Genomic DNA, 56,606 nt, shown 5'->3' on the forward strand with positions numbered 1-56,606 from the left:
CCGAGACCCACCCCCACCCAACATCACGATCACCATCGTCACCGCCACCAAACCGGCTCCACAACGCCGAAAACCACCAAAGTAAGCGGTATTGCGGTTAGAGGTGGTGTGGTGGTCGGTCCGGGTGCGGACCACCGTGGTGGAACCCCGCGGCGGCGCGCCTACCGCGTAGGTGGCACAAGCGGCTGATCCCGCTTGCTCGAACACCACCCTCAGTGGGTGCGCAGGCGGTTCTCGAAGGTCTCGACCAGTTCACGCCAGGTGGCGACCTCGATGTCGAAGGGAGCGCTCGGCGGGAGCCGGTTCGGGCTCGGCCGGAGGATGAACGAGACCATCCAGCCGAGTCGCTGCGACGGCTGCAGCGCCTCCTCGACACTCTCGTCTCCCGCCCAGGCCGCCGCGTCGACGAGCAGTTCCTCGGCCAGGTCGAGCTGGTTCGGGTCCACTTCGGAGGGCCCCTCGGCGAGGTCGGCATCGAGCCCGTTCAACACATAGGTGTTCTCCGGGTCGACCTCGACCTCCAGCTCTCCCGCGGTGGCTTTTTCGGTGACCTTCGGCCAGGTGGCCACGCGCGCGAGGTCGGTGTCGCCGGTTGCCTGCTCGTCGGCGAGGAACCTGGCCAGCGCGCGCGGGGAGGTGAACACGTCGATGTGCCCCCGCGAGCCGAGAAAGACGGGGTCGTCGTCGAGGTAGCAACGCAGCGAGTAGTACTCCGCCGCGGACGTGATGATCCGGATGGGGTCGATGCCGACCTCCTCCCAGAACCCGGGTTCCTGCTCGGACTCCTCCGCACCGTCCACGTCGGAGTCCTCGGAGCTTGCTTCTTCTTCGTCGCTGTCCTCGTCGCCGTCCAGGGCCTCGGCCAGCTCGGCCTCCGCCGTGGACACGGCATCGGCGTCGACCTTCGGGGTCGTGACGATCGAGTCGATGCTGTCGAGCAGGTCGTCCCAGTGTTCGGAGATGGCCTGGCGCAGCGCGTTCCAGCGGCGCTCGCCGTCCTTGCCCGCGAACGGAAGCGTTCCCTGTGTCAGGAGAGCGAAGCTTTCGGTGGAGTCGAGCACCTCGTGGATCTTGTCGATCTCGCAGACCTCGGCCAGGGAGCGGGTGATGGCCACGATGTCGGCGAGTTCGCTGACGATCCAGGTGTCCGGAGCCTCGGCGACGAGTTCCGGCACGCCCACGAGGTCGTACTGATGCTCCTCCTCGGGACTGAGATCGATGGTCGCCAGGCCGGGCACCACATGCCATGCGGGATGGTCGTCGAGGTCGTGCTCGGCTCCGGAGCGCACGAACGCGGCCAGGTGTGCGGAGTCGGGGAATGCGTACAGGTCGTCCTCGTAGCCGAGAAAGGCTTCCCAGTCCTCACCGTCCTCACGCCAACGCGGCGCCCACAAGGTGACGACGTCGCCCTGCGGCAAGCCGAGTTCGATCGGAACGATGTCCTGCGCCATCTCTCTTCCCTCCGGTCACGAAACCAGATGCTGCCGAAGCATACGGGGCGCCTCATCATGGCACGCTCGCCGGAGTGCGCTCGGGGCGTGGGTCGGGTGTCCGTGGTCCGGCGGGAGTCAGCGAAAGCGGCGGCCTTCGTCGCGGCGGTGGGCCACCACGGCCAGCGTGCCCAGTACGAGCGTCCATCCGGCGGCGACCAGCGGCGCGACGACGCCCGGTGCGGTGTTGGTGAGCGCACCGATCACGAGATCGCGCACCGCTCGTGTCGGTAGCGCGTGCGAGAGCACATCGAGCCAGTCGGGAAACAACACCGGCGGCAGGAACAGGCCACCTGCGAACGCCATCGGAAGCAGCAGAAGCTGTACCACGGGGATCGCCGCCTTCAGCGGCAACGAGTAACCGATGGCCAGTCCCATGAACGCGAACGGTAACCCGGCGAGCAGCAGAGCAAGCAGTACGGCGGCCAGTTCTCCTGCCGAGGCGTGCGCACGGGTGAACAGCATCGCCGTCAGAGCGACCGGGATCAGCGACAACAATGCGAAGCACTGTGCGTTGAGCAGCCGCCCCCCGAGTTGGGCGGCGGGCCCCACCGGAAGCGTACGGAGGTGGGCGTGCCATGGCTTGGCGCGGTCCTCGGCCACACCCGCACCGAGATTGAACATGTAGGCGCTGATCACGGCGAACAGCGACATCTGACCGGCCGCCAGGGTCGCGGCAGCCGGCTCGCCGCCGACCGCGGGGTTGGACACCACGAACAGGAGCATGAACAGCGCGGGGAACCCGACTGTGCCGATCACCGCGATGGGGACCCGGATCGTTTCGAGGAACTGGTAGCGGGCGTGCAGCAGCAGGAGGCTCATGATGTGCTCCGGTCAACGGTCGCGACATCCGCGTTCGTGGGAGTGCCGTCGTTGGTCAGGGTCATGAAGGCTTCTTCGAGGGTCGCTCCGGCGACGTGCAGGTCGCGGAAGTCGGCGCCGCTGGTGACCAGCTCGCGGATCAGTTGGTCCGCATCCCGGGTCAGCAATCTGATCCGGTCCCCGTCGTGCTCACGGTGGACGACTCCCGGCAGGTCCGGCAGTGCGGCACTGCGCAGGCTCACGGTGCGGGTGTCCACTCGGGACTTGATGTACTCCTGGCTGCCATCGGCGAGAACCCTGCCCCGGTCGACCACGATCACCCGCCGCGCGAGCGCCTCGATCTCCTCGAGGTAGTGGCTGGTCAGCAGCAGGGTCCCCCCGAGTGCGTGGTACTGGCGCAGCGCCTCCCACAGAACGTGGCGCGCCTCGACGTCGAGGCCGGTGGTGGGTTCGTCGAGTACGGCGAGTTTCGGGCGTCCCACGAGGGCGAGCGCGACGGTCAGGCGCCGCTTCTGCCCGCCGGACAGGGAGCCCGATTGTCGCCGCTCCAGGCCGGTGAGCCCGAACTGCTCGAGGAGTTCGTGGGTCGGTAGCGGGTTGCGGTGGTGCCTGCCGACGAAATCGACGATCTCGTGCACCCGCAGCGTTTCCGGTAGCCCGGTCTCCTGCGGTGTGACACCGAGACCCAGGCGGTTCCGCGGAGTGCGGGGGTCGCCGCCGAACAACTCCACTCGACCCGATGTCGGTGTGCGCAGTCCGGTGAGCAGGTTCAACAGGGTTGTTTTGCCCGCCCCGTTGGGGCCGAGCAGTCCCACGAGTTCGCCGGGGGCCACATCGAGGTCCACCGAATCCAGAGCGCGTACGGTGCCGAAGTTCCGCGATACGCCGACTGCGCGCGCATGGTGTTCGTGCGTCATGATTCGCCTCCGGCAGCGGGTTCGAGCAGGGTGCGCAGTTGCCGCACGTACCTGTCGAATGCGGCGCGCCCATCGCTGGTCAGGCACACGTAGGTGGTGGTAGTGCGGCCGGTGCCGGTCTTGGTGCTGCGCGTGTACCCGGCTTCGTCCAGCTTGCGCAGGTGCGTGATGAGGTTTCCCGGTGTCATGTCGAGCAGCTCCTGCAGCCGGGCGAAGGAGAGTCGGTCGCCGGCCGGTAGCGCTGCCAGAGTGGTCATGACGCGCAGGCGGGCCTGTGCGTGGATGACGGGGTCGAGTTCGCCGTTCGGTGTGCTCATGACCGCACTTCCGGTGCTGCGGTGTGGTGCTTGGCCGGGCGCAGGGACAGGATGATCCCGGCCACGAGGAAGCCGCCGCCACCGGCCAGCGACATGACCAGGTAATGGCCGGGAATTCCCGCGAACGCGCCCACGGCGTTGATGAGCAGGGTCCACAGCCCGATGCCGTACTGCCACCAGTCGCCCGTCATGGCGCCACCCGACAGGAACAGGACACCGACGAGCAGGCCCGATCCTGCCGTCCACAGCAGGGCGTGGACCTCGTAGGAGATACCCAGCTGCGCGGTCGCCCCGATCATCGCACCGAGGGCGATGAACCCGAGGGTCCAGGACCATCCGTACATGGCCCCGGCGGTCTGGGACGGTCCACGGACGCCCCGCATGGCGCGGGTCAGATGCCAGGCGGTGATCGTGCCCGCCGTCCCGAGGCAACCGAAGAAGATCGTCAGTGCGGCCCAGAGCGGCAGCGTCACGATCGGGTCCCGGCCGATCGTGAGGAACAGCTCGCCGAAGCCGAGCAGCCATGCCAGTCCCCATGCGCCGAACAGCAGGCCGGGGTTGGCGTCGAGTTCGCGTTCGGTGTGCCGCTGCTGCTGCTCGGTGATCGCCAGCATTTCCGCGGGTGACGGTGTGCCCGTCCCGGTGTCCGGTTCACGGTGCTCGTTCATGTCTCGGCCCTCCCGTAGGGACTTTGCCACGCAAAGTACAAGTTACTTTGTAGCGCAAAGTCGACGAGGAGGCAATGCTCACGACCGACCGGCACGGGAGGGCGGCAGCACTCTCGGCGCGCACCACCCGAGTGGCGGCCCCGCCCACGAGAGGGGAGGGGCGTGGGCGGGGCCGCGGTCCCGCCGTCGCGTGGCCTGCCCCTGGCCTGCCACGGCGGGCGTATTCGACCATGGTGCGTGCCGCCGAGAATCCGGGCCAGCCCGAACCAGGGAGGCATTGCCACCCGTTCGAGTGGTTTCCCCGATCAGGACCGCGCATGCGCGCGACGCCGACGGTCTCGTGTGATCGGATGCTCGTGGCCCACCGCGATGATCGGTGGGTCCTGTACGCCTCTCGGCCGGAATCATGCCCCATTCCGGCCGGTGGTGGACGTGGCATTCGGGGAGGGGCGCCACGTCGGAGAAGGGCGCGAAGGAGTGGAACCCAACCCGACGCGCTTTGTGGCCGGGTTCCCTTCTTCGCCGCCCCCGACCGATCGCGCCGGGGGTCCGTGGCACCAACCCCGGACGGGCCATCCGGTCGGCGACAGCGGGCATGAAATCCCGCCCCGGTCGATACTGCCCCAGGGAGGCGCCGCGCCCGGCGGCGCCGAGAGGGGAAGGAAAGAGCATGTCCGAACAGACCTGGGAAGTACTCGTGAACCAGGTGCGGCGACTGGCCGACGAGATCGCCCCTGTCGACCCGGACGCTGCCAGTGCCGCCTTCGATGTGCTGGTGGCCACCTACGGCCGCAACCTGGCCGGAGCGGCGCTGCTGGCCGTCGCCCCGACCGAGGTGCCCCGGCCCGTCGCACAGCAGGACTGGTTTCCGGGCGACGTCCCGGGAATCCCGTACCCGCGAGCCTGATCCGTTCGCGGCGGGCACTGCGGCCGGTCACATGCCGACGGGGTGCCAGACGGTTTTGATCTCGGTGAATTCCCGCAGCCGCCGGATGTCGGGTTCGCGGGTCCAGTCCTGCTCGCCGGGTCGGACGTCGAGAACCCGCTTGACGGTCCCGGCGGACGAGCGTTCGATCTCGGCGCGCAGCGAATCCGGCACGCCGCTCGGGTCCAGGGCGTTGACGTCGGCGTGCGAGGCCAGCCACGGAGCCAGCTCCGCCGCGTCGCCGGTGAGCAGGTTGGCCACCCCGCCGGGCAGGTCCGATGTGGCCAGCACTTCGGCCAGGGTGATGGCGGGCAGCGGCCGTTCGGTGCTGGAGACCACCACGCACGTGTTTCCGGCAGCGAGGACCGGCGCGACGACGCTGACCAACCCGAGCAGCGAGGACTGCTGCGGGGCGAGGATGCCGACGACACCGGTGGGTTCGGGCACGCTGAACGAGAAGTACGGCCCCGCCACGGGATTCGCGGCACCGAGCACCGCCGCGAGCTTGTCCGTCCAGCCCGCGTACCACACCATGCGGTCGATCGTGGCGTTCACAGTGGACTCAGCGGTCCCGGTGGAGACTCCCTCGGCCGCGGCCACCTCGGCGACGAACTGGGCGCGACGTCCCTCCATCACCTCGGCCACCCGGAACAGAACCTGACCGCGGTTGTAGGCGGTCGCGCTCGACCAGCCGCCGAACGCCTTGCGCGCGGCCGCCACCGCGTCCCGCACGTCCTTGCGCGAGGCCCGGGCGGCGTTGGCGAGGAACTCGCCGTGCGAGTCGTGCACCGGGTGGACCCGGCCGGACTCCGAACGCGGGAACGCACCGCCGATGTAGAGCTTGTAGGTCTTGGTCACCCCGAGGCGGGCAGGGGCGTCGGTGTGGCCGCGGGTCGGCTCCCCCGGCCTCTCGCTGCCCGGAATGCCGCTGTCAGACGTCAAGGTAGGCCTCCAGACCTGCGCGGCCGCCCTCGCGGCCGAAACCGGACTCCTGATAGCCCCCGAACGGCGCCGTCGGGTCGAACCTGTTGAACGTGTTGGCCCACACCACACCGGCCCGGATCTGCTGCGCGGCCCACAGGATCCGTGATCCCTTCTCGGTCCAGACACCGGCCGAGAGCCCGTAGGGCGTGTTGTTGGCTTTGGCGATCGCCTCCTCGGGGGTGCGGAAGGTCAACACCGACAGCACGGGCCCGAAAACCTCCTCGCGGGCGATGCGCATCGACTGCTGCACCTCGGAGAACACCGTCGGGGCGAAGAAGAAACCTCGTTCCGGCAGCGGGCACGGGCTGCTCCAGCGCCGGGCACCTTCGGACTCGCCGGTGTCGGCGAGCTCGGTGATGCGAGCGAGCTGGTCCGCCGAGTTGATCGCGCCCACATCGGTGTTCTTGTCGAGCGGATCACCGACCTGCAGCGTCGACACCCGCGAACGAAGCTTGCCCAGCAGCTCCTCGGCGATCGACTCCTGCACCAGCAGCCGGGACCCGGCGCAGCACACGTGTCCCTGGTTGAAGAAGATCCCGTTGACGACGCCCTCGACGGCCTGATCGATCGGCGCGTCGTCGAAGACGATGTTGGCGGCCTTGCCACCGAGCTCGAGCGTCAGTTTCCGGCCGCTACCGGCCAGGGTGCGCTGGATCCGCTTGCCGACCTCGGTGGAGCCGGTGAAGGCGACCTTGTCGACATCGTCGTGGGCGACGATTTCCGCGCCGATGTCGCCGGCGCCGGTCACGATGTTGACCACCCCGGCGGGAAGACCTGCCTGCTCGCAGATCTCGGCGAACACCAACGCGGTCAGCGGGGTGGTCTCGGCCGGCTTGAGCACCACCGTGTTACCGCAGGCCAGTGCGGGGGCGATCTTCCAGGCCAGCATGAGCAGCGGAAAGTTCCACGGGATGACCTGCCCGGCGACCCCGAGCGGCCGGGGATGCGCACCGTGCCCGGCGTGGTCGAGCTTGTCGGCCCATCCCGCGTGGTGGAAGAAGTGGGCCGCCGCCGTGGGGATGTCGGCGTCGCGGGACTCCTTGATCGGCTTGCCGTTGTCGAGGGTCTCCAGCACCGCGAGTTCGCGCCCTCGTTCCTGGATCAACCGGGCGATCCGGAACAGGTACTTCGCGCGCTCGGAGCCCGGCATCGGACCCCAGGTGCGTTCGAAGGCCGCGCGTGCGGCGGCCACCGCCCTGTCCACATCGGATTCCGAGGCGCCGGAGACCTCCGCCAGGGTTTCTTCGGTGGCGGGGTTGGTACTGATGAACGGCTCACCCGTGCCGTCGATGAACTCGCCGTCGACGAACATGCGGTAGTTCGCCTTCAGGTCGGCGAGCTCGCGCGCTTCGGGAGCGGGTGAGTACTGCCAGGGGCTGCCGGAACGTGGTGCGTCGAGAGCCGGGTCCGTCACTGATCCACCGCCACGTAGTCGGGGCCGGAGTAGTGTCCGTCGAGTTGGGTTCGTCGTTGCATCAGCAGGTCACCCAGCAGGCTGGAGGCTCCGAACCGGAACAGTGCCGGGCTCAGCCATTCGGGGCCTGCCACCTCGTGGACCGCCACGAGGTGGCGTATCGCGTCCTTGGTGCTGCGGATTCCGCCCGCGGGTTTGACGCCACGCAGCTGCCCCGTGCGGTCACGCCAGTCCCGCACGGCCTGCAGCATCAGCTGGGTCACCGGCAGGGTCGCGGCGGGAGAGATCTTGCCGGTGGAGGTCTTGACGAAGTCCGCACCCGCCAGCAATGCCAGCCAGGACGCGCGGCGCACGTTGTCGTAGGTGCCCAGCTCGCCGGTTTCCAGGATGACCTTGAGGTGGGCCGGGCCGCAGCTCTCGCGCACGTCGCGGATCTCGTCGAACACCCGGCCGTACTCCCCGGACAGGAACGCGCCCCGGTCGATGACCATGTCCACCTCGGTCGCCCCGGCCGAGACCGCCAGTTCGACCTCGGCGAGCTTGGCCTGCAGCGAGGAACGCCCGGAGGGGAACGCGGTCGCCACGGAGGCGACCCCGACACCGGAGCCCGCCAGTGCCTCGACGGCCGTGGCGGCCAGGTCCGGGTAGACGCACAGTGCCGCAGCACGCGGGGTGTCGGGCCGGTCCGGATCGGGCCTGCGGGCCTTCGCGGCCAGCGCACGCACCTTGCCTGCGGTGTCGGCGCCCTCGAGCGTGGTGAGGTCGACCATGCCGATCGCGGTGTCGATCGCCCACAGCTTCGAGTCCTTCTTGATGCTGCGGGTCGCAAGCCCCGCTGCGCGCTGTTCGAGCCCGACCTGGTCCACCCCCGGCAGACCGTGCAGGAAGCGTTTCAGCGCAGCGCCGTCGCGGGTGGCTTCGGCGAGCTCGGCGGGAAGCTCCGGTGCCGAGGCGGGAGGCGGATGAGCCATGCCGGGGAGTCTATGTCCGGGACCGCGCCGAAGACACCGGCACGGGGCCACTCCGGACTGCCGGTCGAGCGAGAAGGCGCCTTCCGGCCGGGATTCGCCCGGACGCCCGGGAATCTCTCACCCGTCTGCCGTAACTTTCGGACGTTTTTCGCGAAGTGCTCATGCCGTTGCCCGCAGTGCGGTTCCATGGGGTGCCGATCTCTCCCGGCCTACCGGATTCCGAAGGAGACGCCACGTGTTTTCCGCGCTCGTATCCGTACGTCGCCGGCTGACCGTCGCGGCGGCCGCACTCGTCATCACCGTCGGCTCGGCCACGACCGCTGCCGCGCAGCCCTCACCGCAAGCCGAACTCGACGCCGTTCACGACGCCGGGATGCCCGGGATTCTGGCGTCCGTGCGGGACGGCGCACACACCTGGACCGGGTCGGCGGGGGTCGCCGACATGCGGACCGGGCGGCCGCTGCATCCGAATTCGCATCACCGGGTCGGCAGTATCACCAAGACGTTCACGGCGGTCGCCGTTCTCCAGCAGGTCGGTGCGGGACGTATCGAGCTCGACGCGCCGGTCGGTGATTACCTGCCCGAGCTGCTCCCCGGCGAGCGCGGTGACACCGTCACGGTCCGGATGCTGCTCAACCACACCAGCGGTATCGGCGACTACGACACGATCCTGTTCGATTCGCTGCTGCGCGGCTCGCTCGCCGATCTGGAGGCGAACCGCTGGCGCTACCGGCGCGCCGAGGAGATCGCGACCATCGGGCTCGAGGCACCCCCCACCAATGCCCCCGGCGAGCGCTGGTCGTACTCGAACACCAACTACGTTCTCACCGGTCTGCTCCTGGAGAAGGTCACAGGGCACGACGCCGAGGACTACATCACCGAGCGCATCATCCGGCCGCTGCGGCTCCGCAACACCTACTTCCCCGGCGGCCTGCCGTTCATCCTCGGCCCGCACGGCAAGGCGTACGAGGCGCTGTACCGCATGCCCGAGCAGCCGGGCGAGTACAGCGTCTACAACATGACCTGGGCGGGGACGGCCGGTGCTCTCATCTCTACCACCGAGGACCTCAACACCTTCTACCGTGCGTTGCTCTCGGGGCGACTGCTGGCTCCGGACCTGCTCGCACAGATGAAGCGGACCGTGCCGATTCTCGACGCCCGGGGCAACGAGATCGGCCGCTACGGTCTCGGTCTGAGGCGTATCGACGCGGGGGCGTGCGGCACTCTGTGGGGCCACGACGGTGTGGTGTTCGGTATGTCGACCCTGTCCCTGCACAGCGCGGACGGGTCCAGGCAGCTCACCTACGGGTTGAACATGACCAAGTATCAGCAGCTGGGCCCCGATGGCGTTCCGGTACCGGGTCCGATCGACGCCGCGCTGGGCCGCGTTCTCGAAAAGACGATGTGCCGACAGGCTCCGGGGCAGCAGGTGTCCGTGCGGGAATTGCGGACGCTGACCGCTGCGACGCCCTGAGCACGGACTGCGGTCGTGCCGCGCAGCGCCGATTCGCGGGCGTCAGCCGGATTCCTCGCTCCCACGGCGCAGTCGCCGGTAACTGCCCCAGTACGTGATCGCCATGGCGGTGAACACGATCGTCAGGGGGAGTTGGCTCAACCACGTCCACAGGGATGCTTTCCAGGGCCCGATCAGGGGGAGCAGGACGAAGAGGCCGTTGAGGGGTGCGAGCATCGAGGCCCCGAGGGCCATCCGCAGCAGGAATCTCGGCGAGCCCGGTTGAAACCACCAGGGGTGCTCGCCCGTGCTTGCATACCGCTGATCCATGCCCGGCATGGTGGTACCGGCCGAACGTGCCCGTTGCCGTCGAATCCCGATCGTGATCTTGCGGAACGCCGACATGCGCGAGTGAGCACCCGTTCGAGAACGAAAGCCCACAGTACGTAGGCTATGGACCATGAGTACCTCTGTGCTGACCGCCGTGGCCTGGCCCTACGCCAACGGTCCGCGGCACATCGGCCACATCTCCGGCTTCGGTGTGCCCTCGGACGTCTTCTCGCGGTACCAGCGAATGGCGGGCAACCGGGTGCTCATGGTCTCCGGTACGGACGAGCACGGCACCCCGATCCTGGTCCAGGCGGACAAGGAGGGTGCGCCCGCACGGGAGGTCGCCGCCAAGTACAACCGCGTGATCGCCGAGGATCTCCAGGGTCTGGGGCTGTCCTACGACCTGTTCACCCGCACCACCACGGGCAACCACTACAAGGTGGTGCAGCAGATCTTCCTGGCTCTGCACCGCAACGGCTACATCGTGCCGAAGACGACCACCGGTGCGGTCAGCCCGTCCACCGGGCGAACCCTGCCGGACCGCTACATCGAGGGCACTTGCCCGATCTGCTCCTACGACGGCGCGCGCGGTGACCAGTGCGACAACTGCGGCAACCAGCTCGACGCCGCCGATCTGAAGAACCCGGTCTCGCGGGTCAACGGCGAGACCCCCGAGTTCGTCTCCACCGAGCACCTGTTCCTGGACCTGCCCGCCTTCACCGACTCGCTGGGCAAATGGCTGTCCACACGCACCGGTTGGCGCTCCAACGTCCTGAACTTCACCCGCAACCTCGTCGAGGACATGCGGCCGCGCCCGATCAGCCGCGATCTCGACTGGGGTGTGCCGATCCCGCTGGACGGCTGGCGCGAGCAGTCGATGAAGCGTCTGTACGTGTGGTTCGACGCTGTGATCGGCTACTTCTCCGCCAGCGTCGAATGGGCGCAGCGCATCGGGGATCCGGATGCGTGGCGGCCGTGGTGGACCGACCCGTCGGCCCAGGCGTACTACTTCATGGGCAAGGACAACATCACCTTCCACGCCCAGATCTGGCCCGCGCTGCTGATGGGACACAACGGTACGGGCGACCGAGGGGGTGACACCGGGCCGTTCGGGGAGCTGAAGCTGCCCGACGAGATCGTCTCCAGCGAGTTCCTGACCATGAGCGGGTCGAAGTTCTCGACCTCGCGCGGCACCGTGATCTACGTGCGCGACTTCCTGCGCGAATTCGGTCCGGACGCGCTGCGGTACTTCATCTCGGCAGCGGGGCCGGAAACCCAGGACGTCGACTTCACGTGGGACGAGTTCGTCCGCCGCACCAACTTCGAGCTGGCCAACGAGTGGGGCAACCTCGTCAACCGCGCCATCACGATGGCGGCGAAGAACAACGGTGCGGTCCCGGCGCCGACCGCGCCGCAGCCTGCCGACGAGGAGTTGAAGTCGCTGGCCCGCGACGCGTTCGATGTCGTCGGTGACAACCTGCGCCGTTCCCGGTTCCGTGCGGCCACGCAGGAGGCGATGCGCGTGGTGTCGGCGGCGAACAAGTACCTGTCCGAGCAGGAACCGTGGAAGCTCAAGGACGATCCGGACCGCCGCGATGCCGTCCTGCACACCGCGCTGCAGGTCGTCTCGGACGCCAACACGCTGCTCACGCCGTTCCTGCCGCATTCCGCGCAGAAGGTGCACGAGCTGCTGGGCGGCACCGGGACCTGGTCGGCCCAGCCCGAACTGCGCGAGGTCTCGGATCTGGACGATCCGGAGACGGCGTACCCGGTGTTGATGGGAGAGTACGCCTCCGAGCAGGCGAGCTGGCAGTCCCGGCCGATCGGGGTGGGGCAGCCGCTGAGCAAGCCCACTCCGCTGTTCGGCAAGCTGGACACCGAGCTGGCCGAGACCGGCCCCGAATGGGCGCCGATCCAGGACTGAGTTTTCGGAGTGAACGGAACTTTCGCCCGGATAGAAGTGACGAAAGTTCCGTTCACTCCTGCCGACTCGGCGAGGAGACCGACGTGAGCAAAGGTGACAAGAAGCGCGAGCGCCCCCCTGAACCCGAGGGGTTGCCCGCACCCATCGTGGACGCCCACACCCACCTCGATGCCTGCGGTGCCTCCACGGCCGCCGAGGTGCGAAAGATCGTCGACCGCGCCGAGGCGGCCGGGGTCGCCCGGGTCGTCACGGTCGCCGACGACATCGACTCGGCACGCTGGACCGTGGAGGCCTCCGCCTGGGACGACCGGGTGTTCTCCGCGGTCGCCCTGCACCCCACCCGGGCGAAGGACTTCGGCGAGGCCGAGCGCGAGGTGCTGGAGGGCCTGGTCGGCAACCCGCGTGTCGTGGCGGTGGGGGAGACGGGATTGGACTACTACTGGGATTTCTCCCCGCCCGAACCGCAGCAGGAGGCCTTTCGCTGGCACATCGACCTCGCCAAGCGCTCCGGCAAACCGCTGATGATCCACGACCGGGACGCACACGCCGACATCCTGCGCATCCTGGCCGAGGAAGGCGCGCCGGAGACGGTGATCTTCCACTGCTTCTCCGGGGACGCGGAGTTCGCGCGAGAGTGCGTGGATGCCGGCTACGTGCTGTCCTTCGCCGGGACCGCGACATTCCGCAACGCCAACGCGCGGGGGCTCCGGGAGGCCGCTCGGCGGGTGCCGGTCGAGCAGATGCTGGTCGAGACCGACGCGCCGTTCCTGGCGCCGCACCCCTTCCGAGGGCGCCCCAACGAGCCGTACTGCGTCAACTACACCCTTCGTGACCTGGCCGAGCTCCGGGAAGTGGACGTGGCCGAGCTCGCGGAGGCCACCACCACGACCGCCGAGCGCGTGTTTGGATTCCCTCGAGCGGCGACGTCCTGAGGTTCCGCCACCCGCACCACCACGCGAGCCAATCCGCGGACCCACTGAAACGGGAAATATCGCCCATCGAGTTAGGCACCTCACAGGCGCCTCGAGATCCTTGGCAGTCGAGTGAGGGTCACGCTAGAGTCACGAAATCGTGAACCGGTGACAGTGCAGTCACGGTCACACCCGCAGTCTCGCCGGTGTACGTCGGGGACGGTGCTGGCTACGGGAGTCGGATACGAACACGAGGCACGAAGGTGCGTACCGGTGTCGCCGAACGGCCCCGGTGTGCCTTCCGCCTTCGGGAGGTAACGACCCTGTGAACGAGCGCGGCATTCCCCATCATGTCGGCTACCGCCGACCTGCCTCCGGCCATCGAGGTGATTCGTTCGAGGCCTCGACGGTCAGGCTCGCTCCGGCCGATCTCACCGAGACCGCCACGGCGGTCGGCCTCCTGGAGCGGCCCGCGTGGCCCGATGCGGACGAGCAGTCGCTTCCCGGCCACGGTGGTTCCACCTATCCGGCACAGGACCACCCCAGCTTTCCTCCCGGTGCGTTGAGCATCACACCGGAGGATCTCTACGAGGTGCTCGGTGCGGACACCGATGATCTCCTCGCCGACACCGACGTGGATGTCGACGAGCTCATCCGGATGATCAATGCCGAGACCACGGTGATGCCGCCGCTGGTCCTGCCGGACACGGTCGCCGACCTCGACGACTCCGAGGAGCCGCCTCCCGAGGTGGTCGAGGCCATCGGCGAGTGGAAACGCCGCTTCCTCAAGGGCGCGGTGACCGCTGTGGTGCTCACGCTCACCGGTGCGGGCGGTGCCGCCGCCGCGATGGACAAGTCCGTCACGGTGGAGGTCGACGGCGCCGAACGCGAGATCCACACCTACGGGTCGAGCGTGTCCGAAGTCCTCTCCGAGGAGGGGATCGAGGTCGACTCGCACGATGCGCTGAGCCCGTCGCCGCAATCGGAGATCGAGCACGGCGACGTCATCACGCTCGACCGGGGGCGCCTGCTGACACTGACCGTCGACGGCGAGCAGCGCGAGGAGTGGGTGCGCTCGGTGACGGTCGGTCAGGCCCTGCGCCAACTCGGTGTCCCGACCGACGGCGCCTGGGTCTCGGCCAAGCGGACGATGCCGGTGCCCGAACAGGGCATGACTCTCGAGGTCAAGACGTCCAAGTCGATCACCCTGATCAACGGTGGTTCCGAGCCCGAGAAGCTGACCACGACCGCCGTCACGGTCGACGAGCTGCTCCGGCAGGAGGGCATCAAACTCGGCGCGCAGGACAGCGTCACTCCCGGATCCGGGCAGCTTTCCGACGGCACCGTGGTGCGGATCGATCAGACGGGGACTTCGACGGTCAACGTTCGCGAGCCGATCGAGCCGCCCGTGAAGGAAATCGTCGACGACACGATGTTCCAGGGCGAGCGCACGGTCGAGGAACCGGGCAAGCCCGGAGAGAAGATCGTCTTCTACCGGGTCACCACCCGCAACGGTGCGGAGACCGACCGCGAGCAGGTCGGTGAGCGGGTCCTGCAGGAAGCCGAGCCGAAGGTCGTCCGGGTCGGCGGCAAGCCTCGTCCGAACAGCGGGGTGTGGGACAAGCTCGCCCAGTGCGAGTCCGGTGGGAACTGGCAGATCAACACCGGCAACGGCTACTACGGCGGGCTCCAGTTCAACAAGCAGACCTGGGACGCCTACGGCGGTGATCAGTACGCCGCGTACCCGCATCAGGCCAGCCGGGAGCAGCAGATCGCCGTGGCGACGAAGATGCGGGACGCGCGCGGCGGCTACGGCGCCTGGCCGTCCTGCTCCAGTCAGCTCGGCCTGAGCTGACCCTGCTAGGTTCGGTCGGATGCAGGACCAGCAACCGGCGCGCCTGCTCGGACCGGCCGAGGTACGCAGGCTGGCCGAGGAGCTGGGTGTGCGCCCGACCAAGAAGCTCGGCCAGAACTTCGTCCACGACCCGAACACGGTCCGGCGCATCGTCGCCACGTCGAAAGTGACGGCTGACGACGTGGTCCTGGAGGTGGGGCCGGGGCTCGGTTCGCTCACGCTGGGGTTGCTCTCGACCGCGCAAGCGGTGACGGCGGTGGAGGTGGACGCCGCGCTGGCGTCCAGACTGCCGCGCACGGTGGCCGAGCACGCCCCGGGACCGGCGGACCGGTTGCGGGTCGTGGAGGCCGACGCGCTGAGCGTGCGGCGCGGTGATTTCGCCGACCGCGCGCCCACCGCCCTCGTGGCCAACCTGCCCTACAACGTGGCCGTACCCGTCGTGTTGCACCTGTTGGCGGAGCTGCCGACCCTGCGGCACGGGCTGGTCATGGTGCAGGCCGAGGTCGCCGACCGGCTGGCCGCGAAGCCGGGCGGCCGCACCTACGGGGTGCCGAGCGCGAAGGTGGCGTGGTTCGCCGAGGTGCACCGAGAGGGATCGGTATCCCGCAGCGTCTTCTGGCCGGTGCCCAATGTGGACTCCGGTTTGGTGTCGTTCACCCGCATCGAGCCGCCGTCGGTGGTGGCGCACGAGCAGGTGTTCGCGGTGATCGATGCTGCTTTCGCCCAGCGGCGCAAGATGTTGCGCTCGGCGCTGTCCGGCTGGGCGGGGTCGGCGGCGCGCGCGGAGACCGTGCTGCGGGCGGCCGGGATCTCGCCGTCGGCGCGTGGCGAGCAGCTGGCCGTCGCCGACTTCGTGCGCATCGCCGAGGCCGCCCGCGATACCCTCGACGGTTCGCAGGGCACCGTTTCCCCGTGATCGAGCCCCGGTAGCCGGGGCTTCTCGGGAGTCGTTCGCCTGAGGCAGTAAAACTACCGTCGGTAATTTTTGGGGCATCCAATGGTCGCTCAAACGGGGTGTGACACAGCCAACGATTCCGGAACGTGACGGACGTCAACTTGCGTCACGATCGCCTCGTAGGGTCTACTGTCCCGCGGAATCCATCCCGAGCGGCCGAGAGATCTGGCTTGTCGACGCCGCAGCAACCACCCGAGGCGGGCAGGTGCTAACGCCAGGACCGATGGAGTTGGGTTGTCCGAGTCTCCGAACGCGAGCGCGAGTGCGCTCCACGCCCGAGTGCGCGATGCACCCGCCGGTTCCACGCCGACGCGGATGCGGCAGGCGTTGACCCAGCGGCGTGTCGTCGACCACGGGCGCAGGACCACGACCGCCTGTCGCTGCGACGTGTGACGCAGACCTTCTTTCCGACCCTCTTCCCCTTCCGGCAGCGTGCCCGCGGCACGCGTGTGGCCGACGTGAGCTGATGCGGAGCCAATCGTGATCACAGTCGAGAACCTGACCAAGTCCTTCCCGCACGACAATGGTGCCGTCGTCGCACTCGACAACGTGTCCATGCAGGTCCCGGACGGTGCCGTCTGCGGTGTGGTCGGTTCCAGCGGGGCGGGCAAGTCCACGCTCGCCCGCTGCATCGCCCTGTTGGACAAGCCCGACAGCGGTGCGATCAGGGTGGACGGCACCGATCTCGTGGCGCTGGACGGCAAGTCGCTGCGCGCCGCGCGGCGCCGGATCGGCGTCGTGCCGCAGGGTGATTCGCTGCTGCGCCAGCGCACGGCCGCGGGCAATGTGGCCCTGCCGCTGGAGGCGGCGAACATGTCCGCACCGCAGCGCCGCAGCCGCGTCGCCGAGCTGCTCGATCTCGTCGGCCTGAGCGACAAGGCACCGGTCTACCCCGATCAGCTCTCCGGCGGACAGCGCCAGCGGGTGGCGGTGGCTCGCGCCCTGGCCGCCCAGCCCTCGGTGCTGCTGGCCGACGAACCGACCTCGGCGCTGGATCCGTCCACAACGGATTCGGTGTTGACGGTGCTGGACCGGGCCCGTTCCGAGCTCGGCGTCACCGTCCTCGTCGTCACCCACGACATGGCGGTGGTCCGGCGCATCGCTGACGACGTCGCCGTGCTGGAGCAGGGCAGCGTCGTCGAGCACGGCAAGGTGCTCGATCTGGTCTCCGAACCCGGGAGTCGGATCGGTTCGACGCTGCTGCCCGAGACCGATCAGGGTTCCGCCGTGCCGGCCGCGGGAATCGGACACGACGTGGTGGCCGAGGTGGTCCTGGTCGGCTTCGCCGCCGTGGGCGCCCTCCTGCCGGAGGCGTCGAACCGGTTCGACGTGGAGTTGTCGATCCTCGGCGGCGGCCTGACGCGGCTCGGAGACACCCCGGTGGCGAAGTTCCGGATCGGCCTGTCCGGTGAGCTTTCCGAGTCCGCGCTGAAGTGGATGATCGAACACGATGCCCATGTGCGTCGTGCACCCGTGAGTGTTGACGGAGTTGCCGCGTGAGTGACAAGACCCCCTGGCCGGAGGTCATCGAACTGCTGCGTCCCGCCACCGGCGAGACGGTGTACATGGTCCTGACCGCCACGCTGCTGGCGGTGGTCGGCGGGCTTCCGCTCGGGGTGATGCTGCACCTGACCTCGCCGGCGGGGCTGAACCCGAATCCGCCGGCTCACCGTGTGCTCGGTGTGGTCGTGGACGTGGTGCGGTCGGTTCCGTTCGTGGTGCTGCTGGTCGTGCTGGCCTCGTTCACCCGGTTTCTGGTGGGCACCGCCATCGGCAGTACCGCGGTCATCGTGCCGCTGACCGTCGGCGCGATCCCGTTCTTCGCCCGCCTGACCGCCAACGCCCTGCGCGAGGTGGACACGACGCTCGTGGAAGCCGCGATCACGACCGGTGCGAGCAGGTTGCGGATCGTGTGGACGGTCCTGCTGGGAGAGGCCCGGGCCGCGCTGGTGGGTGCGGTCGGAGTGACGGCTGTGACGCTGATCGGATACGCGGCGATGGCCGGCGCCATCGGCGGTGGTGGCCTGGGCACGACGGCGATCCAGGACGGCTATCAGGGCTACGACGACCGGATCCTGTACAGCTCGGTGATCCTGCTCGGTGCGCTCGCCTGGGGAATGCAGCTGATCACCGACTTCGCCGCCAAGATCGTGGATCGGCGGCGGGTTGTCACCAGTGCTTGAGCAACGGTTCGAGCACGTGTGCGGGTGATGACCGAAGCGATGCCGCAACCGGTGCTCCGCCGTGTTGCAGGCCATATCGAATGATGACTCGCCGGGTCACTGTTCCCGCGAGTCCGGAAAGGACATGACATGCGTTTGAGGTCCCTCGCGGCCGTGCTGGCCGCCTCCGCGCTCGCCCTGACCGGGTGCAGCGGCGGCACCGAGGCGGCAGCCGACTCGACGGTGCGGGTCGGGGTGACACCGCAGCCGCACGGCGAGATCATGCAGTACATCAAGGACAACCTCGCCGAGCAGGCGGGCATCACCATCGAGATCGAGCAGTTCAGCGACTACAACCGCCCGAACGCGGCGGTGGCGCACGGGGAGCTGGATGCCAACTACTACCAGCACAAGCCCTTCCTGAAGAAGTACAAGGAAGAGCGGGGCGGCGACAACCTGGTGTGGGTGGCTCCGGTGCACCTGGAGCCACTGAGCCTGTACTCGAAGAAGCACTCCTCGCTGCAGGAGATCCCGAACGGGGCGACGATCACGATCCCGAACGACCCGTCGAACCGGGCGCGCAGCCTCAAACTGCTCGCCGACAAGGGGCTGATCACCCTCAAGCCCGGCGCGGGGCAGGAAGCCACCCCGCGCGACATCGCCGAGAACCCGAAGAACCTGCAGTTCCAGGAGCTGACGGCCAGCCAGATCCCGAGGACGCTGCAGGACGCCGCGGCGGCGGTGGTCAACGGCAACTACGCGCTGAAGGCCGATCTCGACAAGCCCATCGCGGTCGAGTCCCCGAAGAACAACCCGTACGTCAACGGCCTGGTCACCACCTCGGCCAAGAAGGACGACCCGGAGGTCGCCAAGCTCGCCGAGCTGCTCACCTCTCAGCAGGTCGCCGACTTCATCGAGCGCCAGTACGGCGGTCAGGCCGTCATCCCGGCGAGCTGACCGGCACGGCAGGATCGGCCGGCCCGGTGCCACCCGGCATCGGGCCGGCCGGTACTTTTTTCGGTCCTGGACGGCAACGAAGGGCGCCCACAGCGCGATCACGTCCGTCTGATCGGGGGCCGCGTCACGAGGTGACCCGTTTCCGCGCATCGGGTTCGCCGTCCGTCAACCGGTGTTGGGCGGACAACGGGCCGGTTCGGACACGTACGCTTGAGGTGTGCTCTCCGTGGTACCTACCCCGATCACCGTCCGGGTCCCGGCCAAGGTGAACCTTCACCTCGCGGTCGGAGACACCCGCGCGGACGGCTATCACGAGCTGGCGACCGTCTTCCAGGCGCTGTCCCTGACCGACGAGGTCACCGTCCGCTCCGGAGAACCGGGGATCGACGTTCACGGCGAGGGGGCGGACTCGGTACCCACCGGCTCCGGCAACCTCGCCTGGAAGGCGGTGCGCGTCCTCGCCGAGCGCTGCGGCCGGGACCCGGACGCGCCCGGCGTGCAGGTGTCGATCCACAAGGGCATCCCGGTTGCCGGGGGGATGGCCGGTGGCAGCGCCGACGCCGCCGCCACGCTCTTCGCGCTCAACGCCCTGTGGCGGTTGGAACTCGGCCGCGACGAACTCGCCGACCTGGCAGGCCGGCTCGGCAGCGACGTCCCGTTCGCACTGCAGGGCGGGACCGCGCTGGGCACCGGCCGCGGTGAGCGGCTGGTACCCGTGCTGGCCCGGCACACCTACCACTGGGTGATCGCCCTGGACCGGCACGGACTGGAAACCCCCGACGTCTACCGGGAACTGGACCGTCTGCGGCAGAGCTCGGCCGGGGGGAACGGGGCGGACGGTGTCGAGCCGGTGCTGGAGGCGCTGGCCTCCGGCGATCCGCGCGAGCTCGCCCTGTTGCTCGGCAACGACCTGCAGGCGGCCGCGGTGTCACTGCGGCCGGGCCTGCGCCGCACGCTGCGTGCCGGGGTGGAGGCGGGCGCGCTGGCGGGCGTGGTCTCCGGATCCGGGCCGACCTGCGCCTTCCTGTGCGAGGACGCCGACTCCGCCGTCCGGGTGGCCGCCGAGCTCTCGGGTGCGGGCGTGTGCCGCACGGTCCGAGTCGCCCAGGGGCCGGTACACGGCGCGCGGTTCGCCGGGGAGGACCGCACCGATCGCCCCACCCCGCCGACACCACCGCAGGTGCACGCCTGAGGCGGACGATTTCGCGCGAGATCGACGTTGTCCCGAGGACGGTCGATGTCACGAGGAATCGACCGACATGCCGGCACGTGCCCACGCTATGCAGTTGATGGAGTAACAACACTCGATGGCGAACCTGGTCAACCTGGAATCGGTCAGCAAGAGCTACGGCGTGCGCCCGTTGTTGGACGGGGTGTCGCTGGGCATCGACGCAGGTGACCGCATCGGCGTCGTCGGCCTCAACGGAGGAGGCAAGACGACGCTGCTGGAAGTGCTGTCCGGGACCGAGCAGCCCGACAGCGGGCGGGTCACCCAGGGACGGGGCCTGCAGATGGCCGTGGTCACCCAGCGCACCGAGCTGCCCGAGGGGGCCACCGTGCGCAACGCGGTGCTCGACCCGCACGGGTTCACCGCCGAGCACGAGTGGGCGGCGGACCCGAAGGTGCGCTCGGTGCTGACCGGGCTCGGTATGAGCCGTCTCGGGCTGGACACCCCGGTCGGGGAATTCTCCGGCGGGGAGCGGCGCCGCGTGGCGCTGGCCGCGGCGCTGGTCCGCGAGCTCGACGTACTCGTGCTCGACGAGCCCACCAACCACCTCGATGTCGAGGGTGTGCGCTGGCTGGCCGACCACCTGCTGTCCCGGCGCTGCGCGCTGGTCATCGTCACCCACGACCGCTGGTTTCTGGACACCGTCTGCAACCGCACCTGGGAGGTCACCGACGGCCGCGTCGAGCAGTACGAGGGCGGTTACGCCGACTGGGTCTACGCGCGAGCCGAGCGTGCCAGGCTGGCCCAGCAGGCCGAGGACAAGCGCCGGAACCTGGCACGCAAGGAGCTCGCCTGGCTGCAGCGGGGTGCCAAGGCGCGCACGTCGAAGCCGAAGTTCCGGGTCGAGGCGGCCGAGGCACTGATCGCCGACGTTCCGCCGCCGAGAGACACCGTCGAGCTGGTCTCGTTCGCCAAGCGACGGCTCGGCAAGACCGTGGTGGAGCTGGAGGACGTCGACCTGAACATCGACGACCGCACCCTGCTCAAGGACGTGACCTGGCGAATCGGCCCCGGTGACCGGGTCGGTGTGGTCGGTGTCAACGGTTCCGGCAAGACCACGTTGCTGCGCCTGCTGGCCGGGGAGCGCGAACCCGATGCCGGCAGGCGTCTCGAGGGCAAAACCGTCCGGCTCGCGCACCTCACGCAGGAACTGCACGACCTGCCCGGGCACTGGCGCGTGCTGGAGGCGGTCGAGGACGTGGCCAAGCACGTGGTGCTGGGCAAGCACGAGCTGTCGGCCTCGCAGCTGGCCGAGCGGTTCGGCTTCGGCAAGGGCAGGCAGTGGACGCCGGTGGAGGACCTCTCCGGCGGGGAGCGGCGACGATTGCAGCTCGCGCGGCTGCTGATGTCCGAGCCGAACGTGCTGGTGCTCGACGAGCCCACCAACGATCTCGACATCGACACGCTGCAGCAGCTCGAGGACCTCCTCGACACCTGGCCGGGCACCCTCGTGGTCGTCTCCCACGATCGCTACCTGGTCGAGCGCGTCTGCGACACCGTGGTGGCGCTGTTCGGCGACGGGCAGGTCACGCACCTGCCAGGAGGGATCGAGGAGTACCTGCAGCACCGGCACACGCTGCTCGACTCCTCCCAGCAGAGCCTGGGCAAGCAGGCCGGGCGGGACGGTTCGTCGCCCGATTCCCCCACCGGAGCGGCTGCTACGCAGGGTGGTCTGTCGGGAGCCGAGGAGCGTGCCGCGCGCAAGGAGCTCTCGCGGCTGGAAAGGCAGCTCGACAAGCTCGGCAAGCGCGAGGACGAGCTGCACGAGAAGCTCGCCGAGGCGGCGACCGAACCGGAGCGGCTGCAGACGCTCAATGCCGAACTGCAGACGCTGCAGGACGAGAAGGACGGGGTCGAGAGTCGGTGGTTGGAACTCGCCGGCCAACTGACGTAGACGAATAAGGGGGTCCGCGGATTGGTTTGCGTAGGGGTGCGGGTGGCGGAACCTCCGGCACTTCGCCGGCTCTCCGCTTGTCGACTGTCGCGTGGATCACACTCGTCGTAAGCTGCTCGGCGTGAGTCGGTTCATGGACACGTTGGTGGCGTCCGCTCTGGACAACTCGGGGGCGCATGCACGGGGCATCACGACGGGTGCGCCCGAACAGCCCCGCCGGCGGACCTGGAACGAAGTGCATTCGGAGGCGTTGCGGATCGCCGGTGCCCTGCGCACCCCGGATGGCCGTCCCGCGGTCGGACCGGGTGACGTCGTGGCCGTCCTCGCCTCCGACCCCGCCCTGATCGCACCCACCGTGCAGGCGGTGTGGCTGGCAGGTGGCAGCGTCACGATGCTGCACCAGCCGACCCCGCGCACGGACCTGGCGCACTGGGCGCAGGACACGCTGCGCGTGCTCGGGATGATCGAGGCGCGACTGGTGCTGCTGGGAGCGCCCTTCGAGGACCTCGCCGACGTTCTCGAACAGCACGCCATGCCCTACCGGAAGCTGCACGACCTCGCCGGTACGGCCGAGCCTCTGGCGGAGCCGGCCGCGACCTCGGAGGAGACCACGGCGCTGCTGCAGCTCACCAGTGGTTCGTCCGCCGACCCCAAGGCAGTGCGGATCACGCACGGCAATCTGTACGCCAACATGCGAGCCATGGTCACCGGCGCCGAGCTGGACGCGGAATCCGATGTGCTCGTGTCGTGGCTGCCGCTGTTCCACGACATGGGCATGGTCGGGTGCCTCACCCTGCCGATGGCCACCGGTCTGGAACTCGTGAAGGTCACACCCGCCGACTTCCTGGTCCGCCCGCTGCTGTGGCCGGAGCTGATCAGCTCCTACGGCGGTACGGTCACGGCCGCCCCGAACTTCGCTTACGCGATCGTGGGCCGCCGGATGGCCCGGGCCGACGACGGTGATTTCGACCTGTCGACGCTGCGATTCGCGCTCAACGGTGCCGAACCCGTCGATCCCGAGGCGGTGCGTGCGTTCACCGAGGCGGGGGCGCGGTTCGGTCTGCGACCGGAGAGCATGGTGTGCGCGTTCGGGATGGCCGAGGCCACCCTGGCGGTCTCGTTCGCGCCCCTGAACCGAGGCGTCGAGATCGACACCGTCGACGCCGACGAGTTGGAGAAGCGACGACAGGCGAAGCCGGCCGGGGCGGAGACCACGCACACCCGGCGCTTCGCGCTGCTCGGCAGGGCACTGCAGGGGCTGGAGGTCGAGGTCGTCGACGATTCCGGCGCCGTGCTCGGCAGGCGGAAGGTCGGCGCGCTACGCATCCGCGGGCAGGCGGTGACTCCGGGCTACCTGACGATGGACGGTCCCGTGCCCGGGCAGGACTCGGCGGGCTGGTTGGACACCGGGGACGAGGGCTACCTGGTGGACGGCCAGGTGGTGATCTGCGGGCGCCGCAAGGACGTCATCATCATGGGGGGTCGCAACATCTACCCGGTCGACATCGAGCGATCCGCCTGCGAGGTCGACGGGGTGCGGGCGGGTAATGCCGCGGCGGTACGTCAGGAGCCGGGCAGCAGGCGGGAGCGCTTCGCCGTGGTGCTGGAGTCCGGTGTGGCCGGTGACGACGTGGCCGAGAAGGCGCTCGGTAAGGAGGTCACCGCCCGCGTGGTCGATGCCGTGGGCGTGCGCCCCTCCGCGGTGGTGGTGGTCGAACCGGGAACCCTGCCCAAGACCCCCTCCGGCAAGCTCAAGCGCGCCGCCACGGCCGAGCTGGTCCCCGAGTGACCGATCCCGTCAGTGGAACCGGTTCTGGGCGGCTTCGAGTCCGTCCGTGGCGAGCGCTTCGACAGCGTCGGCACAGTGGTCCACGAAGTAGCCGAGCTCGCGGCGCTCGGTGCCCGAGAAGTCCTTGAGCACGTAGTCGGCCGGATCCATCCGGCCCGGAGGACGCCCCACACCGAAACGCACCCGCAGGTAGTCCCGGGTGCCGAGGGACTTCGTGATCGATCGGAGCCCGTTGTGCCCGTTCTCCCCGCCACCGCGCTTGAGTCGTACGGTGCCATAGGGCAGGTCCAGCTCGTCGTGGATCACGATCACCGACTCGGCGGGGACCTTGTAGAACTTCGACGCCCCCGCGACGGGTCCTCCGGAGAGGTTCATCAGCGCCCGGGGCTTGGCCAGCACCGCGCGAGCACCGGCAAGCCGCCCTTCGACGATCTCGGCGCCCGACTTGTGCGCCTTGAACTTCCCACCGACGCGGTCGGCGAGCTCGTCGGCGACGAGGAATCCGATGTTGTGCCGGTTCCCCGCGTAGCGGGGGCCGGGATTGCCCAACCCGATGATCAGCGCGAGGTGGTCCAGCGGTTTCTCGGGGCCGGAGGTGGTCACCAGGCAACGCTCCCGGTTTCGTGCGAACACCCGGCCCCGCATCGCGGAGCCGGGTGAAGACGGCGTGGGGTCAGGCCTGCTCGCCTGCGGTCTCGTCCTCGGAAGCCTCCTCGACGACACCCGCACCCTCGGTGTCGATGTCCGACTCCATGTCGGACTCGGAGGGCGCCTCGCTCACGTTGGCGACCAGGATTTCGGGGCCGGTCTGCAGGGTCACGCCGCGGGGCAGCGAGAGCTCGGAGGCGTGGATCTGGGTGCCTGCCTCGGCACCGTCGACCGAGACCTCCACCTGCTCGGGGATGTTCAACGCATCGGCCTCGAGCTGCACCTCGTTGAGGTCCTGGGTGACCAGGGTGCCGGAGGCGGGGTCACCGCTGAGCACGACCGGCACGTCGACGGTGACCTTCTCGCCGCGCTTGACCAGCAGCAGGTCGACGTGCTCGATGTAGTTCTTGACCGGGTGCGCGGTGATGGTCTTGGTCAGCGCGAGTTCGCTGGAGGAGCCGGCCACATCGAGGGTCAGCACCGTGTTGCGCCCGTTCTCGCGAATGGCGCGGGCGAACTCCACCACGGGCAGGGACAGGTGCTTGGGGTCGGAGCCGTGACCGTAGAGCACTGCGGGAATCTTGCCCGCACGGCGGGTGCGGCGAGCCGCACCTTTGCCGAACTCGGTGCGCGGTTCGACGGTGAGACGTACCTCGGACACGGTGGTGCACTCCTATGACGTCGGGCGAAACGTGAATCGGTCGCTGGCCTGCGGCGGCGGGGCGCGCGACTGGCGTCGATCAAACCCGGTGTGCGAACGCCCACCGGCCTCCGTGTTCGGACGTCGGTGCGCCGATCGACACGTCGGCGGCCACCAGCCGCCACGTCGATCACGCCGGGGCTCGTCCCGGCCTCGCCGAGGCAACCCCAACAGTCTAAGCGGCTGCCTGTGGCACCTGCTCACCGGGTGCGGGCAAGAGGTCCGCGGGGCCCGATCGCCGAAGCGGCGGGCCGGAAGGCCGCTTGTGGGTCTGTGCCGAAACCGGCGCACCCTTCCTTGTGAGCCCGCGCACTATTACTTTGATCACCATGTCTGCCGACGCGACCTACGAAGAGCCGGACACCACGGGCTGGCGTGCCCGGTTCACGCAGCTCGGCCCCGGTGTCATGGCGGCGGCGACGGGCGTGGGAGCCGGAGACCTGGTGGCCACGATGGTCGCGGGGTCGCGCTACGGGTACGCGCTGTTCTGGGCCGTGCTCGTCGGGACGGTGTTCAAACTCGGGCTCGGTGAGGCCGTCGGGCGTTGGCACCTGAGTTCGAACCGCACGCTGCTGTCGGGCTGGCGCACACTGGGCCGCTGGACCACCGGATACTTCGGTGTCTACGTCGTGATCTGGGGGTTCGTCTACGGCGCCACCGCCATGTCGGCCTCGGCACTGCCGCTCAACGCGATGTTTCCCGCGCTGCCGGTGCGGTACTGGGCGATGCTGTGCGGCCTGGCGGGGCTGGCGCTGGTGTGGTTCGGTCGCTACGGCCTGCTCGAGAAGGTCATGACCGTCCTGGTCGGGGTCATGTTCGTGACGGTCGTGGCCACGGCGGTCCTCGTCGGTCCGAACTTCACTGCGCTGGGCGGCGGATTGGTGCCGTCGCTGCCGACCGGATCGATCGTCTACGTGCTCGGACTGATGGGCGGTGTCGGCGGCACGATCACGATGGCCGCATACGGGTACTGGACCTTCGCCAAGGGGTGGCGGACACCGAAGTGGTTGCCGATCATGCGTACCGACAACGCGGCCGGCTACATCACCACGGGGATCTTCGTGGTCGCGATGCTCGTGGTCGGGTCCGAGCTGCTGCTCGGGCGCCGGATCGTCGAGGGAGACGAGGGCCTGCTGTATCTGGCCGACACGCTGGCCGCCGACTACGGCCAGTGGGCCAGGATCCCGTTTCTGGTCGGCTTCTTCGCCGTGACGTTCACCTCGTTGATCGGTGTCTGGAACGGGGTGAGCCTGCTGTTCGCCGACTGGTGGCGGACCTGGCGCCTGCCCCGGGAGGCGCCCCCGGAAACGGCCGACGACTACGCCCACAAGGCGGGCGAGCACAGCACCCCCTTCCGGGTCTACCTCCTGTGGCTGACCATCCCGCCGATGGCGCTGCTGTTCCTGGACAAGCCGTTCCAGCTCACCATTGCGTACGGGGTGCTGGGAGCCCTGTTCATGCCGTTCCTGGCGGGAACGCTGCTGTTCCTGCTGAACTCCCGGACTCTGATGCCCGCACAGCAGCGCTCGCGGTGGCTGTCGAACACGGTACTGACGCTGTGCCTGGTGCTGTTCGTGGTGCTGGCGGTGCAGAAGTTGGTGAGCCTGCTGCTGTAAGGAGTGCTTTCATGATCGGCCTGGCGCGGTGGTCGGTGAACCGCCTTCTCAGATGGCGCCTTGCGGCGTTGGAGGCCACATCAGGTAGCCACCTACATCACGTGGCCCCCTGCCTTGCAATGCATCCATCTGAAAAGCCGGAGGTGGTCACCCTGCTCAGGCTGAGCACTCATGCAAAAACCATTCTGAAAGACCTCATTAGGACCCGTACCTAAGGCCTGGCTGCCGAGGGGGCAGGCACGAGCTCACCGCGCCTCGGCACCCGGATCGACGCGCTCGATGTGCCGGGCGGTGTGGTCGGCCACGGTCGCCGGCCGGTTGCGCGGGAGCCAGTGCCCACCCGCGATTTCGTGGACCCACAGCCGGCGCACCCACGGCGCGATGTCGGTCTGCAGCGCCACGGAGACGAAAGCGTCCGAGGTCGGGGCCAGCACCTGTACCGGCACATCCGTCCATCGCCGCTGCGGGGCGGTGAAGCGCCCGCGCATGTTGGCCCGGTACAGCTTGAGGCCGTGGAGCAGGTCCGGCAGGTTTCGGCGGGCCCGCGCGGGAGTTCCGTCCGCGGCCGCCTCCCGGTGCTCCAGCCACTCCAGCCGTTCCGGTATCCGACGGCCGAATTCGGTGCGCCACAGCAGTTCCGGCAGCGGTGCGAGGTGGAAGAACCCGATGTAGCCGGAACGCAGCAGCTGGCTCACCAGCTCGCGCAGTGCCCGGGGGCGGGGCCGCAGACGGGATCGCATCCAGTGCGCGGCATGATCCAGGCAGGGCCCGGAAATCGAGGTGAAGGAGGACAGCCGGGTGGACAGCTCCCCTGTCACCGCATGCCAGGACTGGATGGAGCCCCAGTCGTGGGCGAGCAGATGCACCGGATGGTGGGGGCTCACCGCCTCGATCACGGCCTCGAGATCCGAGACGAGCCGATCGAGCCGGTACGCCCGGAGGGAGCGAGGCTTGTCGGACTCGCCCGCTCCCCGGACGTCGTAGCGCACGACGTGGAAGCGCTCCGACAACCGTTCGGCCACGCCCTTCCAGATCGAGCTGTTGTCGGGGTAGCCGTGCACGCACACCACGGTCGGCCGGGCCGGATCACCGTCTTCGTGCACCGCCAACGACAGCCCGTCGTCGGTGGCCACTCGCTTGTCGGGCATGCGGCCATGCTATGAGGGCGTGCGAGGCGGCTTGCGGTGGGCCGCGTCGAGTGCGGGTGGTGTGGCCGTCTCCCACGCGGAAGCGGCCGGAGCACCCTTGTCGAAAGGGCGCTCCGGCCGCCGGTGGGGGTGTTCGCTCCTCGCTCAGGCGTGGCCGTTGAACAGGCTGGTCACCGAGCCGTCCTCGAACACCTCGTGGATGGCCCGGGCCACCAGCGGGGCGATCGAGAGCACGTTGAGCTTGTCGAACCGCTTCTCCTCGGGGATCGGCAGCGTGTTGGTCAGCACGACCTCCTTGGCGCCGGAGGAGGACAGTCGTTCGACCGCCGGGCCGGAGAGCACGGCGTGGGTGGCGGCGATGATGACGTCCTTCGCGCCGGACTCCAGCAGCTGCTCGGTGGCCTTGGTGATCGTGCCACCGGTGTCGATCATGTCGTCGACGAGCACGCACAGCCGGCCCTCGACATCACCGACGACGCGGTTGGCCACCACCTGGTTGGGCTTGGTGGGGTCGCGGGTCTTGTGGATGAACGCCAGCGGTGTCCCGCCGAGGTTGTCGGCCCACTTCTCGGCGACGCGGACACGGCCGGAGTCCGGGGAGACCACGGTGATGGCCTCGTCGGTGTAGGTGTCGCGGATGTAGTCCGACAGCACGGTCTGGGCCAGCAGGTGATCGACGGGCCCGTCGAAGTAGCCCTGGATCTGGTCGGTGTGCAGGTCGACCGTCAGGATCCGGTCCGCGCCCGCGGTTTTGAACAGGTCCGCCATCAGGCGCGCGGAGATCGGTTCGCGACCCTTGTGCTTCTTGTCCTGGCGGGCGTACCCGTAGAACGGCATGACCACGGTGATGCGCTTGGCGCTGCCGCGCTTGAGGGCATCCACCATGATCAGCTGTTCCATGATCGCGTCGTTGATCGGCTCGCAGTGCGCCTGGACGACGAACACGTCACAGCCGCGGACGGACTCGTCGTAGCGGACGAAGATCTCACCGTTGGAGAACTCGTAGGCGGCCTGCGGTGTGACGGTCACGTCGAGCTGCTTGGCCACCTCCTCGGCGAGTTCCGGGTGGCTGCGGCCGGAGACAAGCTTCAGGCTCTTCTTCGGAGTCGCAGACATGGCACTCACGGTCATCGTCCCTCCCGGTGGACGCGGGTCACGAGGCGTCGCTTGTCGGATCGGTGATTGCTTCTTCCTCCGCCAGAGCACGCTGTGCGGCCTGGTCGGCGGCGGTACCGGGCCGGCGTCTGGCGACCCAGCCCTCGATGTTGCGTTGTTTCCCCCGCGCGACCGCCATCGCGCCCGGGGGGACGTTCTGGGTGATGACCGACCCTGCGGCGGTGTAAGCACCGTCGGCCACTTCCACCGGGGCGACGAACATGTTGTCCGCGCCCGTGCGGGAGTAGGACCCGATCACCGTGTGATGCTTGGCCACACCGTCGTAGTTGACGAAGACCGTGGCGGCACCGATGTTGGTGTGCTCGCCGATCGTCGCGTCTCCCACGTAACTCAGGTGGGGGACCTTGCTGCCGGAACCGATCTCGGCGTTCTTGGCCTCGACGAAGGTTCCCACCTTGGCGTCGACATCGAGGCGGGCGCCGGAGCGCAGGAACGCGAACGGGCCGACCGACGCGCCGGGACCGATCTCGGCTTCCTCACCCTGGGTCCGCATCACGGTGGCACCGTGTCCAACGGTACAGGCCGTCAGGGTGGTTTCGGGGCCGATGGTGGCGCACGTCCCGACGGTGGTTCCGGCGCGAAGCTGCACACCCGGTTCCAGGGTCACGTCGCGGTCGAGCTCGACGTCGCAGTCCAACCACACCGAGTTCGGGTCCGTGATCGTGACGCCCTGACGCATCCAGTGCAGCAACAACCTGCGGTTGAGCTCCGCCCCCATCCGGGCCAGCTGCACGCGGTCGTTGACCCCTTCCACGAGCCACGTGTCGGTGCATACCAGAGTGCCCGCGCCGAGGCCGTCCTGGCGGGCGATCGAGACCAGGTCGGTGAGGTACAGCTCGCCCTGGGCGTTGCCCGTGGACAGTCGCTTGAGCGCGTCCTCGAGAAAGGCCGCGTCGAACGCGTACACCCCGGAGTTGATCTCCTGGATCGCCGCCTGTTCGGTGGTGGCGTCCTTGTGCTCCACGATGCCCGCGATCCCGCCGTCGGCATCGCGCACCACCCGCCCGTATCCGGCCGGATCCTCGACCACCGCCGACAGGAGGGTGACCGCATTGCCGGACCCGTGGTGCTCGGCCAGCAACCCGCGCAGCGTGTCGGCATCGAGCAGTGGGACGTCGCCGTAGGTGACCAGCACGGTGCCGGACGCGCCGGTTCCCGAGTGCGCGAGCTGGGCCATCCCGCATGCCACCGCGTCTCCGGTGCCGAGCTGCTGCTCCTGGACCACGGTGCTGATCGTGCGATCGAGCCTGCCTGCCAGGTCCGCGAGGTGCTCGCCGACGGCCTGCCTGCCGTGCCCGACCACCACGGCCAGCTCGTCGGGCGCGATACCTGCGGCGGCACGCACGGCATGCTCGATCAGGGTTCTCCCGGCGAGCCGGTGCAGTACTTTCGGTGTCGCCGATCGCATGCGCGTGCCCTCGCCCGCGGCCAGCACGATGGTGCTGACGGGCTCGGAGGACACGCCGTCCGAAGTCGGCCGGGCGGTTGCGCCCTCGAGCATCGAAGCTCTCCCTCGGTCTCGAGCGGGTTCGACGCCGGATCACCGGACCCACCGTCCTGCCTCGTCCATGGTCTCGCCGGTGGGCGAAGTTGTGGGTTCAACCCCTCGGGGTGCCGGTAGCCGTGCATCCAATCGGGTGAAGGGTAACCGTCCGATCGAAGCCGCGGATCGGTGCCCCGCCGAGCCGGTGAACCGGTGGTCGGGATGGTACCGAGAGATCCGGGAGGTTGCCGCTGATGCCGGGAGCCGTTCACCGCGGGGAGTGATCGGCGCGCCGGATTCTCGGGAGGGGCCGTCTCCGGCCGGGAGGGCGGCCGTGCTCTCCGGCGCCGAGCCGGATGAAGCCGTCGGAGTGTGCCCGCCCGTTCACGCTTCTTCCGGCGGGACCCACGTCTGGGCCGGGATGGTCGTGTCCGTCTCGGCGGAAAAGGCCGAGACCCGGTTCCCGCCCCGCCGCTTGGACTGGTACATCGCGGCATCGGCGCGTGCGAGCACCTGTTCACCGGACTCGTGGGGCCGCATCGAGACCACCCCGATCGACAGGGTCACCCCTCTCGCGTGCGAAGCAGCCAGCTTCGAGACCGCTGTGACGGCCCTGTGGAGCGCTGTCTCGGCTGCGGTGAGGGTGACACCGGGAAGAAGCACGACGAACTCGTCACCGCCGTACCGGGCCACCAGATCGTCGGCGCGCAGCGCATCCTGCAGGGTACTTGCCACCACACGCAGGACCTCGTCTCCCTCGGCATGGGAGCGCTGGTCGTTGACTTCTTTGAACCCGTCGAGATCGACCAGGGCCACCGACAGTGGTTGGGAGTCGGGCTGATCGAGCAGAGTCTCCAACCGACCGTCGAGCGCACGCCGGTTCGGCAGTCCGGTCAGCGGGTCCTGCAGCGCCTGCCGGGTGATCGCGCCGTGCGCGCGGGTCAGTTTGGAGTGCGCCAGACGGGTCTCCAGCGTGGAGTTCCGCGTCTGACGCATTCCCCACAGCTTGTCCTCCAGCTCGGCGGCGTAGTCCTGCAGCGCCTGCTCGGAGCCGAGGCCGTTCAGTTCGCAGAGAAGAGCGTATTCGCGGAGCAGGGAGATGCGCAGGCTCGGCTCGGTGGCCTCGCGGACGATGCTCTCGCGTGTCCGAGCCAGCACGTCGATCGCCTCACGGCTGCGATCGGCACGGCTCAAGCAGCGCGAGAGTGCGAGCGCGACCATGATCCTCTCCCGGGGGTAGACCGCCCGTTCCGGCACTCTCAGCCGTTCCAGCCGCTCGATGTGGTCCGGAGCCGGACGAGCCATCGCGTGGGCGGCACCGAGCACCGGCATCTGGTCGGCGGCCGGTTTGCCCGCCACGCGCGGAAACAGGGATTCGCGCCACGGGCCCTCGACGGCGAGCGCGATGGCCGAGGCGGTGGCGAATCGGTCGGAGGCCTCCTCGCATTTGCCGATGCGCTCGAGCTGGAGTCCCCAGGACAGCAGCATCCGGCAGCGGTCGATCATGTGCACGGCGATGTCGTGCGGTCCGCCGCTCTCCCGGATCCGGTGATGGGCGCGGGCCATGACCTCGTTGGCCGTCTCGTAGACGCCGAGCTGGGTGAGGACCAGCCCGATGTCGATGAGTGCGGTGGCCAGTAGCCGCTCCCAGGAGCGGCGCCCGAGCACGGTGTCGGGGAGCAGTTCGTCGTCGAGCGTGGCCAGCGCCTGCGCGATCTCGCTCAGCGCGCTGTCCGCGTTGCCCGCCAGGGCCGCTTGGCGCCCTCGTAGCGCGCGTGCGTCGGCCTCCAGCACGTCGAGCCCGTGCCTGCGCGCATGTGTGAGCAGCTCGTCGAGCAGGGGGTCGGCAGTGTCGGCCGCACCGGGCGTGGCCAGCCGTATCGCGGCACAGTGCCGGATGATCTGGGCCGTGACGCGGGGTTCACCACGTTGCTGTGCTTCGGTGAGCAGGCGGTCGGCCTCACGGAGCGCCGTGCGCTGGCCCGGTCCGTCGCTGTGCTGGGCGACCGCGTTCAGTTCGCGTGCGCGCCCGACCAGCCATGCGTCGGAGACCTCGCCCAGCGTGGCCGCCTCTTCCTCGCACACGTCAACCATGTTGTCGTGCAGCGACGCACACCCCCCGTCAACCTCCGTCCGGCCGTGGCCGACCGTCCGGCTTGGTGGTCAACTCTGCCGTACCGAGATGCCCGATCGCTCCGCCGCCAGGATTCGAACCTGGACTATCGGAACCAAAATCCGATGTGCTGCCTTTACACCACGGCGGATCGTACGACTCCGGCGAATCCGGCCCGGCTCCCGTCGCTGCCGGAAAGCCTACCGATCCGACTCGCCGTGTCGTCGTCGTGTCGCCAACATAGTGGCATGCCCGTCGAGACGTGATGACCTCGGCCACCGTAAAACGGTGATCACTGGCGGTGACCACCGGTGGGAGGGGAGCTCCGATCGGGACGGGAACACCACACCACGGTTTCGACACCGGGATGACGGCTGAACGCGGCACAACTTACGCTTGCGTAGGTTACGGTACCGTAAGCTGGAGATGCCACAACTTCGCCACCGTCGCACACTCGGGGCGGTGCCTTCCGAGAAGTTCGTTCCCGACCCAAGCCACGACAGCCCTGCACTGATCGCTTTTCGTTCCCATCACCCGATCCAGTTGAGGTAGTGAGCATGACTGCAGCAACCGAGAGCGCCGAACCCGCGGCGTCCCAAGCCCGCTCCGGTTCGGGTCCAAAGCCGCTGACCGTGGGTTCCAAGCCCCGCATCGCGCAGATGTCGGTATACCTGTTCGTCCTGGTCCCGCTCGTCGCGCTGATCGCGGCGGTCCCCGCCGCCTGGGGTTGGGGGCTCGGCATGGTGGACATCTCCCTGGCCGTGGTCTTCTACGTCGCCAGCGGCCTCGGTGTCACGGTGGGCTTCCACCGACTGTTCACCCATGGTTCCTTCAAGACCAATCGGGGTGTGAAGGTCGCTCTGGCGATCTCCGGAATGACGGCCGTGCAAGGTCCCCTGATCACCTGGGTTGCCGATCACCGGCGGCACCACGCCTACTCCGACCGCGAGGGTGATCCGCACTCGCCGTGGCGGTTCGGCAGTTCCCCGGTCGCGCTGGCCAAGGGCTTCTGGCACGCCCACATGGGCTGGCTGTTCGAGCGCACCCTGACCAACACCGACCGCTTCGCGCCCGATCTGCTCAAGGACCGCGTGCTGGCGCGCGTGAACCGGCTGTTCCCGGTGTGGACCGTGGCCAGCTTCGTGCTCCCGGCCATCCTGGGCGGGCTGATCACCTGGTCCTGGTGGGGCGCGTTCACGGCCTTCTTCTGGGCGGGACTGGTGCGCGTGTCCGTGCTGCACCACATCACGTGGTCGGTGAACTCGATCTGCCACATGATCGGTGAGCGGCCGTTCAAGAGCCGGGACAAGGCGGCGAACTTCTGGCCGCTGGCGCTCGTGTCCTTCGGCGAGTCCTGGCACAACTCGCACCACGCCGACCCGACCTGCGCGCGGCACGGTGTGCAAAAAGGGCAGTTGGACATCTCCGCCCGCATGATCTGGATGCTCGAGCGGATCGGCTGGGCGTGGAAGGTGCGCTGGCCGAACGAGAAACGGCTCGCACGCATCGCGGCCACCGAGAACCACTCCTGATTCGCTACGCCCGGGCGCCGGTTGTCGAATCGGCCCCGGGCGTGCGCGTGCCGGATCCGGCAGGGCGGCAGGTGGGCACATCGTGGTGTCCACGGGAACCTAAGGTGAATTCCATGGCGGCACGGCGACGAGGGCGAGGCGGTAGCGAGGCCGATGCCCGGCGCGCGGGCTCACGGGGTTCGTCCTCCGCGGCACGCGCCCGGATGACCGGCAAGGAGCGGCGCCAGCAACTTCTCGATGTCGCGCGTGCCCTGTTCGCGGAGAAGGGCTTCGACGGCACTTCCATCGAGGAGATCGCCCACCGCGCCGACGTCTCCAAACCCGTGGTCTACGAGCACTTCGGTGGCAAGGAGGGCATCTACGCCGTGGTCGTCGACCGCGAGATGCAGTCCCTGCTGGACCTGATCGTCTCGGCGCTTTCCGCCGGACACCCGCGTGAGCTGCTGGAGCAGGCGGCGTGTGCGTTGCTGGACTACATCGACCACTCCACCGACGGCTTTCGCATACTGGTGCGGGATTCGCCGGTGGCCAGCACGAGCGGCACGTTCTCCAGCCTGCTCAACGACATCGCCAGTCAGGTCGAACACATTTTCGGGCTGCAGTTCAGCGCGAAGGGCTACGACCCGAAGCTCGCTCCGCTCTACAGCCAGGCCCTGGTCGGGATGGTCGCCCTGACCGGCCAGTGGTGGCTGGAGGCGGGCAAGCCGAAGAAGGAGGCCGTTGCCGCGCACCTGGTGAACCTGGCCTGGAACGGGTTGTCGCACCTGGAACACAAGCCCGGCATGCGTACCCGTCGGTAGGTTGCGGTGCGGTGTCCGGAGTTCGTCGGCTCATTCGGTGTCGGCGGTCTGCCTGCTCAGCACGAACAGCGCGATGTCGTCGTTGACCGAGGCGGACCCGACGAGCTTGCTCATCACCGAGGTGCAGATGGACTCGGCAGGTGCGGCGGCCACCGCCTTGCACAGGCGTTCCAATCCGGCATCGATGGAGCTGTCCCGGCGCTCCACCAGACCGTCGGTGTAGAAGCAGACTGCCGCGCCGGGGGGCACTTCGAGGAAACTCGTCCGGCGCGGGCGGTGAGCGATCCCGAAGCCGATGGGTGGGTCGACCGCGATGTCGACGAGTGCGGCCGATTCAGCGGGAAGGGCCCGTACCGGCGCGGGATGTCCGGCCAGCGAGAGTCGCAGTTGGTTCGTCGAGGGCTCGAAGATCGCGTAGGCAACGGTGGCCATCGCATGGGCCTCGAAGTGAGTGACCTTCCGGTCGAGTTTGTCGAGCGTCCGGCCCGGGTCCTCGGTCTCCAGAGCGTAGGCCCGCAGAGCACTGCGCAGCCGGCCCATCACGACGGCGGCGGAAAGCCCTTGGCCCACCACGTCGCCGATCACGATGCCGATCCGGCCGGTGGGGAGCGTGAACACGTCGTACCAGTCGCCGCCGACACCGGTGCCGTCCCCGGGGACGTAGCGGGCGGCGAGTGTGGTCCCGGATACCTCGGGGAGCTGGGCGGGCAGGAGGCTGCGGTGCAGTGCCGCGGCGGCGGCCCGCTCCGTCCGGGACGTGCTGGCTTCGGTGGCCAGGGCGATCCGGTCGGCGACGAGCTGGAGCAGGTGCGTGTCGTGCTCGGTGAAGCGGCGAGCCGCGAACGCGCCCACGTGCAGCACGCCGACAAGAGCCCCGTTGGCCAGCATCGGTACGCCGAGCAGCGAACTGACGCCTTTTTCCCAGAACAAGGGGTTGATCACCGTGGTGCTGTCGACGTGGTCCAGCACGAGCGGTTGTTTCCGCTCCGCGACGGTCCCGGCGAAGCCTTTTCCGACCGGAATGTGGATGCCCTGGCGGACCTCCTCCTCGATGCCGGCCGCGGCGGTGGCGACCAACTGTTGACGCTGGTCGTCGTGGAGCAGGACCGCGGCCGTGTCGACTCCCAGCAGTCCCCGCACCCGCTCCAGCAGCTCGTGGAGAAGTGCCTCGAAGTCGAGATGAGCGAGCGCGGTGTCGGTCACTCTCGTGATCTGCTGCAAACGCTCCTCGGCGCTGCCCACCGAGTCGACCGAATTCGACATGGCCAAAGCATAGCTGTGACACTTCCACCGAAGGCCTCGCCGTGACCGTGTACCGTACCGGCTCGGTACGGCGGGATTCGCGGTGGAGCGCTCGACCGCTTCGCGCACGCCGCGGAGTTCACACTGGTGACGGAAACCACACCAGGATCTTTGCCAAAAAGTTATCGACCGGCCAGTATGGAAGCATGACCGCCTCTGCGCACTCTCGTGAGCCCGACGAATCCATGGGCGTGATCACCGAGGGGGACGAGCGAACTCTCGTGGTGAAGGTGTCCGGTGAGATCGACCTGGTCACATCGCCACAGCTGGAGCAGGAGCTGACGCGCGCGCTGGACACCCGCCCCGAGGCCCTCGTGCTCGACATCACCGGAGTCACCTTCCTGTCCTCGGCGGGGCTCGCTGTGCTGGTGGGCATGCACCAGTATGCGGGTGAACACACCCGTTTCCGCGTCGTTGCCGATGGAGCGGCGACGCTGCGGCCGATTCAGCTGATGGGTTTGGACGGTGAATTCCCGGTGTATCCTTCCACGGCGGAGGCCGTAGCAGGCCGGGCCTGAACTGCCGGACGTCGTCGACGGAGGTGGACCGGGGCGCTGCTGTAGGTCCACACGGCACGAGGGGTCCGACACGGACGTTAGGTGAGCGATTCGGCATGGACACCGACCGAGCCGATCAAGCCCGGTCGCGCGGCGGCGGCCGCGAGTCCCTTGAGACCTCAACCGCGGAGTTGGGTTACCACGCGGTACCGGCCAGTGCCGATCGGTTACCGGCATTGCGGCGCGCTCTGATGGACTGGGCAACGCAGGCGGGCTTGAGCGCCGACAACGTCGAAGCGCTCGGTCTGTCCAGCTATGAAGCCATGGCCAATGTGGTCGAGCACGCTTACACCGACGGGGACGGTGTCCTCGACCTGACCGCGGTGTGCCTACCCGCCGAGAACCGAGTGCGAGTGACCGTGGCCGACCGGGGCGAGTGGACCGTTCCTCCTGCTCGACCCGACATGCGGAATGGTCGCGGCTTGCCGCTGATCCGCCGCTTGGCCGACGAGTCCGAGGTCGTCGCAGGCTCGGTCGGCACGACGGTGCGGATGTGGTGGTCACTATCCGTCGCACGGTGAAGTGAGCCGGTCGCTATTGCGTGGTGGCGAGTTCCCGGCTGTGGTCGTAACCGGCCGCGCTCCACTCGGCGACCCAGCCCGGCAGTTCCGGCCGCTGCGGGGATTCGTCCAGTAGGCCGATCAGCCGCTCGGGGGCGATGCGCTCGCCGGAACGGGACAGGAACCGAACCTGAATCATCGCGGTGGTGGCGAGATTGCCGCCGGTGGTGACCCGGTGCTCCACATAGAGGTGCCGCTCGTCCCAGCCGACGATGCGGGTGTCCACGTCGAAACGCCGGAAGGGGTTCAGCGATCGCCGGAACGAGGCGGTCTCGGCGGTGACGACCGGATACCACCCCTGCTTGCGGAACTTCGGCAGCAGCCCGGAGCGCTGCATCAGATCGACCCGGGCGAGGTCGAAGATCGAGAAGTAGACGCCGTTGTTCATGTGACCCAGCAGGTCGAGGTCGGTGGGCAGCACGCGAAACGGCGTCCGGCAGGTGCCGAGCGGATCGACGCGGCTGCGCAGGCGGGCTCTGATGCCGAGCACGACGAGGCGCACGAACATGTTCATGAGCGGCGGCGTTCCTTCCCGATGGTGATCGTCGAGCATATAAGTTACTCGTCAGTAATAACACCGTAGATCGCGCACTCCGGCGTCACAACTCCGTGCGGGGTGAAAGTGATGATGATCGCCCTTCCGGGTGAGAGATCTTCTGGGTGGACGTGGTCGCGCTCTCCGAGTCGCTGCGCGTGGACGAGAAGGTTAGGCTTGCTTTACCCACTGAGGTTATGCTTACCTAACTGCAACGTCATCGCGTCCGCCGACGTGGTGCCCCCGACTTCCCAGGAGGCGGATGATGCGCGACCGCGCCGTGGATCCCGGAGTACCGACCGGGTCGTCGAAGCGGGCCGCCCTCCCGGCCGGAACGGGGCGGCGGTGATGACAGCGACGTATCCGCAGGCAGCGACACGCACTGCGCCTGTTCCCGCCTACCGGGCGTTCGATGTGACGGTCAGCCGCATCACCCGCCTCAGCCCCCACTTTATCCGGCTGACGTTCACCGGGCACGATCTCGACCTCTTCGGTGACACCGGACTTGACCAGCGCATCAAGGTGGTGCTGCCGCTGTCGGCGAACAGTGCGGCACAGCTCGGCGACGACGAGGACCCCTTCGGACACTTTCCGCGCACCGAGGACTGGTACGCCCGGTGGCGCGGGCTCCCCGAGGAACTCCGGAACCCGCTGCGCACCTACACCATCCGGGCCGCCCGCCCCGAGCTCGGTGAGGTGGACGTCGATTTCGTGTCCCACGGGGAGACCGGCGTCGCCTCCGCCTGGGTGAACCGCGTCCGGACAGGGGACAGCTGCGTTCTCGTCGGCCCGGACCGGCGCGGCGACTCGGCACGCGTCGGGGTCGAGTGGAAACCCGGCGGGGCAACGACCGTGCTGCTGGCCGGCGACGAGACCGCCGTGCCCGCGATCAGCTCCATTCTCGCCGCACTGCCCGCGCACGTGTGCGGGCAGGCGTTCATCGAGGTGCCTGCGGCCGGTGACGTACTGCCGTTGCCTGCGCCCCGCGGCGTCGACATCACCTGGCTGCCCCGCACCGAGATCGGAGAGCCCGAGGACAACCACGGCAAGCGCCTGATCTCCGCCGTCACCACGGGCCTCTCCGTCGAATCGCGCCGCACGATGTCCGAGGCAGGATTCGACCGCGCCGATCTCGACGCTCTCGGCGCCCGGGACCTCGGGGCCGGCCCCCTGTGGGAGACACCGGGCAGCGAGCCGGGCGACGGGATGTTCGCCTGGCTGGCCGGTGAGGCGCATGCGATCACCACGCTGCGCCGCCACCTGGTGCGGGAGCGCGGCTGGGACCGCCGCCGGGTCGCCTTCATGGGCTACTGGCGGGCGGGCAGTTCCGGGGCGTAGCACCACGCCTGTCGAGGGCCGGGTTCGTCCGTGGAGCCGCCCTCGTCACCCACACCCTTCGACCGGTTTCTTGGTACCGGTTCTCCTGCAGCCGGTCATCATGAGATGAGAGGAATCTCGTGCGATACCCCATGCGGCGCGTCGGACGTACAACGACGCTGATCACGAGCATCGCGGTCGCGCTGGCGGCACTGACCGGCTGCGGCTCGTCCGAGAACGCAGCTGCCCGCGACGGCGGCGACAGCGCGGCGAGTGGCAAGTTCCCGGTCACGATCGACAGCGCACTGGGCAAGGCCGTGATCGAGGAACAACCCGAACGCGTCGTCACCCTCGGGACCGGTTCCGCGGGAACCTCCATCGCGCTCGGAGTCATCCCCGTCGGCATGGAGGAATACCCCTGGGGTAGCGACGAAACCGGGTACCTGCCGTGGATCCACGAAGCCGTCACCGAGGCCGGGGGCACACTGCCCGAGCAGTTCACCGGCGGCACCGAACTCGATGTCGAAGCCCTCGTCGGACTCGATCCCGATGTGATTCTCGCACCCTGGTCCGGTATCACCCGGAATCAATTCGACATCCTCAGCGACATCGCCCCCACCGTCGCCTATCCCGAACTGCCGTGGACCATTGCATGGGACGAGCAGATCCGCACCATCGGCAAGGCTCTCGGCAAGCCGCGGAAAGCCGAGGCGGCGATCGATCGGATCAATGCCAGATTCGCCGAGGTCACCGAGGAAAACCCGCAATTCGGTGAGAACACCTTCGTCTACACCTACACCACCGGTCCCGGAACACTCGGTGTCTTCCTGCCCGAGGAGCAGCGCGTCGCCATGCTCACCAAGATGGGACTGAAGCTCGATCCCGTGGTCAAGACCCTGCCGGAAGCTGAGGGAACCGCTTCTTCCGTCCTCGGTCTCGAAAACGCCGACACCATCGGCAACGCGGACCTGATGTTCACGTTCCACATGGACGAAAAGACCCGCAGGCAGGTCGAATCCCAGCCGTTGTACGCGCAGATTCCCGCTGTCGAGCGCGGTTCGGTGGTGGCCGCCCGTGATCACTCGTTCGTGACCGCCTCGTCGATCATCAATCCGCTGACGGTGCCGTGGGCCATCGACCGCTACGTCCCGCTCATCAACAAGGCGATCGAGCGTGCTCGGTAGCATGTCGGCAACGCGCATCCGTGCCGGGGAGCATGACGCAAGCAGCCCTCCCGAAGGGCGTGCCGGGGACGAGGAACCCCCTTCCCGGAGGCGTGTGCTCGTGCTGGTGGGCAGCGTCCTGCTGCTCGGCGCCGCCGTTCTCGCCGGCCTCGCGCTGGGCAGCAACCCCATCCCGCTGCCCGAGGTCATCGCCGCCCTCTCCGGTGGCGGAGACGCGTACACGCGCACCGTCGTCGAAAGCCGGATACCGCGCACCCTGCAGGGACTGCTCGTCGGCGCGTGCCTGGCGCTGTCCGGTGTCCTCGTGCAGGGCATCACCCGCAATCCGCTCGGAGACCCCGGCCTGCTGGGAGTCAACATCGGCGCGTCGGCAAGCGTGGTCACCGCGACGGCGTTTTTCGGCCTCGGCGGCCACGCCACCATCTGGGCGGCTCTGCCCGGCGCCTTCCTCGCCGTCGGCGTGGTCTCCCTGATCGGGTCGGGCCGCGGCGGCGCCACGCCGGTGCGCCTGGTGCTCGCCGGGGCCGTCGTCAGTGCCGTACTGAGCGCCTACATCCAGGCCATGACCCTCAGCCTCCCCGATGTTTTCGGTAGTTATCGGTACTGGGTCGTCGGCTCGCTCGCCGGGGGAGACACGGACACGCTGCTCGGTGTGCTGCCGTTCGCCGTGGCGGGACTCGTGCTCGCCGTGCTGATGGCCGCACCGCTGAACGCCCTGGCTCTCGGAGACACCACCGCCGCGACCCTGGGCGCCAACACCACCGCCATCCGTATCGGCGGAATGCTCTCCGCGACTCTGCTGTGTGCGGCAGCGACCGCCTCGGCAGGGCCGATCGCGTTCATCGGGCTCGCCGTCCCGCACATCGTGCGCGCGCTCGTCGGCAACGATCATCGGTGGCAGGTTCCCCTCGGCCTGGTTCTCGGTCCCGTCCTGCTGCTGACGGCGGATGTCCTCGGGCGCGTCATCGCGCGGCCGCAGGAGATCATGGTCGGCGTCGTGACCGCGTTCGTCGGTGCGCCCGCACTGCTGCTGGCAGTGCGCCGCATGCGGGCAGGTACCTGATGCACACCTCCGGTAGCCGGATCGTGCGCGTCGGTACCTCGCTTGCCGTCCCGGTCCGCCGCCGCGCCCTCGTCCAGGGGCTTGCGGTCGTCGCTGCGCTCGTCGCCGTCGGCATCGCCACGCTGACGCTGGGCGGGCTCGGCATTGCTCCGGAGCGCCTGCCCGCCGCGCTGATCGACATTCCCGGCGGCAGCGAGGGCTTCGTACTGAAACGTCTTCGCGGCCCCCGCTTCGTCGTGGCCGTGGCCACCGGTGCCGCTCTCGGCATTTCCGGTGCGCTGTTCCAGACGGTCACGCGCAACCCGTTGGGCAGCCCGGACGTCATCGGCCTCACCGCCGGTGCCGGTGCGGGTGCGGCAGCGGCAAGTCTGCTGCTGCCGGGTGCGGTCTCCGTACCGGCGGGCGCGATGCTCGGTGCCGCCGGAGCCACGGTGGTCGTCTTCGTCTCCACCGGGCGCGGCTTCTCCTCGCCCAGTCGCCTGATCATCGCCGGTATCGGCGTCTCCGCCATGGCGGTCGCCTTCACGCAATACGTGGTGATGCTGCAATCACGCGACCAGGCCGCGGTTCTCCACGCCTATCTCACCGGCAGTCTGTCGGCGCGCTCCTGGCAGAACGCGGCCGTCATCGGAGGCGCGCTCGCCGTCCTGCTGCCTGCCGCCATCGCGCTGGGTCGGCGCCTGCATCTGATCGAGATGGGTGATGAGCTGGCCGACGCACTCGGCGGGAAGGCCGAGCAGACCCGGGTGTGGTCGATCGTCGTGGCGATCGCACTGTCCGCCGCCGCGGTGAGCGTGGCCGGGCCCATCGCCTTCGTGTCCCTGACCGCTCCCCAGATCACCAAGCGGCTGTCGCGCACCCCCGGTGCCAACGTCGTTCTCTCGGCGCTCACCGGGGCGTTCATTCTCGCCGCTGCCGACCTCTGCGCGCAGCAGGTTCCGGTCGTCGAGGACCTTCCCGTCGGCGTTCTCACCGCCGGGATCGGAGGTCTGTACCTCGGTTACCTGCTCGTCCGCGAATGGAAGAAAGGAACGGTGTGAGTCCGCGAAGCTCCCTTCGAACCCACGGCTATGCCCCTGTCCACGGTGTTGCCCCTGTTCGCAGCGGCACTGCCCCTGCGAACGGCATCACCGGCAGTCTGGCCGCTCGCGATGTCACTCTCGCTTATGACGGCCGCGTGGTCTGCGACGGTCTCTCCGTCGACATCCCGGACGGCGAGTTCACCGCGATCATCGGGCCGAACGGTTGCGGCAAGTCGACGCTGCTCAAATCGCTGGCGCGCATCCTGACCCCGACGCGTGGGCAGGTGCTTCTCGACGATCGCCCGATCCGTTCCTACGGCAGCAAGCAGGTCGCGCGCCGCGTCGCACTGCTGCCACAGAGCCCGGTCGCCCCCGATGCGATTCGCGTGGGCGACCTGGTCGGGCGCGGACGCTACCCCTACCACTCGCTGTGGCGTCAGTGGACACCCGACGACCAGGACGCCATCGATACCGCACTCGCACTGACGGGGACCGCCGAGCTGTCGCAGCGGTATGTCACCGAGCTGTCGGGCGGCCAGCGCCGGCGAGTGTGGGTCGCGATGGTGCTGGCACAGCAGGCGCCCACCCTGTTGCTCGACGAGCCGACGACCTTCCTCGACATCGCGCATCAATACGAGTTGCTCGAGTTGTGCGCGACACTGCAACGCGACGGTCGAACGGTGGTCGCGGTGCTCCACGACCTCAACCAGGCCGCCCGGTTCGCCGGCCACCTCGTCATGATGAAAGAGGGGCGGATCGTCGCCGAGGGGCCGCCCGGGGAGATCCTCACCGCCGAACTGGTGGAGGACGTCTTCGGGCTCCGGTGCGAGATCGTGCCCGACCCGCAGTCGCGAACGCCGATGATGGTGCCGTTGGTTCGGGACTTCGGCCACGAGCAGGTCGCGGCCCTCGAGGACGCATCCGGCGCGCTCCAGGCCCTCGACGAGGCCCTGCACACCGACCAGTCCGAGCCACGATCACGCCAGTGACAGCCGCCGGCTCCTGTAGCGAGGCGCAGCCTGAGGTTCCGCCACCGGCATCGCCAAGCGAGCCAATCCGCGCATCCTCTTATGCAGGGGAGACGCGCAGGATCCTGTCGTCGGTGCCGTTCGAGGTCGAGACGTACAGCGCGCCGTCGGGGCCCTGCGTGGCGGCGCGCAGGCGGCCGTGGGTGCCGTCGAGCTCTCCGGGCACCGAGGCGCTGCGTACGCGCCTGCCGTCCTCGCTCAGCCGGAACAGCAGCACCTTGCTGCCCTTGAGCGCGGTGACCGCCAGCACCCCGTCGAGCGGGCTCCAGTGTGAGCCGGTCAGAAACGTCGCGTCGCACACCGCCTCGGTCTCGCCGCCGGAGCTCCACACCGCGGGCACCGCATCCGGAAAGCGTTGCCGGTCGGTCATCGGCACCGACTCGTCGTAGTACTCCTGCGTCCCGCCCCGCGAGGGGTCCCAGCCGTAGTTGCCACCCGGACGCAGCAGATTGATCTCGTCGTCGACGTCGGGGCCGTGCTCGGCGATCAGCACCTGCCCGCTGCCGCGCACCGCGATTCCCTGCGGGTTGCGGTGCCCGTAGGTGAGAACCAGCCGCGTTGCCGGGTCCGGCGAGTCGAGGAAGGGATTGCCCGGCAGCGGGGCACCGGTGTCGAGGTCCATCCGAAGCACCTTGCCGCCGAGGGAGGACAGGTCCTGCGCGACCGCGGGGCGCGCGCTGTCGCCGGTGGTGACCAGCAGACTGCCGTCGGCGGCGAGCGCCGGGCGGCAGCCCGAGTGCCTGCCGCTCGGATTGACCGGCAGCCCGGTCAGCAGCGGGCCGACACGTCGCGCGCGGGTGCCGTCGCCGGACAGCTCCCAGGTGACGAGCCGGACATCCACCGCCCGCCCGCCGGCCCGGTGGGTCTGGCAGGTCAGAAACCGCCGGTTGGTGGCGAACTCCGGATGGACGAGCAGGCCCATCAGCCCGCCCTCGCCGCGCGCGAGCACGTCGCCGAAGTCGGCCCGCACCGGACGCATCCGGCCCCCGGACAGCAGGGCCAGGCGCCCGGGGCGCTGGGTGATCAGAGCGGAGCCGTCCGGGAGGAAGCCGATGTCCCAGGGATGTTCGAGCCCGTCGGCGAGGACCTCGACCCGCAGGCCCGGCCGGGAAGGAGTGGGCTGTGGTCCCCGCTGCTGCTCGCCGTTGCCACTGCATCCCGGCAGGAGGAGCAGGCCGCTCAACCCGGCCAGGGCGCGGCGCCGCGAGAGGACGTGGCGTGTGGCCATGCGCACAGTATCCACTTCCAAGCGGAAGCCGTGGTCATATCGGGCACGGGTTTCGCGGGATCCGCGGTGCGGCAGGCGACCGGAGCACGACGCGGGGCGGAGGCATGCCGCCGACCGGGAGTCGTAAGCTGGATGCGTCCCCTCCTCACCGTGGCTCCTGTGGCGAGTGTCCCGAGCCGTTCATCCGGTGGAGGAGGTTTGTGTTCTCCGTCGCGGTGCGAGGTACTCCATGACCCAGGCCGGCCCCCAGTCGGTCGATTCCCCGTCGGCCGGTCCCCTGGCGGGACTGCTCGAAACGCTGTTGCGGGATCCGGCCGTGCGGCAGGTCGTCGAGGCGACCGATCGTTCTCGTCTGACCCTGGAGGGGCCCGCCGCGGCACGCCCGCTGGTGGCCGCGTCCCTGGCCGCCGGAAGCCGCGCGGGGGGAACGGACCGCCCGGTATTGCTGGTCACGGCGACCGACAGGGAGGTCGACGAGTCCGCGGCGGCCCTGTCGGGCCTGCTCGGCGCGGACGGGGTCGCGGTCCTGCCGTCGTGGGAGACGCTGCCGCACGAGCGGCTCTCGCCGCGCGCCGACACCGTCGGCAAGCGGCTGGCGGTGCTGCGCCGTCTGGCCCATCCCGAGGAGGACGCGCGCGGCCCGATCCGGGTGCTGATCACCACGGTGCGCAGCCTGATCCAGCCGATCGCGCCCGGCCTGGGCGAGCTGCGCCCGGTGCGGTTGCGCCTCGGCACCGAGCACGACTTCGAAGAGCTGGTCGGGCGCCTGGCCGGGCTGGCCTACGAGCGGGTCGACATGGTGGAAAAGCGCGGCGAGTTCGCCGTGCGCGGCGGCATCGTCGACGTGTTCCCGCCCACCGAGGAGCATCCGCTGCGGGTGGAGTTCTGGGGTGACGAGGTCACCGAGATCCGCCCGTTCTCCGTGGCCGATCAGCGCTCGCTGTCGGACGGCTCCGGTGAGGAGGCTGCCGAGCTGTTCGCCCCGCCGTGCCGGGAGCTGCTGATCACACCCGATGTGCAGCAACGCGCGGCCGAGCTGGCCGAGCGGCACTCCTCGGACCCGAATCTCGGCGAGATGCTGGGCAAGATCGCCGCCGGTGCGCCGGTGGACGGGATGGAGGCGCTGATCCCGGCGTTGTGTGCCGGGGAGATGCAGCTGCTGACCGACCTGGTGCCCGCCGGAACGCACGTGGTGCTGGCCGATCCGGAGAAGGTGCGGGCCAGGGCCGCCGATCTCGTGCGCACCGGGCAGGAGTTCCTGGAGGCCTCCTGGATGGTCGCGGCCGAAGGCGGTCAGGCTCCGATCGATCTCGGCGCGTCGGCCTACCGGGGACTGGGCGAGGTCGCCGAGTACACGCGTGAGCTCGGGGTGCCGTGGTGGACGCTGACCCAGCTCAGCAGCGACGCCGACGTGGAGGACACCGACGACGAGGTGGTCCGCCTCGCGCTCAAACCGGTGGAGGCCTACCGCGGTGAGCTGGACCGCGCCTTCACCGACCTGCGCACCCACACCGCAGGCGGCGGTGCTTCGGTGATCGTCGTGCCCGGTGCAGGCACCGCCCAGCGCGCCGTGCAGCAGCTCCGCGAGGCCGAGCTGCCCGCCAAGCACGTCGAGGGCGGGCTTGCGGCGGAGCCGGAGCCCGGCGTGGTCACCGTGGTGCGCGGCGGGATGGAGGACGGATTTTCCGCCCCGGACGTGGGACTCGTGGTACTCACCGAGACCGACCTGACCGGTGGTCGCGGCGGGACGTCCACCAAGGACATGCGCAGGATGCCGTCGCGGCGCCGCAACAGCGTCGACCCGCTCGCGCTCAAGCCGGGCGATCACGTGGTGCACGAGCAGCACGGCATCGGCAAGTACGTCGAGATGGTGCAGCGCACCGTCGGCGACGCCACTCGGGAATACCTGGTTCTGGAGTACGCCTCGCGCAAGCGCGGCCAGCCCGGCGATCGCCTGTTCGTGCCGACCGACCAGCTCGACGAGGTGTCCCGCTATGTCGGCGGCGAGCTGCCCACGCTGAACAAGCTCGGCGGCTCGGACTGGAAGAACACCAAGGCCAAGGCGCGCAAGGCGGTCAAGGAGATCGCCTCCGAACTCGTCCAGCTCTACGCCGCCCGCCAGTCCTCGCCCGGCCACGCGTTCAGCGCGGACACCCCGTGGCAGCGCGAGCTCGAGGACGCCTTCCCCTACACCGAGACCGGCGACCAGCTGGCCGCGATCGAGGAAGCCAAGGCCGACATGCAGAGCCCGGTGCCGATGGACCGGGTCGTCTCCGGCGACGTCGGCTACGGCAAGACCGAGATCGCCGTACGTGCCGCCTTCAAGGCGGTGCAGGAGGGCAAGCAGGTCGCGGTCCTGGTGCCGACGACGCTGCTGGCCCAGCAGCACCTCAACACCTTCACCGACCGGATGCACTCCTTCCCGGTGACCATCAAGGGGCTTTCGCGGTTCACCGACCCGCACGAGGCGGAGCAGACCGTCAACGGCCTGGCCAGCGGCGAGGTCGACATCGTCATCGGCACGCACCGGCTGCTGCAGACCGGGATCCGCTACAAGGACCTGGGTCTGGTGATCGTCGACGAGGAGCAGCGCTTCGGTGTCGAGCACAAGGAACACATCAAGTCGCTGCGCACCCACGTCGACGTGCTGACCATGTCGGCCACGCCGATCCCCAGGACGTTGGAGATGAGCATGGCCGGTATCCGCGAGATGTCGACCATCCTCACCCCGCCCGAGGAGCGCCACCCCGTGCTGACCTACGTAGGCGCCTACGACGAGAAGCAGGTGGCCGCGGCGATCCGGCGGGAGCTGCTGCGCGACGGTCAGGTCTTCTTCGTGCACAACCGGGTGCAGAGCATCGAGAAGGCGGCCCGGCACCTGCGGGAGCTCGTGCCGGAGGCGCGAATCGTCACCGCCCACGGGCAGATGAACGAGGACCGGCTGGAAAAGATCATCCAGGGATTCTGGGAGCGCGAGCACGATGTGCTGGTGTGCACCACGATCGTGGAGACCGGTCTGGACATCTCCAACGCCAACACGCTGATCGTGGAACGCTCGGACACGCTCGGCCTGGCGCAGCTGCACCAGCTGCGCGGGCGCGTCGGGCGGGCCCGCGAGCGCGGCTACGCCTACTTCCTGTACCCGCCGGAGAAGCCGTTGACCGACACCGCGCACGACCGGCTGGCCACGATCGCGCAGAACTCCGAGCTCGGCGCCGGGATGGCGGTGGCGATGAAGGACCTGGAGATCCGCGGCGCGGGCAACATCCTCGGTGCCGAGCAGTCCGGGCACATCGCGGGGGTCGGGTTCGACCTGTACATGCGGCTGGTGGGGGAGGCCGTGCAGGCCTTCCGCGAGCACGCCGGGGCCGACGATTCGGGCGAGGAGGAACTCGCCGAGGTGCGGGTGGACCTGCCGGTGGACGCCCACATCCCGCACGACTACGTGCCGGGTGAGCGGCTGCGGCTGGAGGCCTACCGCAAGATCGCCGCCGCGGCGGACTCGTCCGCGCTGGATGCGGTGCGCACGGAGCTGGCCGACCGTTACGGCCCGGTGCCCGAACCCGTGGAGCGGCTGCTCAAGGTCGCGATGTTCCGGCAGGTCTGTCGCGCGCACGGGGTCACCGAGGTCACCCTGCAGGGCTCGTCGTTGCGGGTGGCGCCGGTGGAGCTGTCGGAGTCGGCGCAGGTGCGGCTCAAGCGCCTGTACCCGAAGGCGGTGTACAAGGCGGCGGTGCGCACCGTGTCGGTCCCGCGTCCGACCGAGGGCGCGGCGGGCGGCCGGATCGGTGCGCCACAGCTGCGCGACGAAGCACTGCTGGACTGGTGCACCAAGCTCGTCGAATCCCTGGTGGCCGCCCCCGCCCCCGCAAGCTGATGTGAGTGAACGCCAACTTTCGTTGCTTCTATCCGAGCGAAAGTTGGCGTTCACTCCGCGGATCGGAGTCGGCGGCCTCCTCGGAGAGCACGGTCGCATTTCTCAGAAGTCCCACAGCACGCCGAAACACTCACGCGCCTCGGCGATTTCCAGGCACTGTGGACACTGATCGAGGATCTCCTCGGTCGCCGGTCGTCTGCCCGCAACGGTGGGGAAGGGGAGTCGGATCCACCTCTCGCACAGCGTCGGCACCCAGTCCCCGGACGGGCGGGCTCCCGGAAGAATGTCGGTGGCATGGCGGATATCCGTGCTCAGCCCGACGATCCAGTAGACGTCGATGCGGTCACCGAGGAACGGGTTCGGGAACATCATCGGCCTCCTGCCCAGTGCAAACGATCAGGTGAACCGAAGCTAGAAGTAGTGTGACTGTCACAGCAATATGGGACATTGCTGATCCAACTGGTCGAAAAGCCCGAATTGTCACGGAAGGTGTGACAGACTGGGCACGATCGTCGGAGGTCAAGCGTGGACGGGGCGAACAAGGTGCGTCAGTTGGGGCTGGGTGCTGATCTGCGTACTCTGCGGGAAAAAAGTGGCATGTCCACCCGATCGGTGGCAGAAAAGCTCGGCATCTCGCGGATGGCGGTCAATCGCACCGAGGCCGGCACCAGGAACGCGGCACTCGAAGAGGTCATTGCCCTGTGTGCGCTCTACGGTGTGACAGGAAGGCAGCGCGAGCGCTTGATCGAACGGGCACGAGGTGGGGACGGGAGTAGTTCGTGGCTCGCAACCGGCCCCGCGACAGCGGATCAGGTCACGAGCCTGATCGCCTTGGAAGGTGAAGCGTCGGTAATCACCGACGTGTCCGTGACGCTTGTGCCCGGACTCGTACAGACAGCCCAGTACATGCGGGCCGTCATGGGAGGTATGCCCGAAGCCGAGTGGATGGTCGCGACGCGGATGGCAAGGCAGGCTTTGCTGACCAAGCCGGAAGCACCGAGCCTGCGCCTGATCGTCGACGAATTCGTTCTGCGGCGTCGAGTTGGTGGGAAGGCTGTCATGTACGAGCAGCTTGACCACTTGCTTCGTGTGACGACCATGCCGAACGTGTCGGTCCACATCATCCCGGCTACGGCGGGAATGCATGCGGGATTGGACGGTTCTTTTGTGCTGCTGAACTTCCCGGAGCGGGAGCCTCACGTGTACATAGAGGCCCGTAGGTCCGGGCTTGTGCTGACCCGCGCTCGGGATGTCGAGCCGTTCGCCGAAGGCATCGATGAACTCGACCGCTGTGTTCTTGATGACCGGCGATCTTCACGACTGATCGAGGGGATCAAGGAGGAACTGGCGCATGAGTAGCTTGATGTGGCGCAAGAGCAGCCGTAGTGGGACCAACGGGAACTGCGTCGAGGTGGCGGTGACGCGGGATGCGGTGCTGGTGCGGGACTCGAAGGACCGGGCCGGTGGTCACCTCGGTGTGTCGGCACCGCGGTGGCGGTCGTTCTTGTCCCGGTTGAAGGACGGACGCTACGGCGGCAGTACCGGCTAGCGATGTCGGGGAACCTGTGGCGGGCTGCTGGGACCGTCACTGCCGCTGCTGGTGGTTGTGGTCAGGCCGGCCAGGATCAACAGACCGAGCGCGGTGATGACCACTCCCAGGATTTGCGCCATCCGGGCCAGCCCCGGATCACGGCGCCTGGCCCACATCCCGGCGCCGAGCAAGACGAGTCCGACCAACAACGGTCCGTACCCAAAGGGCACCGAGACCCACGTGATCACTCCGACCACCACAGCGAACACCACGTACCGGATCGTTTGAGTCCTGCCTTCAGTGGTCCGACTCGGTTCCATCGCACACCCGCTTTCTCGGCTCCTGCGCCGGGTTGCTCCCGCCTCGGCCAGCCAGCTGATCGACGAGGCGATCGCCGACAGGACGAGTACGGTTGGTCTCCACCCGCGCAGCATGCCTCAGCAATGCAGGCCGCGGGCACGATCACGCCACTGACCACACGGTTGCACCAAACTGCACGCTCACCAGCACATCCTTCTCTGCCCGAGACAGAAGGGAGTGTCTCGGTGTGTCGGCGTCGCGGTGGCGGTCGTTCTTGTCCCGGTTGAAGGACGGACGCTACGGCGGCTGAGGTGTTCGTGCGAGGGAATCGGTGAACCGGCCCATGCCGGAGTGCCCGTCTGGCAAACTGCGCCACGGGAGTGCCCAGGCGGAGTCGGCAGCGGCAGGGAGGTTCCGTGGCATTCGTCAACGCGTCGATGGCCATGTCCGGTGACGGCAGCATCGTCAGACCCGCCGAGGCGGAGCGCGCTCTCGCTTCCGGCGTGGCCACCAGCGTCGGGTACCGGATCGAGCGCGAGCAGATCCCCGAAGCCATCGCCGACTTCCAGCGGGCGCTCATGGCGCTGGACGAGGCCGAGCAAGAGGCGCTCAAACACGATCGCATCATCCCGCCGGGCGGCGATCCGTACAGCAAGCAGGCTGTGCAGACGATGGGCCCGGAATTGGTCAGCAATTACCGTGCGTCGAACCATCGGGACAAGGCGAACATCGAAGCGATGATCGAGAACCTGGACGCGGCGATGCGCCAGTACGACGCTCAGGAAGATGCAGCCGCTCTGTCCTTCCGGCCGGAGGTATGACATTGCTGAGCAGAACCGGTCGTGCGGCCGTCGCGTTGTCCGCCGCTGCTCTGCTCGCCGGCTGCGGGGCGCAGGAAACCTCGGGTGAGCCGCAGTCGACGAGCCGACCATCCCAGGACCTGCACGGTGCACCGAAGGTGCAGAACTCGTTGGACACCACGGCGTTCCACCGAGAACCGTGCAGCGTGCTGAAACCCGAGCAGATCAGCGCTCTCGAAATGACACAGTGGAAGCCGGAAGCGGACTTGGACTCCACTGGAGGGCCGAGCTGCGATTGGGGCTACATGGGAGGGCCACCGGACTACACGGTCTCCAGAACCGCTGTCACCTTCATGGTCAACGGGCACGGTTTGAAAGGTACCTATTCCAAGCGGGGCAAGGGCGTCTTCGAGTACTTCCGCGAGCTGAAGCCGATCGAGGGCTATCCGGCTGTCGCGGCCGGAAGTACCGCCGGTGGTACGCCTGAAGAAGAAGCGGCATGTGAGGTCGAGGTCGGTGTGACCGATGCTCTGTCGGTCCTGACACAGGTGAATCTCGGCAATGGCTCCCCCTACCAGGGCGATCCGTGCGGGCGGGCGCGTGCGGTGGCGACCGAGGTCGTGCAGACGTTGAAGGCAGGTGCGTGATGGGCTGGGGCCTGGACTACATCCAGGAGGTCGGCGGCGCCGTCGTCGACGGGGTGCAGAGCGCGGCCTCGGCGACCGTCGAGGGTTTCCAGGATGCCGCGAGCTGGGTGCACGATCAGCTGACGCCCGACATCCGCCCGGAAGGCGTCAACGGCCACCGGATCTACGTCTGGTTCCACCACGGTCCCGGCACCGGCAGTCTCGACGATGCGGTGGACGGCTGGCACCGGGTGTCCGACAAGCACACCGAGGTCGGTGACGCGGTGAACTCCGCGATGGGCAAGCTGCACACCTCCTGGGACGGCGAGGCCGCGACCGCCGCCCAGCACGCGGCCCGACCGCTGCGCGACGCGGCCGACACCGCGAGCGCCTGCGCGAAGCAGGCCGGAGCCGCGCTGGAAGCACAGAGCTTCGGGTTCAACGAGGCGAAGAAGAACATCACCGACGTGCCCGCCGATCCGCCGACGATGAACCCGCTCGCGGGTGGGATGGGCGCGGTCGACCACTACCGGGAAGTCCAGAGCTATACCGCCGAGCAGCAGGCCAACCAGGCCGCGCTGCAGAGCTACGGCTCGCAGACCGGCAACAACTCCGGCAGCGTGCCCTGCTTCGACGGCACCTCGGGTGAGGCCAACCGGAATGTGACCACCACGCAGCCGGAGTCGGCCGGCCCAGCCGGAGCGCACCGCACGAATCCGGGCGGGGCCGGAACGGCATCGACGTACTCCGCCGGTTCCGGCGCGTCCGATAGGAACACTTCGGGATCGCGCGGGGACGGCCACACCGGTGGCGGCGTGCGCACCGGTGCGCCGGGGTATCCGGGTGGTGGGTCCGGCAGCGGTGCCCCCTCGGGCACCGGATCGGCCTGGTATGGCGACGACGGCGGGCAGCCCGGTGGTGGCGGATTCGAGTTCGGCACCAGCCACGACCTCTCCGGTGCGGGCATGGTGGCCGGTGCGGCCGGCCTCGCCGCCGGTGGCGGTGCCGTGCTCGGCGGTGGCGTACTCGGTGAACGGGTCGGTGGGCGCGGCGGCATCAGCGGACGCGGCCTCCTCGGCACCGGATCGGGCACCGGCAAGGGCACCGGATCGGGACCCGGCGGATCCACCGGGCGCGGCGGATCCGGTGCCCCCGGTGTCGGCGGGCGCAGCGGGGTGGCCCCCACCACCGGTAGCGCGGGCACCACCGCGTCCTCCGGCGCCGCGCGCACCGCCGCGGGCGCCCCGATGGCGGCCGGAACGGGCGCCCGAGGTCAGGAAAGTGACGACGAGCAGCACGAGCGCCCCGAGTGGCTGACGGCCGAGGAGAGCCCGGACGAACTGTTCGGCACCGACGAGCGGACCGCCCCGCCCGTGCTCGGCGCGCTGCCTTCCGAGCGCGAAGGCCCGCAGTGATGGGCGACCGCGTCGAGCGGATCATCGAACGTCCGATCGTGATGAGCTACACCTGCTACGACGTGCTGCATCACGGCGAGTGCGGCGAGAGCGCACCGAAACCGGCCGGCCTGGAAGGGCTCTCGCCGGGGCGTACGAACCGGGAACGCATCCGGATCATCACCGAGGTCCTCGCCGATTTGCGCGAGCGCGGCCTGGCGGTGGTGGACACACCGGTGCGGCCGCTGCGCGAGGCGATCCGCCTGCTGCACAACTCGCACCGCCGCCTCTACGGCCGGTACGCGATCCGCGAGGGGGACGGGGTCACGCAGGGTGGTTTCCACATCGCCGAGTCCGAGGGGTGCGCGGTCCTGGCCGCCTGGGAGGGCGAGCAGCTCGTGCTCGAACCCCTCTCCCCGGAGACGATGCTGCCGACCGTGGTGAGCCTGCTGCCCGCCACCGCACCGATCGACGATGCCGCCATGGTCGTGGCCCCCGAACGCCCACCGCGCCACGTTCCCGACGGCCCCGCGGAGCTCCGGGCACAGCCGGCGCGGGAGGAGGGCCGGCCGGACCCCGCGCAGGACGCGGTGCAGCGCAACCACGATCGCCTCGAGGAATTGACGACCGGGCCGCTGGATTTCGTCATGCAGATCGGTCGGTCCACCCGCACGGCCGGAGGATCCGAGCGGGCCTGCGAGCACCCGCTGAACTACTACGCGGGTGCGCGGGGAGCACTGCTGACCGTGCTCAAACGCCCCGGCGAAGGATCCGCTCTCCGCCGTCACGTGCTCCCCGCAACCCGGGAGAACGTCCTGCGAGAGCTGCGCGAGCTCGGCCGCGCGGGGTGAGCGGCGCCGTGCGCGCGCAGGACGGTCGGTGAGGTCAGGCGATGAAGTCCCGCACGCTTTCGTAGACCTCGTCGGAGGAGAGCAACGAGATGTGCCCGATGCAGGAGACCTGTGCATTGCGCGCCCCGGCCAGGGCGGTGCTGCTGTCCGGGTTGATCACCTCGTCGCACGGTGATCGCAACGTTGCGTAGTCGACCTCACCGGGTGTCTCGTCGCCGGCATTGAGGTCGGTGAGGAATCCGGAACCGTAGCGCATCTCCTGGCACGAGGTTGTCCAGCACGCATAGGCGGCGTTGGTGCCGTGGTTGGGGCCGCCGATACTGACCCAGTCGTCGACCTGTGCGGTGCCGCCGAGGAACTTCAGAAAGTGGCGTGAGGACAGCCCGCCCATGGAGTGAGTAATGAGATCGACCCGGTCCGCGCCGGTGGTTTCGAGCACCCGGTCGACCTCGCTCGCGAGTTGTTCGGCCGTGGCCACATTGGACTGACTCCAGTCGTAGTACCACACGTGCAGATCCTCGTCGCTCCAGCCGTCGGAGCCGAACGAGTCGACGAAGTACGTCCAGTTCCAGTCCGCCCCCATCCATCCGTGCACGAAGACCACGGGTTCGTGGCCGGGATCGGCCGAGGCCGAGGTGGGGGTGAGTGCGGAAGCGACAGCCACCGTGACGAGGGCGGTGATCCGGGTGAGTCGAGCGGCGAAGCGACGCATGGTTCCTCCGGTCGTGATCGCACAGCATGATCACCGGAATGGTGATCAAGATCACGGTAGCCGTGTGCGCATGCGTGTGGATCACCCCGAGCGGGGAATTTTGTCCGAATTTCCGGGCAGGTGACATGCGTTCCCGCTTTCTCGGGGGCACCCCGCCCGAGCACGCGGCCGGTGCACGTGGCGACCGGCGAGCCGCCTTCGGTGGCTCGGTGCGTGAAAGTGCTCCCACACGGCGCTGCTTCATGAGAAGGTTGCGGCTGTGAGTTCCGTCATCCTCCGCCTCACGCGTGTGGTCGTTTCCGTGCTCGCCGCCTGCCTGCTGCTCGCCGGTTGCGGTTCGAGCCCGGGCAAGGTCGGCACGGCCGCCATCGTCGGTGACCGGGCGATCCCACTGACCGCTGTGGAATCCCGATTCAATGCCGTGCTGGACAAGGAATCCGGCCTGACCGAGCAACTCCGGCAGCAGGGCCGGATGGACGATCTCGCCCGGCGCATCGCCGGGTTCGCCGTCCGGGAGGAACTGGCCAGGCAGGCCGCGCACCGGGAAGAACTGCAGGTCTCCGAGCAGGAGATCACCGAACGTATCGAACGTGCCGGCGGGGCGCAGGCCGCCACCAAGGGCACGATCTTCACCGCGCGGAACTATCGCGAGGTGGTGCGCTCGCAGCTGCTGATGACCGAACTCGGCCGCCGATACCTCGGCAGGACCTCGGTCACGTTCGACTACACCCAGGCCACCACCCGCAAGGAAGCCCGCGCCAAGGCCGAGCGCATGGCACAGGGGCCGCAGCAGGCCGCCGCGCTCATCGCGGACGACCGCGCAGCGGGGATCCCGGCCGAATCCGGTAAGCAGGTGCGTGCGGCGCGCAATGCCTCGCTCGCGGTCGGCACCCCCCTGTTCGGTGCGAGCCCGGGAACGGTGCTGGCCTTCAAGGGGCCGAATCAGCGTGCGGGTACGTGGCTGATCGCCCGCGTCACCGAGCGCAACGCGAACGCCGATCCGGTGCCGACGGGGAAGGTCGACGAGCAGACCCTGCAGGCCTTCGGGACGCGGCTGCTCGGGCTCACGGCCGAGCGTGCCGGCGTGCAGCTCAGCCCCCGCTACGGTGCCTGGGACCCGATCATGCTCAGCCCCGCGCCCGAGGAGGGGCAGAAGACCGGCTTCAGGCTGGCCGGGCACGCCCGACCGGCCTGAGCGGCACGAGTGCCCGGGTCGGTTCGGGACCGGTACCGACCCGCTGCCGAGGCACACTGCGGGTGCCTTGAAACAATCGCGGTATGAGTGCTGTGAACGAGCCGATCGTCGAGGGGTGTGCTGTCGTCCTCGTCGACGACCGGCTTGGTGAGGTCGTCCCGGCAGCGGCCGTGCCGGTGCTGCGCACCGCCGCTGCCGTCTACGCCGATGCGGGGCTGGCAGCGGAGACGCGTGCCGCTCTCGGCGCACCCGAGCCCCCGCCGCGGGCGGACCTGCTGGCACAGGCCGCTCGTGAACCGGTCGTGCTGGTGACCTCCGATCCCGGTGTCGCCGAGGTCGCCT

The 56,606-nt window shown here is 68.9% G+C and carries 52 protein-coding genes, 1 tRNA gene and 1 riboswitch (1 of these 54 running past the window's edge); of the genes, 31 read left to right on the forward strand and 22 right to left on the reverse strand.

The window, feature by feature from the left end; all coding sequences use genetic code 11:
• Positions 1-212: 212 nt before the first annotated feature.
• The 5 genes from DFQ14_RS17455 to DFQ14_RS17475 all read right to left on the reverse strand — a co-directional run bounded on the left by DFQ14_RS17455 (position 213) and on the right by DFQ14_RS17475 (position 4,214).
• On the reverse strand, positions 213-1,451 hold the full coding sequence (locus tag DFQ14_RS17455) for a primosomal protein (RefSeq protein ID WP_114454392.1): 1,239 nt from the start codon (positions 1,449-1,451) through the stop codon (positions 213-215).
• 117 nt (positions 1,452-1,568) lie between these two features.
• Positions 1,569-2,312 (reverse strand): ABC transporter permease, encoded by a 744-nt coding sequence (locus tag DFQ14_RS17460; RefSeq protein WP_114454393.1) that lies wholly within the window; start codon positions 2,310-2,312, stop codon positions 1,569-1,571.
• Positions 2,309-3,229 carry an ABC transporter ATP-binding protein gene (locus tag DFQ14_RS17465; protein WP_114454394.1) on the reverse strand — a complete coding sequence of 307 codons (921 nt, stop codon included), beginning with the start codon at positions 3,227-3,229 and terminating at the stop codon, positions 2,309-2,311. The genes DFQ14_RS17460 and DFQ14_RS17465 overlap by 4 nt, the downstream gene beginning before the upstream one ends.
• Positions 3,226-3,546, reverse strand: a complete 321-nt coding sequence (locus DFQ14_RS17470) for a transcriptional regulator (RefSeq protein WP_114454395.1) — start codon at positions 3,544-3,546, stop codon at positions 3,226-3,228. The genes DFQ14_RS17465 and DFQ14_RS17470 overlap by 4 nt, the downstream gene beginning before the upstream one ends.
• Positions 3,543-4,214, reverse strand: a complete 672-nt coding sequence (locus DFQ14_RS17475; RefSeq protein ID WP_114454396.1) for a hypothetical protein — start codon at positions 4,212-4,214, stop codon at positions 3,543-3,545. The genes DFQ14_RS17470 and DFQ14_RS17475 overlap by 4 nt, the downstream gene beginning before the upstream one ends.
• A gap of 670 nt (positions 4,215-4,884) precedes the next feature.
• On the opposite strand from DFQ14_RS17475, the gene DFQ14_RS17480 reads away from it, so the two are divergent.
• Entirely contained in the window at positions 4,885-5,121 is a 237-nt protein-coding gene (locus DFQ14_RS17480) for a hypothetical protein (protein WP_114454397.1), read from the forward strand.
• Between the two features lie 27 nt (positions 5,122-5,148).
• On the opposite strand, the gene DFQ14_RS17485 is transcribed toward DFQ14_RS17480, so the two are convergent.
• The 3 genes from DFQ14_RS17485 to deoC all read right to left on the reverse strand — a co-directional run bounded on the left by DFQ14_RS17485 (position 5,149) and on the right by deoC (position 8,508).
• The gene (locus DFQ14_RS17485) at positions 5,149-5,997 is read right to left on the reverse strand and encodes an aldehyde dehydrogenase family protein (RefSeq protein WP_114454398.1); all 849 of its coding nucleotides are present in this window, start codon (positions 5,995-5,997) and stop codon (positions 5,149-5,151) included.
• A gap of 73 nt (positions 5,998-6,070) precedes the next feature.
• Positions 6,071-7,537, reverse strand: coding sequence for an aldehyde dehydrogenase family protein (locus DFQ14_RS17490; protein ID WP_114454399.1), 1,467 nt, complete (start codon positions 7,535-7,537; stop codon positions 6,071-6,073).
• A complete protein-coding gene (gene deoC, locus DFQ14_RS17495) occupies positions 7,534-8,508 on the reverse strand; it encodes a deoxyribose-phosphate aldolase (protein WP_114454400.1) in 975 nt (324 codons plus the stop codon). Before deoC ends, DFQ14_RS17490 begins: the two co-directional genes overlap by 4 nt.
• Before the next feature lie 235 nt (positions 8,509-8,743).
• Here deoC and DFQ14_RS17500 point away from each other — a divergent pair, with 235 nt between their 5' ends.
• Positions 8,744-9,982: a serine hydrolase domain-containing protein gene (locus DFQ14_RS17500; RefSeq protein WP_246195819.1), complete on the forward strand. Its 1,239-nt coding sequence runs from the start codon at positions 8,744-8,746 to the stop codon at positions 9,980-9,982.
• 42 nt (positions 9,983-10,024) lie between these two features.
• Here DFQ14_RS17500 and DFQ14_RS17505 read toward each other — a convergent pair whose 3' ends face one another.
• Entirely contained in the window at positions 10,025-10,291 is a 267-nt protein-coding gene (locus DFQ14_RS17505; RefSeq protein ID WP_141921398.1) for a hypothetical protein, read from the reverse strand.
• Positions 10,292-10,421: 130 nt separating this feature from the next.
• Between DFQ14_RS17505 and metG the strand changes: the two genes are divergently transcribed.
• The 10 genes from metG (at position 10,422) to DFQ14_RS17555 (ending at position 23,966) form a co-directional block, all read left to right on the forward strand.
• The gene (gene metG, locus DFQ14_RS17510; protein ID WP_114454402.1) at positions 10,422-12,215 is read left to right on the forward strand and encodes a methionine--tRNA ligase; all 1,794 of its coding nucleotides are present in this window, start codon (positions 10,422-10,424) and stop codon (positions 12,213-12,215) included.
• An 83-nt stretch (positions 12,216-12,298) separates the two neighbouring features.
• Positions 12,299-13,147 (forward strand): TatD family hydrolase, encoded by an 849-nt coding sequence (locus DFQ14_RS17515; RefSeq protein ID WP_114454403.1) that lies wholly within the window; start codon positions 12,299-12,301, stop codon positions 13,145-13,147.
• A 304-nt stretch (positions 13,148-13,451) separates the two neighbouring features.
• Positions 13,452-14,981, forward strand: a complete 1,530-nt coding sequence (locus DFQ14_RS22520) for a resuscitation-promoting factor (RefSeq protein WP_114454404.1) — start codon at positions 13,452-13,454, stop codon at positions 14,979-14,981.
• Between the two features lie 19 nt (positions 14,982-15,000).
• Positions 15,001-15,897, forward strand: a complete 897-nt coding sequence (gene rsmA / locus DFQ14_RS17525) for a 16S rRNA (adenine(1518)-N(6)/adenine(1519)-N(6))-dimethyltransferase RsmA (RefSeq protein ID WP_114454405.1) — start codon at positions 15,001-15,003, stop codon at positions 15,895-15,897.
• 179 nt (positions 15,898-16,076) lie between these two features.
• Positions 16,077-16,166, forward strand: a riboswitch (SAM riboswitch).
• A gap of 250 nt (positions 16,167-16,416) precedes the next feature.
• The gene (locus DFQ14_RS17530) at positions 16,417-17,436 is read left to right on the forward strand and encodes a methionine ABC transporter ATP-binding protein (protein WP_114454406.1); all 1,020 of its coding nucleotides are present in this window, start codon (positions 16,417-16,419) and stop codon (positions 17,434-17,436) included.
• Entirely contained in the window at positions 17,433-18,119 is a 687-nt protein-coding gene (locus DFQ14_RS17535) for a methionine ABC transporter permease (RefSeq protein ID WP_114454407.1), read from the forward strand. The genes DFQ14_RS17530 and DFQ14_RS17535 overlap by 4 nt, the downstream gene beginning before the upstream one ends.
• 129 nt (positions 18,120-18,248) lie before the next feature.
• Complete coding sequence (locus DFQ14_RS17540) at positions 18,249-19,055, forward strand: MetQ/NlpA family ABC transporter substrate-binding protein (protein ID WP_114454408.1); 807 nt, start codon at positions 18,249-18,251, stop codon at positions 19,053-19,055.
• A gap of 226 nt (positions 19,056-19,281) precedes the next feature.
• Positions 19,282-20,247 carry a 4-(cytidine 5'-diphospho)-2-C-methyl-D-erythritol kinase gene (locus DFQ14_RS17545; protein ID WP_179951615.1) on the forward strand — a complete coding sequence of 322 codons (966 nt, stop codon included), beginning with the start codon at positions 19,282-19,284 and terminating at the stop codon, positions 20,245-20,247.
• A 115-nt stretch (positions 20,248-20,362) separates the two neighbouring features.
• On the forward strand, positions 20,363-22,177 hold the full coding sequence (locus DFQ14_RS17550) for an ABC-F family ATP-binding cassette domain-containing protein (RefSeq protein WP_114454410.1): 1,815 nt from the start codon (positions 20,363-20,365) through the stop codon (positions 22,175-22,177).
• Positions 22,178-22,298: 121 nt separating this feature from the next.
• Positions 22,299-23,966, forward strand: coding sequence for a fatty acyl-AMP ligase (locus tag DFQ14_RS17555; RefSeq protein ID WP_114454411.1), 1,668 nt, complete (start codon positions 22,299-22,301; stop codon positions 23,964-23,966).
• A gap of 9 nt (positions 23,967-23,975) precedes the next feature.
• Here the strand turns inward: DFQ14_RS17555 and pth are convergent, their stop codons facing one another.
• On the reverse strand, positions 23,976-24,569 hold the full coding sequence (gene pth, locus DFQ14_RS17560) for an aminoacyl-tRNA hydrolase (RefSeq protein ID WP_246195818.1): 594 nt from the start codon (positions 24,567-24,569) through the stop codon (positions 23,976-23,978).
• A gap of 70 nt (positions 24,570-24,639) precedes the next feature.
• Complete coding sequence (locus DFQ14_RS17565; RefSeq protein WP_114454413.1) at positions 24,640-25,275, reverse strand: 50S ribosomal protein L25/general stress protein Ctc; 636 nt, start codon at positions 25,273-25,275, stop codon at positions 24,640-24,642.
• 368 nt (positions 25,276-25,643) lie between these two features.
• Between DFQ14_RS17565 and DFQ14_RS17570 the strand changes: the two genes are divergently transcribed.
• Positions 25,644-26,930 carry an Nramp family divalent metal transporter gene (locus DFQ14_RS17570; protein ID WP_114454414.1) on the forward strand — a complete coding sequence of 429 codons (1,287 nt, stop codon included), beginning with the start codon at positions 25,644-25,646 and terminating at the stop codon, positions 26,928-26,930.
• A gap of 245 nt (positions 26,931-27,175) precedes the next feature.
• Here the strand turns inward: DFQ14_RS17570 and DFQ14_RS17575 are convergent, their stop codons facing one another.
• The 5 genes from DFQ14_RS17575 to DFQ14_RS17595 all read right to left on the reverse strand — a co-directional run bounded on the left by DFQ14_RS17575 (position 27,176) and on the right by DFQ14_RS17595 (position 33,001).
• Positions 27,176-28,078, reverse strand: a complete 903-nt coding sequence (locus tag DFQ14_RS17575) for an alpha/beta fold hydrolase (protein ID WP_114454415.1) — start codon at positions 28,076-28,078, stop codon at positions 27,176-27,178.
• A 144-nt stretch (positions 28,079-28,222) separates the two neighbouring features.
• The gene (locus tag DFQ14_RS17580; RefSeq protein WP_246195817.1) at positions 28,223-29,194 is read right to left on the reverse strand and encodes a ribose-phosphate diphosphokinase; all 972 of its coding nucleotides are present in this window, start codon (positions 29,192-29,194) and stop codon (positions 28,223-28,225) included.
• Positions 29,195-29,231: 37 nt separating this feature from the next.
• The gene (glmU, locus tag DFQ14_RS17585; protein WP_114454417.1) at positions 29,232-30,755 is read right to left on the reverse strand and encodes a bifunctional UDP-N-acetylglucosamine diphosphorylase/glucosamine-1-phosphate N-acetyltransferase GlmU; all 1,524 of its coding nucleotides are present in this window, start codon (positions 30,753-30,755) and stop codon (positions 29,232-29,234) included.
• A 366-nt stretch (positions 30,756-31,121) separates the two neighbouring features.
• Positions 31,122-32,831: a GGDEF domain-containing protein gene (locus DFQ14_RS17590; RefSeq protein WP_179951606.1), complete on the reverse strand. Its 1,710-nt coding sequence runs from the start codon at positions 32,829-32,831 to the stop codon at positions 31,122-31,124.
• Between the two features lie 99 nt (positions 32,832-32,930).
• Positions 32,931-33,001, reverse strand: a tRNA-Gln gene (locus DFQ14_RS17595).
• A 406-nt stretch (positions 33,002-33,407) separates the two neighbouring features.
• Between DFQ14_RS17595 and DFQ14_RS17600 the strand changes: the two genes are divergently transcribed.
• Together DFQ14_RS17600 and DFQ14_RS17605 are read left to right on the forward strand one after the other, a co-directional pair.
• Positions 33,408-34,382 (forward strand): acyl-CoA desaturase, encoded by a 975-nt coding sequence (locus DFQ14_RS17600; RefSeq protein ID WP_114454418.1) that lies wholly within the window; start codon positions 33,408-33,410, stop codon positions 34,380-34,382.
• Between the two features lie 203 nt (positions 34,383-34,585).
• Positions 34,586-35,182, forward strand: coding sequence for a TetR/AcrR family transcriptional regulator (locus tag DFQ14_RS17605; protein ID WP_114454419.1), 597 nt, complete (start codon positions 34,586-34,588; stop codon positions 35,180-35,182).
• Between the two features lie 30 nt (positions 35,183-35,212).
• Here DFQ14_RS17605 and DFQ14_RS17610 read toward each other — a convergent pair whose 3' ends face one another.
• Positions 35,213-36,445, reverse strand: coding sequence for a PP2C family protein-serine/threonine phosphatase (locus DFQ14_RS17610; protein WP_114454420.1), 1,233 nt, complete (start codon positions 36,443-36,445; stop codon positions 35,213-35,215).
• Between the two features lie 185 nt (positions 36,446-36,630).
• On the opposite strand from DFQ14_RS17610, the gene DFQ14_RS17615 reads away from it, so the two are divergent.
• Positions 36,631-37,002 carry an STAS domain-containing protein gene (locus DFQ14_RS17615; protein ID WP_246195816.1) on the forward strand — a complete coding sequence of 124 codons (372 nt, stop codon included), beginning with the start codon at positions 36,631-36,633 and terminating at the stop codon, positions 37,000-37,002.
• Between the two features lie 95 nt (positions 37,003-37,097).
• Positions 37,098-37,562, forward strand: coding sequence for an ATP-binding protein (locus tag DFQ14_RS17620; protein WP_114454422.1), 465 nt, complete (start codon positions 37,098-37,100; stop codon positions 37,560-37,562).
• A gap of 13 nt (positions 37,563-37,575) precedes the next feature.
• Here the strand turns inward: DFQ14_RS17620 and DFQ14_RS17625 are convergent, their stop codons facing one another.
• Positions 37,576-38,115, reverse strand: coding sequence for a thioesterase family protein (locus tag DFQ14_RS17625; protein WP_114454510.1), 540 nt, complete (start codon positions 38,113-38,115; stop codon positions 37,576-37,578).
• Positions 38,116-38,484: 369 nt separating this feature from the next.
• Between DFQ14_RS17625 and DFQ14_RS17630 the strand changes: the two genes are divergently transcribed.
• The 5 genes from DFQ14_RS17630 to DFQ14_RS17650 all read left to right on the forward strand — a co-directional run bounded on the left by DFQ14_RS17630 (position 38,485) and on the right by DFQ14_RS17650 (position 43,711).
• On the forward strand, positions 38,485-39,474 hold the full coding sequence (locus tag DFQ14_RS17630; RefSeq protein ID WP_114454423.1) for a siderophore-interacting protein: 990 nt from the start codon (positions 38,485-38,487) through the stop codon (positions 39,472-39,474).
• Between the two features lie 131 nt (positions 39,475-39,605).
• Positions 39,606-40,637, forward strand: a complete 1,032-nt coding sequence (locus DFQ14_RS17635) for an iron-siderophore ABC transporter substrate-binding protein (protein WP_114454424.1) — start codon at positions 39,606-39,608, stop codon at positions 40,635-40,637.
• A gap of 1 nt (position 40,638) precedes the next feature.
• Complete coding sequence (locus DFQ14_RS17640; RefSeq protein ID WP_114454425.1) at positions 40,639-41,700, forward strand: FecCD family ABC transporter permease; 1,062 nt, start codon at positions 40,639-40,641, stop codon at positions 41,698-41,700.
• Positions 41,700-42,740 (forward strand): FecCD family ABC transporter permease, encoded by a 1,041-nt coding sequence (locus DFQ14_RS17645; protein WP_170206397.1) that lies wholly within the window; start codon positions 41,700-41,702, stop codon positions 42,738-42,740. The genes DFQ14_RS17640 and DFQ14_RS17645 overlap by 1 nt, the downstream gene beginning before the upstream one ends.
• A complete protein-coding gene (locus DFQ14_RS17650) occupies positions 42,737-43,711 on the forward strand; it encodes an ABC transporter ATP-binding protein (protein WP_420810191.1) in 975 nt (324 codons plus the stop codon). The genes DFQ14_RS17645 and DFQ14_RS17650 overlap by 4 nt, the downstream gene beginning before the upstream one ends.
• 79 nt (positions 43,712-43,790) lie before the next feature.
• Here the strand turns inward: DFQ14_RS17650 and DFQ14_RS17655 are convergent, their stop codons facing one another.
• Positions 43,791-44,978, reverse strand: a complete 1,188-nt coding sequence (locus DFQ14_RS17655; RefSeq protein WP_114454427.1) for a PQQ-dependent sugar dehydrogenase — start codon at positions 44,976-44,978, stop codon at positions 43,791-43,793.
• Between the two features lie 229 nt (positions 44,979-45,207).
• Between DFQ14_RS17655 and mfd the strand changes: the two genes are divergently transcribed.
• Positions 45,208-48,855 (forward strand): transcription-repair coupling factor, encoded by a 3,648-nt coding sequence (gene mfd, locus DFQ14_RS17660; protein ID WP_114454428.1) that lies wholly within the window; start codon positions 45,208-45,210, stop codon positions 48,853-48,855.
• Positions 48,856-48,957: 102 nt separating this feature from the next.
• Here the strand turns inward: mfd and DFQ14_RS17665 are convergent, their stop codons facing one another.
• Entirely contained in the window at positions 48,958-49,224 is a 267-nt protein-coding gene (locus DFQ14_RS17665; protein WP_114454512.1) for a hypothetical protein, read from the reverse strand.
• A gap of 156 nt (positions 49,225-49,380) precedes the next feature.
• Here DFQ14_RS17665 and DFQ14_RS17670 point away from each other — a divergent pair, with 156 nt between their 5' ends.
• Together DFQ14_RS17670 and DFQ14_RS17675 are read left to right on the forward strand one after the other, a co-directional pair.
• A complete protein-coding gene (locus DFQ14_RS17670) occupies positions 49,381-50,214 on the forward strand; it encodes a helix-turn-helix domain-containing protein (RefSeq protein WP_141921397.1) in 834 nt (277 codons plus the stop codon).
• On the forward strand, positions 50,207-50,404 hold the full coding sequence (locus DFQ14_RS17675) for a DUF397 domain-containing protein (RefSeq protein ID WP_114454430.1): 198 nt from the start codon (positions 50,207-50,209) through the stop codon (positions 50,402-50,404). The genes DFQ14_RS17670 and DFQ14_RS17675 overlap by 8 nt, the downstream gene beginning before the upstream one ends.
• Here DFQ14_RS17675 and DFQ14_RS17680 read toward each other — a convergent pair.
• Positions 50,401-50,592 (reverse strand): hypothetical protein, encoded by a 192-nt coding sequence (locus DFQ14_RS17680; RefSeq protein ID WP_246195813.1) that lies wholly within the window; start codon positions 50,590-50,592, stop codon positions 50,401-50,403. The two genes, DFQ14_RS17675 and DFQ14_RS17680, sit on opposite strands and share 4 nt — an antisense overlap.
• Positions 50,593-51,102: 510 nt before the next feature.
• Between DFQ14_RS17680 and DFQ14_RS17685 the strand changes: the two genes are divergently transcribed.
• From DFQ14_RS17685 to DFQ14_RS17700, 4 genes are read left to right on the forward strand one after another with little or no spacing between them, the layout of a single operon-like run.
• Positions 51,103-51,507 carry a hypothetical protein gene (locus DFQ14_RS17685; protein ID WP_114454431.1) on the forward strand — a complete coding sequence of 135 codons (405 nt, stop codon included), beginning with the start codon at positions 51,103-51,105 and terminating at the stop codon, positions 51,505-51,507.
• Positions 51,508-51,509: 2 nt separating this feature from the next.
• Positions 51,510-52,133, forward strand: a complete 624-nt coding sequence (locus tag DFQ14_RS17690; RefSeq protein WP_257233753.1) for a DUF3558 domain-containing protein — start codon at positions 51,510-51,512, stop codon at positions 52,131-52,133.
• The gene (locus DFQ14_RS17695) at positions 52,133-53,527 is read left to right on the forward strand and encodes a PPE domain-containing protein (protein WP_114454433.1); all 1,395 of its coding nucleotides are present in this window, start codon (positions 52,133-52,135) and stop codon (positions 53,525-53,527) included. The genes DFQ14_RS17690 and DFQ14_RS17695 overlap by 1 nt, the downstream gene beginning before the upstream one ends.
• On the forward strand, positions 53,527-54,357 hold the full coding sequence (locus DFQ14_RS17700; protein WP_114454434.1) for an ESX secretion-associated protein EspG: 831 nt from the start codon (positions 53,527-53,529) through the stop codon (positions 54,355-54,357). The genes DFQ14_RS17695 and DFQ14_RS17700 overlap by 1 nt, the downstream gene beginning before the upstream one ends.
• A gap of 34 nt (positions 54,358-54,391) precedes the next feature.
• Here the strand turns inward: DFQ14_RS17700 and DFQ14_RS17705 are convergent, their stop codons facing one another.
• Positions 54,392-55,069, reverse strand: a complete 678-nt coding sequence (locus DFQ14_RS17705; RefSeq protein ID WP_114454435.1) for an esterase/lipase family protein — start codon at positions 55,067-55,069, stop codon at positions 54,392-54,394.
• Positions 55,070-55,328: 259 nt separating this feature from the next.
• Between DFQ14_RS17705 and DFQ14_RS17710 the strand changes: the two genes are divergently transcribed.
• Positions 55,329-56,264: a SurA N-terminal domain-containing protein gene (locus tag DFQ14_RS17710; RefSeq protein ID WP_246195812.1), complete on the forward strand. Its 936-nt coding sequence runs from the start codon at positions 55,329-55,331 to the stop codon at positions 56,262-56,264.
• Positions 56,265-56,347: 83 nt separating this feature from the next.
• Positions 56,348-56,606: the start of a nucleoside triphosphate pyrophosphohydrolase gene (locus DFQ14_RS17715; RefSeq protein ID WP_114454436.1), read on the forward strand. It continues 788 nt past the right edge of the window; 259 of the gene's 1,047 nt are visible here — the first part of the coding sequence; the start codon lies at positions 56,348-56,350; its stop codon lies off the right edge, out of view.

It is taken from the genome of Halopolyspora algeriensis, assembly GCF_003337235.1.
GTDB classification, from domain to species: Bacteria; Actinomycetota; Actinomycetes; order Mycobacteriales; family Pseudonocardiaceae; genus Haloactinomyces; species Haloactinomyces algeriensis.

What these genes read in the sequence shown, in the direction of transcription:
- DFQ14_RS17455 (WP_114454392.1), bottom strand. Translation starts at nt 1,451, where the DNA reads ATGGCGCAGGACATCGTTCCGATCGAACTCGGCTTGCCGCAGGGCGAC.
- DFQ14_RS17460 (WP_114454393.1), bottom strand. Translation starts at nt 2,312, where the DNA reads ATGAGCCTCCTGCTGCTGCACGCCCGCTACCAGTTCCTCGAAACGATC.
- DFQ14_RS17465 (WP_114454394.1), bottom strand. Translation starts at nt 3,229, where the DNA reads ATGACGCACGAACACCATGCGCGCGCAGTCGGCGTATCGCGGAACTTC.
- DFQ14_RS17470 (WP_114454395.1), bottom strand. Translation starts at nt 3,546, where the DNA reads ATGAGCACACCGAACGGCGAACTCGACCCCGTCATCCACGCACAGGCC.
- DFQ14_RS17475 (WP_114454396.1), bottom strand. Translation starts at nt 4,214, where the DNA reads ATGAACGAGCACCGTGAACCGGACACCGGGACGGGCACACCGTCACCC.
- DFQ14_RS17480 (WP_114454397.1), top strand. Translation starts at nt 4,885, where the DNA reads ATGTCCGAACAGACCTGGGAAGTACTCGTGAACCAGGTGCGGCGACTG.
- deoC (WP_114454400.1), bottom strand. Translation starts at nt 8,508, where the DNA reads ATGGCTCATCCGCCTCCCGCCTCGGCACCGGAGCTTCCCGCCGAGCTC.
- DFQ14_RS17505 (WP_141921398.1), bottom strand. Translation starts at nt 10,291, where the DNA reads ATGGATCAGCGGTATGCAAGCACGGGCGAGCACCCCTGGTGGTTTCAA.
- metG (WP_114454402.1), top strand. Translation starts at nt 10,422, where the DNA reads ATGAGTACCTCTGTGCTGACCGCCGTGGCCTGGCCCTACGCCAACGGT.
- rsmA (WP_114454405.1), top strand. Translation starts at nt 15,001, where the DNA reads ATGCAGGACCAGCAACCGGCGCGCCTGCTCGGACCGGCCGAGGTACGC.
- DFQ14_RS17540 (WP_114454408.1), top strand. Translation starts at nt 18,249, where the DNA reads ATGCGTTTGAGGTCCCTCGCGGCCGTGCTGGCCGCCTCCGCGCTCGCC.
- DFQ14_RS17550 (WP_114454410.1), top strand. Translation starts at nt 20,363, where the DNA reads ATGGCGAACCTGGTCAACCTGGAATCGGTCAGCAAGAGCTACGGCGTG.
- DFQ14_RS17570 (WP_114454414.1), top strand. Translation starts at nt 25,644, where the DNA reads ATGTCTGCCGACGCGACCTACGAAGAGCCGGACACCACGGGCTGGCGT.
- DFQ14_RS17575 (WP_114454415.1), bottom strand. Translation starts at nt 28,078, where the DNA reads ATGCCCGACAAGCGAGTGGCCACCGACGACGGGCTGTCGTTGGCGGTG.
- DFQ14_RS17580 (WP_246195817.1), bottom strand. Translation starts at nt 29,194, where the DNA reads ATGTCTGCGACTCCGAAGAAGAGCCTGAAGCTTGTCTCCGGCCGCAGC.
- glmU (WP_114454417.1), bottom strand. Translation starts at nt 30,755, where the DNA reads ATGCTCGAGGGCGCAACCGCCCGGCCGACTTCGGACGGCGTGTCCTCC.
- DFQ14_RS17590 (WP_179951606.1), bottom strand. Translation starts at nt 32,831, where the DNA reads ATGGTTGACGTGTGCGAGGAAGAGGCGGCCACGCTGGGCGAGGTCTCC.
- DFQ14_RS17600 (WP_114454418.1), top strand. Translation starts at nt 33,408, where the DNA reads ATGACTGCAGCAACCGAGAGCGCCGAACCCGCGGCGTCCCAAGCCCGC.
- DFQ14_RS17605 (WP_114454419.1), top strand. Translation starts at nt 34,586, where the DNA reads ATGACCGGCAAGGAGCGGCGCCAGCAACTTCTCGATGTCGCGCGTGCC.
- DFQ14_RS17610 (WP_114454420.1), bottom strand. Translation starts at nt 36,445, where the DNA reads ATGTCGAATTCGGTCGACTCGGTGGGCAGCGCCGAGGAGCGTTTGCAG.
- DFQ14_RS17615 (WP_246195816.1), top strand. Translation starts at nt 36,631, where the DNA reads ATGACCGCCTCTGCGCACTCTCGTGAGCCCGACGAATCCATGGGCGTG.
- DFQ14_RS17620 (WP_114454422.1), top strand. Translation starts at nt 37,098, where the DNA reads ATGGACACCGACCGAGCCGATCAAGCCCGGTCGCGCGGCGGCGGCCGC.
- DFQ14_RS17625 (WP_114454510.1), bottom strand. Translation starts at nt 38,115, where the DNA reads ATGAACATGTTCGTGCGCCTCGTCGTGCTCGGCATCAGAGCCCGCCTG.
- DFQ14_RS17630 (WP_114454423.1), top strand. Translation starts at nt 38,485, where the DNA reads ATGACAGCGACGTATCCGCAGGCAGCGACACGCACTGCGCCTGTTCCC.
- DFQ14_RS17635 (WP_114454424.1), top strand. Translation starts at nt 39,606, where the DNA reads ATGCGGCGCGTCGGACGTACAACGACGCTGATCACGAGCATCGCGGTC.
- DFQ14_RS17640 (WP_114454425.1), top strand. Translation starts at nt 40,639, where the DNA reads ATGTCGGCAACGCGCATCCGTGCCGGGGAGCATGACGCAAGCAGCCCT.
- DFQ14_RS17645 (WP_170206397.1), top strand. Translation starts at nt 41,700, where the DNA reads ATGCACACCTCCGGTAGCCGGATCGTGCGCGTCGGTACCTCGCTTGCC.
- DFQ14_RS17655 (WP_114454427.1), bottom strand. Translation starts at nt 44,978, where the DNA reads ATGGCCACACGCCACGTCCTCTCGCGGCGCCGCGCCCTGGCCGGGTTG.
- mfd (WP_114454428.1), top strand. Translation starts at nt 45,208, where the DNA reads ATGACCCAGGCCGGCCCCCAGTCGGTCGATTCCCCGTCGGCCGGTCCC.
- DFQ14_RS17665 (WP_114454512.1), bottom strand. Translation starts at nt 49,224, where the DNA reads ATGTTCCCGAACCCGTTCCTCGGTGACCGCATCGACGTCTACTGGATC.
- DFQ14_RS17675 (WP_114454430.1), top strand. Translation starts at nt 50,207, where the DNA reads ATGAGTAGCTTGATGTGGCGCAAGAGCAGCCGTAGTGGGACCAACGGG.
- DFQ14_RS17695 (WP_114454433.1), top strand. Translation starts at nt 52,133, where the DNA reads ATGGGCTGGGGCCTGGACTACATCCAGGAGGTCGGCGGCGCCGTCGTC.
- DFQ14_RS17700 (WP_114454434.1), top strand. Translation starts at nt 53,527, where the DNA reads ATGGGCGACCGCGTCGAGCGGATCATCGAACGTCCGATCGTGATGAGC.
- DFQ14_RS17705 (WP_114454435.1), bottom strand. Translation starts at nt 55,069, where the DNA reads ATGCGTCGCTTCGCCGCTCGACTCACCCGGATCACCGCCCTCGTCACG.